Source organism: Pseudomonas sp. WS 5078 (assembly GCF_012985745.1).
In the GTDB taxonomy this organism is placed as follows: Bacteria; Pseudomonadota; Gammaproteobacteria; order Pseudomonadales; family Pseudomonadaceae; genus Aquipseudomonas; species Aquipseudomonas lundensis_A.
On record NZ_JAAQWX010000010.1, the window covers coordinates 115343 to 171244 of the forward strand.

Here is a 55902-nt window from a genome sequence, read left to right on the forward strand (position 1 = left end):
AAACACCCCGAGAAAAAAGGCGCCGATCTGGCGACGACGCGCAAAACCTGTGCAAAGTTTAAAAACCAGCCGGTCGGGATTTTCAACTTTGTGGAAGGCACACGTTTCACCGAAGCCAAGCATGCCCAACAGCAATCCCCCTTTCGCTACCTGCTCAAGCCCAAGGCAGGCGGCATTGCCTTTGTGCTGGACGCCATGGGCGAGCAACTGAAATCCATCGTCAACGTGACCATTCATTACCCCGGCGGGCGCCCCGGTTACTGGGATCTGCTGTGCGGCAACGTGCGCGAGGTCGTGGTGGTGTTTGAAGAGTTGAGCATTCCGGCTGAGTTTCTGGGTCGTAACTACGATCAGGATGCCGAGTACAAATTGGCATTTCAGGGCTGGATCAACCAATTGTGGGAAGACAAAGACCGCCTGCTGGGCGAGTTGCATCGCGAATACCCCAAAGGCTGATTCGCAAGCAGATATACAAAAGCCCGCCACCGATCTCTCGGTAGCGGGCTTTTTCATTGAGGCTTAAATCGCGCCGCGTTGACGCAACAGGTCCAGTACCAACTTGACGCCTTCATCAACCGTCAACGCCTGCGTGTTAACCACCAGGTCTGCATCGAGCGGGACGTCATACGGGAAGGAGTCCCCCGGAATGTTGTCACCACCGGCGGCATACAAACCTTGCGGGTCACGTTCAGCGCATACCGCAGGTGACGCCTGCACATACACGGTAATCAGACGATCATCCCCGATCAACGCTTTAGCCTGATCACGGCCCTGTGCATCCGGTGCCACGAAGGCGGCCAGCGTCAGCAGACCCGCTTCGTTGAACTGGCGCGCCACATGCGCTGCACGGCGCCAGTTTTCGGTGCGCCCGGCGCGGTCCTGGGGCAGCCCTTTGTTCAGGTCATGGCGCAGGTTCTGGCCATCAAGCACAAATACCGCACGGCCCATGTCGAACAACTTGCGCTCAACGGCGTAGGCCAGGGTACTTTTACCTGCGCCCGACAACCCGCTGAACAACACGGTCGCCGGTTGCTGACCGAAACGTTGCGCACGCTCTTGAGTCGTCACGTGGGCCAGTTTGCCATGATGGCTTGAGCTGCCATGGCTGACCGGCTGGGCAACGATCATGCCTGCACCCACGGTGCCATTGGTCAGGCGATCAATGATGATGAAAGAGCCCGTGGTGCGGTTACTGTCGTAACCATCCAGCGCAATCGGTGCGTCGAGGCTGATCTTGACCTTGCCGATTTCGTTCAGTTGCAAAGCACTGGCCGGGCCTTCTTCCAGCGTGTTGACATCCACTTTGTTGACGATGCTCGCAATGGAACCCGGCACGTAGCTGGTCGCGCGCTTGATGTCGTATTTCTTGCCCGGCAGCATCGGCTCCTCGGCCATCCACACCAGCATGGCTTCAAAGTTGTCAGTCACCGGCGGTACGCTGTCGGCATGCACCAGCAAGTCGCCACGGGAGATGTCGATCTCGTCTTCCATGGTCAGCGTAATCGCCTGACCCGGCCCTGCGTGCTCCAGTTCACCTTCAAACGTGACGATGGATTTGACCCGGCTGCTCTTGCCCGATGGCAATACCATCACTTCATCGCCCTTGCGCACGATGCCGCTGGCCAGCGTACCGGCAAACCCACGGAAGTTCAGGTTTGGGCGGTTCACGTATTGCACCGGAAAGCGCAAGTCCGTCAGATTGCGGTCGGCCGCGACTTCGACAGTTTCAAGGATTTCCATCAACGATTGCCCGGTGTACCACGGCGAACGCTCGCTCTTGTTCACCACGTTGTCGCCTTTGAGGGCCGACATCGGTACGAAGTGCAGGCTGCTCGGCTTCATCTTCAAGCCTTCGGCAAACTTCAGGTAGTCCGCCTTGATCGACTCGAACACGCCTTGGTCAAACCCTTTGAGGTCCATCTTGTTGATGGCGACCACGATGTGTTTGATGCCCAACAACGACGCAATAAAACTGTGGCGGCGGGTCTGGGTCTGCACGCCGTAACGGGCATCCACCAAAATGATCGCCAGATCACAGGTCGACGCACCGGTGGCCATGTTACGGGTGTACTGCTCATGGCCCGGGGTGTCGGCAATGATGAATTTACGCTTGGCGGTGGAGAAGTAGCGATAGGCCACGTCAATGGTAATGCCCTGTTCGCGCTCGGCTTGCAGACCATCTACCAGCAAGGCCAAGTCGATGTCATCGCCCGTGGTGCCGCTTTTTTTCGAATCGCGGGTAATGGCTTCCAGATGATCTTCGTAGATCATCTTGGAGTCGTGCAGCAAGCGCCCGATCAGGGTGCTTTTGCCGTCATCGACGTTGCCGCAGGTCAGGAAGCGCAACATCTCTTTGCGTTCATGCTGGCCCAGGTAGGCGAGGATGTTCTCGCTGATCAAATCAGATACGTGCGACATGACAACCCCTTAGAAATAACCTTGACGTTTTTTATCTTCCATTGAGCCGGCGCCATCGTGATCGATGACTCGGCCCTGGCGCTCGGAAGTACGCGTCAGGAGCATTTCCTGGATGATGTCCGTCAGGCTTTCAGCCTCGGATTCCACCGCGCCGGTCAGCGGGTAGCAGCCCAGCGTACGAAAACGGACTTTTTTCTTGACGATGCGCGCCTTGTCTTCTTCAGACAAATGCTCAAGGATCCGCTCGTCATCAATCATGATCAGGGTGCCGTTCTTCTCGATGACTTCACGCTCGGCGGCGAAATACAGCGGCACAATCGGAATGCCTTCGAGGTAGATGTACTGCCAGATATCGAGTTCGGTCCAGTTCGACAACGGGAAGACGCGGATCGATTCGCCTTTGTTCACGTTGCCGTTGTAGACGTTCCACAACTCGGGGCGCTGGTTCTTCGGGTCCCAGCGGTGTTTGCTGTCACGGAACGAATACACACGCTCTTTGGCGCGGGATTTTTCTTCGTCGCGGCGCGCGCCACCGAAGGCCGCATCAAAGCCGTACTTGTCGAGCGCCTGTTTCAGGCCCTCGGTTTTCATGATGTCAGTGTGCTTGGCACTGCCATGGGTAAACGGGTTGATGCCCTGCGCCACGCCGTCCGGGTTGACATGAGTGATCAAGTCCAGGCCCAGCTCAGCGACCATCTTGTCGCGGAAGCGGTACATCTCTTGGAATTTCCACTGCGTGTCGACATGCATCACCGGAAACGGCAGCTTGCCAGGGAAAAACGCCTTGCGGGCAAGGTGCAGCATCACGGCGGAATCTTTACCGATCGAGTACAGCATTACCGGGTTATCGAACTCGGCAGCCACCTCGCGGATGATGTGGATGCTTTCCGCCTCCAGCTGTTTCAGGTGCGTCAGTTTGTCGACCATGGCTACTCACGAAAGCTATCTTATGAACGGCCTGCGGGCCGTGTTCGAGCGGAGAATGCTAGCACAGCACCTGCTTATATTGAGGGCGCCAACTAGATCGAAAAAGTCTAAGAATAGATCGCCGGGTTTGGGCTCAGCGCCACTGAAAAAGGGCTGCAGGCTGTCAGAAACCTGCAGGGTGTTGCAGCGGCCGCGCCTGTCAGTGAGCGGCTAGATCGGGTTGGGGCAATCGATGAACAGGTGCTCCAGGGCAAAACGTCGGGCGAGGTAATCACCCAGCGCTTGCACGCCATAACGCTCGGTCGCGTGATGCCCGGCGGCAATGAAGCTGATGTCGTTTTCACGGGCGCTGTGAAAGGTTTGCTCGGACGCTTCGCCGCTCAGGTACAGGTCAACGCCTGCCTGGACGGCTTGATCGATATAGCCCTGCCCGCCTCCAGTGCACCAGCCGACACGCCGAATCATTTGGCTGCCTTCTATCACCAGTGGTTCACGCCCCAGTACGTCTTGCACCCGTCTGGCAAAGTCCCGCGCCGTCATGGGCTCTGTCAACGAGCCCACCAGCCCTACCACTTTGGCATTATCGGGATCCAGCGGCCCTTCAACGGTGATGTCCAGTTGCCGCGCCAGTTGAACGTTGTTGCCCACGTCCGGGTGCAGGTCGAGCGGCAAGTGGTAGGCCAGCAAGCTGATGTCGTGCTTGAGCAAGGTTTTCAGACGTCGCTGCTTCATGCCGGTGACGCAAGGGTCTTCACCTTTCCAGAAGTAACCGTGATGCACCAGTATCAGATCGGCCCCGGCCTCCACGGCCGCCTCCAGCAAGGCTTGACTGGCCGTCACGCCACTGACGATGCGCAGCACTTGCGGCCGCCCCTCAACCTGCAAGCCGTTGGGGCAGTAATCGCTGATTGCAGCGCAATTGAGGTATCGATTTGCTTCTTCGACCAGCGTGCTCAAGGCGACTGCCATAAAAGACTCCTAAATATAGCGTTCAGAGGCGCGCAGCCCTCGTATAATGGCCGCCATTATGGGCCGTCATGGTGGCTCTGCAACCTTCAGGACTTAGTTCAATGCTCAAGGCTTTGCGTTTCTTTGGCTGGCCACTGCTGGCCGGCGTTCTTATCGCTTTGCTGATTATTCAGCGCTACCCGCAATGGGTCGGGCTGCCGAGTCTGGACGTTAATCTGCAACAGGCGCCGCAAACCAATTATGCGCAGCAAGGGCCGGTCACTTACGCCGATGCGGTGGTGCGCGCTGCGCCAGCCGTGGCCAACCTGTACACCACCAAGGTGGTGAACCGCAACGCCCGCCCCTTGTTTGAAGACCCGCAGTTCCGTCACTTTTTCGGCAACAACGCCCCCAAGCAAAAACGCATGGAATCGAGCCTCGGCTCGGCGGTATTGATGAGCCCCGAAGGGTATTTGCTCACCAATAACCACGTGGTGCTGAACGCCGACCAGATTGTTGTGGCCCTCAAGGATGGTCGCGAAACCTTGGCCCGGGTGATCGGTAGCGACCCGGAAACCGACCTGGCCGTGCTCAAGATTGATCTGAAAAACCTGCCTGCCATTACCATTGGTCGCTCCGACAGCCTGCGCATCGGTGACATTGCACTGGCAATCGGCAACCCGTTCGGGGTCGGCCAGACCACGACCATGGGCATCATCAGTGCCACCGGCCGGAACCAGCTGGGCCTGAACAACTACGAAGACTTCATCCAGACCGATGCAGCGATCAATCCGGGTAACTCCGGCGGCGCACTGGTGGACGCCAATGGCAACCTGACCGGCATCAACACGGCTATTTTCACCAAATCCGGCGGTTCCCAAGGCATCGGCTTTGCCATCCCGATCAATCTGGCGATGGAGGTCATGAAGTCGATCATCGAACACGGCCAAGTGATTCGTGGCTGGTTGGGGATTGAAGTGCAGCCGCTAACCCCGGACCTGGCCGAATCGTTCGGCCTGAGCGGTCGTCCGGGGATTGTCGTGGCGGGGATTTTCCGAGATGGCCCGGCGCAAAAAGCCGGCCTGCAATTGGGCGATGTGATCCTGAGCATCGATGGTGCACCCGCCAGCGATGGTCGTCGCTCAATGAACCAGGTGGCACGAATCAAGCCGTCGGAGAAAATCAGCATCCAGGTGATGCGTAATGGCAAAGAGCTGAAACTGACTGCCGAAGTGGGCTTGCGTCCACCACAGGAACAGCCGCCGCAGCAAGAATAAACACGCCCGCTGTTGCCGCTGCCCGGACGACTTCTGCGTCATGGGCAGCGGCAACACAGCGTGATTAAACGTCTGACAACCCTTCAATCAACGCCGCGTTCTGCTCCGGCGTGCCGATGGTGATGCGCAAGAACTGGTCGATCCGCAGTTGCTTGAAGTGACGCACGATCACACCTTGTAAACGCAACTTGGCGGCCAGCGCCGCGGCATCGTGCTCCGGGTGGCGGGCGAAGATGAAGTTGGCCGCTGACGGCAGCACCTCAAAACCCAGCCCCTCAAGTTGCCCGACCAGTTGTTCACGGCTGTCAATGACGGCCTTGCAGGTCTGCTCGAAATACTCACGGTCCTCGAACGCTGCAGCCGCACCGACTATCGCCAGGCGGTCCAGCGGGTAGGAGTTGAAGCTGTTTTTGATGCGCTCCAGCGCCTCGATCAAGTCGGGATGCCCTACCGCGAGCCCTACCCGCAAACCTGCCAGCGAGCGGGATTTGGACAGGGTTTGGGTGACCAGCAGGTTCGGATAACGATCCACCAGGCTAATTGCTGTCTGCCCGCCAAAGTCGATGTAGGCTTCGTCGACCACCACCACCGAGTCAGGGTTGGCGTTGAGTATCTGCTCGATGGCTTCCAGCGCCAGCAGGCAACCCGTCGGCGCATTCGGGTTCGGGAAGATGATGCCGCCATTGGGTCTGGCGTAATCGGCTGGCTGGATCTGGAACTGTGCATCCAGCGCTACGGGCTCGAACTCAATGCCGTACAGCCCGCAATACACCGGATAAAAGCTGTAGCTGATGTCCGGAAACAACAACGGCTGGTCGTGCTGGAACAAGCCATTGAACACATGCGCCAGCACTTCATCCGAACCGTTGCCCAAAAAAACCTGATTGGCTTTCACCCCGTAATAGTCCGCCACCGCCTGCTTGAGCAGGTCGCTGTTCGGGTCCGGGTATAAACGCAGGTTGTCATTGATCTCGGCCTGCATCGCCGCGAGTGCTTTAGGCGAAGGGCCGTAAGGGTTTTCGTTGGTGTTGAGCTTGACCAGTCGGGTCAGTTTCGGCTGCTCGCCCGGCACGTAAGGCACCAGGTCTTTAACGAAAGAACTCCAGAATTTGCTCATGCTTATTGCCCCTTTTGATCGGCGATGATCCGGTACTCGGCACTGCGGGCGTGGCCGGTCAGCGACTCGCCACGGGCCAGTACCGAAGCCGTTTTGCCCAGCTCGGAGGCGCCTTGTTCAGAGCAGAAGATGATCGAGGAGCGCTTCTGGAAGTCATACACCCCCAACGGCGAAGAGAAGCGCGCCGTGCCCGAGGTGGGCAACACGTGGTTAGGACCGGCGCAGTAATCGCCCAGGGCTTCTGAGGTGTGACGGCCCATGAAGATTGCTCCGGCATGACGAATCTGCGGCAACCATGCTTGCGGATCAGCGACAGACAACTCCAGGTGTTCCGGGGCGATGCGATTGGCCACGTCGATGGCCTGCTGCATGTCGTCCACCAGAATCAACGCACCACGACCGTTGATTGAGGTATTGATGATCTCGGCGCGCTCCATGGTCGGCAACAGTTTGGTAATGCTAGCCGCCACCTTATCGAGGAACACGGCATCCGGGCTGACCAGAATCGCTTGCGCGTCTTCATCGTGCTCGGCCTGGGAGAACAGGTCCATGGCGATCCAGTCCGGGTCGGTCTGGCCGTCGCATACCACAAGAATCTCCGAAGGCCCGGCGATCATGTCGATGCCGACCTGACCAAACACATGGCGCTTGGCAGTGGCGACATAAATGTTGCCCGGCCCGACGACCTTATCGACTTTCGGCACGCTTTCGGTGCCATAGGCCAGCGCTGCTACCGCCTGCGCCCCCCCGATGGTGAACACCCGGTCCACGCCGGCAATGCACGCGGCAGCCAGAACCAGTTCGTTGATCTCACCCCGCGGGGTCGGCACCACCATGACCACTTCGGTCACACCGGCCACCTTGGCCGGAATCGCATTCATCAACACCGACGACGGGTACGACGCCTTGCCGCCCGGCACATACAGCCCTGCGCGGTCCAGCGGCGTGACTTTTTGCCCCAGCACCGTGCCGTCGGCTTCGGTGTAAGTCCAGGAGTCCTGCTTTTGCTTTTCGTGGTAGCTGCGCACGCGTTGGGCGGCTTTCTCCAGCGCCTCGCGTTGCTCGGCCGTGATGCGGGTCAAGGCCAGTTCCAGGCGCTCACGAGGCAAGATCAGGTCCGCCATCGAGGCCACTTCAAGGCCGTCGAAGCGTTGGGTGAACTCCACCAGCGCCGCGTCGCCACGCTCGCGCACAGCCTTGATGATGTCGAGCACGCGCTGGTTAACCGAGTCGTCAGACACACTTTCCCAGCTCAGCAGGTGATCCAGATGCTGCGCGAAATCCGGATCAGCAGCGTTGAGACGGCGAATTGCAGTGGGAGCGGTCATAGCGAGGGCCTCGGTAATTGGCGAATGCTTAGAAGTTAGGATGTTGCACAGCTCAGGCACCGCAAGACTACCAAGCCATCCGCGCGGGTACCTGAGATTTCTGGCTATTGCACGGATAGATGGGCGCGCCCGGGGACGCGCGGGTGAGTCAGCCGCGGTGTCGGGATTCCACTGCTTTGCGCAGGGTATCGATCAGGGCTTGAATGCGGGCGTGCTGCATTTTCATGGAAGCCTTGTTGACCACCAGACGGGAGCTGATGGCGGCAATGAAGTCCTGGGGTTCCAGGCCATTGGCGCGCAAGGTATTACCGGTATCGACCACGTCGATAATTTTGTCGGCGAGACCGATCAGCGGTGCCAACTCCATGGAGCCGTACAGCTTGATGATGTCGACCTGACGGCCCTGTTCAGCGTAATAACGCTTGGCCACGTTGACGAACTTGGTCGCCACGCGCAGACGGCCTTTAGGCTCGACAGCACCTACGGCACCGGCAGTCATAAGTTTGCACTGGGCAATGCGCAGGTCCAGCGGCTCATACAGGCCCTGACCGCCGTACTCCATCAATACATCTTTACCGGCAACGCCAAGGTCGGCGGCACCGTGCTCAACGTAAGTCGGTACGTCAGTAGCACGAACGATCAGCAAACGTACGTCTGGCTGAGAGGTCGGGATGATCAGCTTGCGGCTCTTGTCCGGATTCTCGGTCGGCACGATACCCGCTTCAGCGAGAAGCGGCAGGGTGTCGTCAAGGATACGGCCCTTGGACAATGCAATGGTCAGCATGGGAAACGTAAGTCCTTATCAGGGTACTTATGCCCGGACGCAATCGGCGCCGGACAAACATCGAGCCTGATAATCAGGCTCGACTTGAACGATTCGAGGCCAGGTAAGGTAACGCGTCAAAACCGTTACGTCACCTGGCGGCTGGACACAGTCCGTGTGCCCCTGATGCCTGTAGCCAAAAACTAGCCCGGAACGCGGCGGATTTTGGCACCCAGCATTTGCAGTTTTTCTTCGATGCACTCGTAACCACGGTCTATGTGGTAGATGCGATCGATCAACGTATCGCCTTCGGCCACCAGTGCCGAAATCACCAGGCTGGCCGACGCACGCAGGTCGGTTGCCATCACCGGCGCGCCCTTGAGGGTTTCAGTGCCGGTCACGATGGCTGTGTTGCCTTCGACCTGGATCTTGGCGCCCATGCGGTGCAGCTCGTACACGTGCATGAAGCGGTTTTCGAAGATGGTCTCGATCACGGCGCCGGTGCCTTCAGCGATGGCGTTCAACGAGATGAACTGCGCCTGCATATCGGTCGGGAATGCCGGGTACGGAGCAGTGCGTACATTGACGGCCTTTGGACGCTTGCCGTGCATGTTCAGCTCGATCCAGTCTTCGCCGGTGGTGATCTCGGCGCCCGCTTCCTTGAGTTTCTCAAGCACGGCTTCGAGGATGGTCGGATCGGTGTCCTTGACCTTGACGCGGCCACCCGTAACGGCAGCAGCGACCAGGTAAGTACCGGTTTCAATACGGTCCGGCATCACGCGATAGGTCGCAGGGTGCAAACGCTCTACGCCATCAATGGTAATGGTGTCAGTGCCCGCACCGCTGACCTTGGCTCCCATGGCGTTCAGGAAGTTGGCCAGGTCGACCACTTCAGGCTCACGAGCCGCGTTTTGCAGAACGCTACGGCCTTTGGCCAGTGCTGCGGCCATCATGATGTTTTCAGTACCGGTCACGCTGACGGTATCGAAGAAGAAGCTGGCACCACGCAAGCCACCTTCCGGCGCCTTGGCCTTGATGTAACCGCCTTCAACGTCGATCACTGCACCCATGGCCTCAAGGCCGCGGATATGCAGATCTACCGGACGCGAGCCGATGGCGCAACCGCCAGGCAACGCCACTTCAGCTTCACCGAAACGGGCAACCATCGGGCCGAGTACCAGGATCGAGGCACGCATGGTTTTAACCAGCTCGTACGGGGCGATCAGGGTCTTTATCGTTCTCGGGTCGATTTCGACCGACAGCTTCTCATCGATCACCGGCTCAATGCCCATGCGGCCAAAGAGCTCGATCATGGTAGTGATGTCATGCAAATGCGGCAGGTTGGCCACCGTCACCGGGCCATCGCACAGTAGGGTCGCAGCCAGAATCGGCAAGGCAGAGTTTTTCGCCCCGGAAATGCGGATCTCGCCATCTAGACGGGCACCGCCGGTAATAATCAATTTATCCATAACAATCTCGACGCCAATGGGCTCAGGGGGCTCAGGTGCGCTCGGCCCAGGCCGCGCTGCTGAAGAATTTCATAGTGACCGCATGGATGCTGCCATCAGCGATCCACGGGTTTAAATGGGCATAGATGCTTTGTTGACGTTTCACCGGGCTCAAGGCCACCAGTTCGTCACTAATCACGTTCAGCTGAAAGTTGCAGCCTTCGCCCTCAACTTCTACCTGGGTTCCAGGCAGCTTTCCCTCAAGAAAGCTCTTCACTTCTACGGCCTGCATGCTCAACCTCAATCGGCGCCCAACGCGCGCGGGTCGGCCATCATACAAAAAAGCCCCGCGCCTGCGAACCCCACTGAACAGGACTCTGACGGGGGGCTTCTCAATAAATGGCGATTAATGATGTGCCAACAGCTCGGTCAGGCCCGAAACCTGAGCGATTTCGCGCATGTCTTCGGGCATGGCACGAATGCTCAGTGGCTTGTTCAAGGCTTGTGCGTCTCGGATAAAGCATAGGAGTAACGACAAACCGACACTGCTGGATTTGGTGACTGCCGAGCAATCAACCACAAGGGATTTGGCCAGTGCTTTTTTGATCAGCGCCTGACCTTCCTTACGCAAGCGGGGGCCGGTCTGGTAGTCGAGCACGCCACTGAGGCGCAGTTCGCTTTCACCGGCCAGGGTCACGGCACCCTCACTCATTGATCGATGGCCTTGTCAGTCTCTTTCTTGACCTTGGCCACTTCACCAGCCCAGTTATTAATGGTTTTATCCAGATCGTTGCCGTTTTTCTGCATGGCATCGGCAAACTGGTCACGGAACAGCTTGCCGATATTGATGCCATTGACGACCACGTTGCGCACTTTCCACTCGCCGTTGACCTTATTCAAGGTGTACGACAGCGGGTAAGTGGCGCCGTTATCGCCTTTAACAATCATGTCAACGCTGGTGCGATCGCCACTTTCATCCTTGGCAGGGCCAACGGTGATGCCCTGGTTTTTGAACTCCAGCAAAGCATTGCCGTAGAACTGCATGAGGCTGCGCTTGAAGTTCTCCTGGAACCGCTGCATTTGTGCTGGCGTTGCCTTGCGCGAGTACTTGACGGTCATGATGCTTTTGGAGATGCCTTCCACATCCACCGCAGGCCCGACAATCGTGTTCAGGGCATCGTAAAACTTGCTCGGGTTTTGTTTGTATTGCTCTTTGTTGGCCGTCAGGTCAGCCAGCAAACGTGTGGTGGTGTCTTGAACGATGTCGTGGGCCGATTGCCCCGGTGCTGCATTCGCCATCAGAGGAAGTGCGGCCGCCAATACAACCAGCAGGCCACGGCGCAAGAGAGAAATCATCGAAACACTCCTTATTTGGCGTCTTTGCTAACGGTATTGAGCAGGAACTTGCCGATCAGGTCTTCCAGAACCAGTGACGACTGGGTGTCGTGAATAGTTCCACCGTCCTTGAGCAGTTCATCCTCCCCGCCCACGCTGATACCGATGTACTTCTCACCGAGCAGACCTGCCGTGAGGATAGACGCTGTCGAATCCACCGGAAGGTTATCCACCTTTTTTTCGATCTGCAGCGTGACGCGGGCCGTAAAGTTGTCGCGGTCCAGGTCGATCGCGGTCACCTTGCCGATAGTCACGCCCGCCATCGAGACCTTGGCGCGCACGGTCAGGCCGGCAATATTGTCGAAGTAGGCATACAGCTTGTAGGTGTCACTGCTGGCGGTCGGGGACAGTCCACTGACCCGTAGGGCGAGCAACAGCAAAGCCAGGATGCCAGCCAGCAGGAACAGGCCGACACCGATTTCCATGGTGCGGTTTTGCATCAGAAATCTCCAAACATCAAGGCGGTCAAAATAAAGTCCAGCCCGAGTACAGCCAATGAGGCATACACCACGGTCTTGGTAGTGGCACGGCTGATCCCCTCTGAAGTGGGCTCGCAGTCATAACCTTGAAACACGGCAATCCAGGTCACTACAAAAGCAAACACGATGCTTTTGATGATCCCGTTAAGCACGTCACCGGTGAAGGTCACGCTGTTCTGCATGTTGGCCCAGTAGGAACCGTCGTAGACGCCCAACCAGTCCACCGCCACCCACGAACCACCCCAGATCCCGACCACGCTGAAAATCATTGCCAGCACCGGCAGGGAAATAAACCCGGCCCACAAACGTGGCGCAATGATGTATTTCAACGGGTCGACCCCAATCATTTCCAGGCTGGAGAGTTGTTCGGTCGATTTCATGTTGCCGATTTCGGCGGTCAGGGCAGACCCGGCGCGCCCGGCGAACAGCAATGCGGTCACGACCGGTCCCAACTCACGTAACAGGGTCAGGGCCACCATCTGCCCGACCGCCTGCTCTGAGCCGTAGCTGGACAGAATGCTGAAGCCTTGCAGCGCCAGCACCATGCCGATGAACACCCCGGACACCACGATGATCACCAGCGACATGACACCCACGGAATGCAGCTGTTTGAGCAACAGCCCGAAACCGCCGCCGATGCCGCCACGCCCCAGCAATGCGTGAAACAGGAAAATGGTCGAACGCCCCAGTACCGAGACAATGTCGATCCCGGCCCGGCCGAACAATCCGACGCGGTCGATAATTGATTGTTTGCGCATCAGCGCTTCCCCAGAAGATCGGTTCGGTAGTCCGACGCCGGAAAGTGAAACGGAACCGGACCGTCGGGATCGCCGTTCATGAACTGACGGATGCGCGGGTTATCGGCATTCATCAACTCGTCTGGCGTCCCCTGCCCCAGCACCTGACCATCGCCCACTACGTATAAATAGTCAGCAATGCTCGCTGTTTCGGCCAAATCGTGAGAAACCACAATGCTGGTGATGCCCAATGCGTCATTAAGCAGACGGATCAGACGCACCAAAACCCCCATGGCAATGGGATCCTGGCCGACAAACGGTTCGTCGTACATCAAGATTTGCGGGTCAAGCGCGATGGCCCGAGCCAGCGCTACACGACGTTTCATACCGCCGGACAGCTCATCCGGCATCAGGTCAATGGCGCCGCGCAACCCCACCGCCTGCAACTTGAGCAGCACGATGTCGCGGATCATTTCTTCCGGTAGCTCGGTATGCACGCGCAGCGGAAAGGCAACGTTTTCGAATACATCCAGATCGGTAAACAGTGCGCCGCTCTGAAACAGCACGCCCATATGCTTGCGGGCGTCGAACAGATCGCTGCGCGACAGTGTCGGCAGGTTTTGCCCATTGACCCACACTTCGCCGTTGCTGGGACGCAGTTGCATGCCCATCAAACGCAGCAGGGTGGTCTTGCCGCAGCCGGACGGCCCCATGATCCCCGTGACTTTGCCACGCGGGATACGAATATCGACGTTATTGAAAATGCTGCGCGAACCGCGCTTGAAGGAAACTCCCTTCAGCTCGACCGCGTAGGCGTTATCGGCACTCATCTAAACTCCTTGCGATGCAGCCTCTGCCTCTAACCGGACATCAAGCTTCTTTTCAAGAAGCGCGCGTTCCTTGAGCGGGCCGAACTGGCGGCGAACTATATCACTGCTGTTACTGACCGCCAAAGGCTGTAGGAGTGCCCATTCAGGTTCAGGACAGTGAAAAATGGGTAAATCATCCTAAAGTCCAGTAGTGCTTTGTTGCATGAGACAACAAAGCATGACGAACACACGTGAGGGAATTGCTCAGAACCGCTATAATCGCCGCCTTTTCTCAGGCTACCCGACTTCAAACATGAGCCAATCCAGCGACCTGATTCAATCTGCACAACGCACCATCCGCCTCGAACTGGAAGCTGTAGAAGATTTACTGCCCCGGATCGACGCTGATTTCGTACGCGCTTGCGAGATGATTCTAGCGAGCAAGGGTCGAGTCGTCGTGGTCGGCATGGGCAAGTCCGGGCATATCGGCAACAAAATTGCCGCGACCCTGGCCAGCACCGGCACCACGGCTTTCTTTGTTCACCCGGCCGAAGCCAGCCACGGCGACATGGGCATGATTACCCGCGACGACATCATTCTCGCGCTGTCGAATTCGGGCTCTACCGCCGAGATCGTCACTCTGCTCCCTCTTATTAAACGCCTCGGCATCCAGCTCATCAGCATGACCGGCAACCCCGAGTCACCGCTGGCCAAGGCTGCCGACGTCAGTCTGGATGCCCGGGTGGCCCAAGAAGCCTGCCCACTGAACCTGGCGCCTACTTCGTCGACCACCGCAACGCTGGTCCTTGGCGATGCACTGGCCATTGCCTTGCTCGAAGCCCGCGGGTTCACGGCTGAAGACTTCGCCTTCTCGCACCCCGGTGGTGCACTTGGCCGCCGTTTGCTGCTCAAAGTTGAAAACGTCATGCACTCGGGCGATGAGCTGCCGCAAGTGGTTCGCGGCACGTTGCTCAGAGATGCCCTGATGGAAATGACCCACAAGGGTCTGGGCATGACCGTTGTCACTGAAACAGATGGCAAACTGGCCGGCATCTTCACGGACGGCGACTTGCGCCGCACGCTGGATCGCGAAATCGACATCCGCAACGCGACCATCGACACGGTGATGACACCTCACGGCAAAACAGCCCGCGCCGACATGCTGGCCGCCGAAGCCCTTAAAATCATGGAAGACCATAAAATCAGCGCGCTGGTTGTCGTCGACAAGGACGACCGCCCTGTCGGCGCCTTGAACATGCACGATTTGTTGCGCGCAGGAGTGATGTAATGACCAGCGATTTGCTCAAACGCGGCAGAGCCATCAAGCTCGCCGTTTTCGACGTTGACGGCGTATTGACCGATGGCCGGTTGTACTTCCTGGAAGACGGCAGCGAGTTCAAGACCTTTAATACCCTCGACGGCCAGGGCATCAAGATGCTGATGGCAGCCGGCGTACAAACGGCAATCATCAGTGGTCGCAAGACACCAGTCGTTGAGCGTCGCGCGCAAAATCTGGGTATCGCGCACCTGTATCAGGGCCGCGAAGATAAATTGGTGGTATTGGACGAGCTTCTCGGCCAACTCAACCTAAGCTATGAACAGGTTGCCTATCTGGGCGACGACCTGCCGGATTTGCCGGTCATCCGTCGCGTAGGCCTTGGTATGGCTGTAGCCAACGCCGCCAGTTTCGTTCGCGAACATGCCCACGGCATTACCCAGGCACGCGGCGGTGAAGGCGCCGCACGTGAATTTTGCGAACTGATCCTGCGTGCCCAAGGCCGTCTGGATGCCGCTCACGCTGCCTACTTATAGAGCTTTTTATGCTGAGTAAAAAAATTCGCAACTTCCTGTTATTCGGCGTCATAGCGGCGCTGTTTGCAGCCGTGGGCTATTGGAATATCAGCCCGGAACGCTTCCTCGACAAACCTGCCGTAGCGGTGGATGAGCACGCAATCGACTATTACGCCATCAACGCTCATAGCCTTCAGTACCTGCCGGACGGCAAGCTCCAATACGAAATGACGTCCGACAAGGTTGAACACCTCAAGGCTTCCGAAGTGACGCTGCTGACCAACCCGGACCTGCAGATGTACCGCGGAACCACCTTTCCGTGGCACGTTCAAAGTGAGCGCGGCGAGGTTAATCCGGACGGCACGGAAGTCGAGCTGATCGACTCGGTACGGGTCGCCCGCACAGACGAACGCAACCGCGAGCTGATTATCACCAGCTCACGCATGACAGTATTCCCACAGAAGCAATATGCGCAGACCGAGCAAGCCGTTAGAATCGACGGCGCTGGCGGTGTGACCACTGCCAAGGGAATGAAAGCATATTTGAAAGACGGCAGGATGGACCTGCTGTCCAACGTAAGAGGACAGTATGAGTCTCGTTAAAACCCTCCCTTTATTGCTCAGCTTGAGCGCAGCACTGGGAAGCGTGAGCGCCTGGGCTCTGCCGAACGACACCGAACAGCCTATCCGTATTCAGGCTAACGAAGCGCAGCTGGATGACAAGAAAGGCGTCGCGACCTACAAAGGCGACGTCATCATCACGCAAGGCTCGATGAAAATCACCGGCAACACCGTCACGATCACCCGCAACGCTGCCGGTGAAATTGACGTTGTGACCTCGGTTGGCAACCTGGCCTACTTCGAACAACTGCAAAAAGCCACCGATCCGGTACCGGTCAAGGCCTACGCAGTGACCATTCAGTACCATGCACCGCAAAACCGCATCGTGCTGATCGACAAGGCCAAAGTGATCAACGATGGCAACACCACTGAAGGCGAGAAAATCGTCTATGACACAGTCAAACAAGTGGCCAACGCCGGTCGCGCCAACGGTAGCAGCGTGACTGCACCTCGTCCGCGCATCGACATGGTGATCCAGCCGAAGAAAAAAACTGACGCGAAGGCCCAGTAATGGCAACTCTTAAAGCCCAGCATTTGGCTAAAAGCTACAAGAGCCGTCAGGTGGTGCGCGATGTCAGCCTGTCGATCGACAGCGGACAGATCGTCGGCTTGCTCGGCCCTAACGGCGCGGGCAAGACCACCTGCTTCTACATGATTGTGGGCTTGGTGCAAGCGGATCAGGGTCGTGTACTGATCGACGATCTGGATGTCAGTCATCAACCGATGCACGGCCGCGCACGCGCCGGTATCGGTTACCTGCCGCAAGAAGCCTCGATTTTCCGCAAGCTTTCGGTCGCCGATAACATCATGGCGATTCTTGAGACACGCAAGGAACTCGACAAAGCAGGTCGTCGCAAGGAGCTGGAAAGCCTGTTGCAGGAATTCCACATCAACCATATCCGCGACAACCTGGGCATGAGCCTGTCGGGTGGTGAGCGTCGCCGGGTAGAAATCGCCCGCGCACTGGCTACCGCCCCCAAGTTCATTCTGCTCGATGAACCCTTTGCCGGTGTTGACCCCATCTCTGTGGGCGACATCAAGCAGATCATTCACCACCTCAAGGCCAAAGGCATTGGCGTGCTGATCACCGATCACAACGTCCGTGAAACACTCGATATTTGCGAAACGGCTTACATCGTAAACGACGGACAATTGATTGCTGAAGGCGACGCTGAAACGATTCTGGCCAACAAATTGGTGAGAGAAGTGTATCTGGGCAACGAGTTCCGCTTGTAAGCCCCTACGCCTAAAAATGCCTGACGGGCGTTTTCAATTTGCTCACGTCTTCCGGACGAATTGTAAACGCCTCTAGGCAAACGCTACGGTTTCAGGCATATAATTTGCTTATGTTTGGCGCTAACGCGCCCTTGTAGTGGATGGCGCCATGCGCGCCGGCGAATAAGGTGTTAAGCCCCTGCCATGAAACCATCGCTAGTCCTGAGAATGGGCCAGCAGCTGACAATGACACCTCAGCTGCAACAAGCCATACGCCTGCTCCAATTGTCGACCCTGGACCTGCAACAGGAAATCCAGGAGGCGCTGGAATCCAACCCGATGCTCGAACGCCAGGAAGAAGGCGAAGATTTCGACAACTCGGATCCATTGGCCGACAACATTGAGCAAAAACCCGCCAGTGACATTCAAGAACCCTCCTATCAGCAGGAGTCCGCAACCACTGTGGATAACCTGGAGGAAGGCGAATGGAACGACCGCATTCCCAACGAACTCCCCGTCGATACGGCTTGGGAAGACGTTTATCAGACCAGTGCCAGCAGCCTGCCCAGCAACGACGATGACGAGTGGGACTTCACCACCCGCACTTCGGCCGGTGAAAGCCTGCAAAGCCATTTGCTTTGGCAGTTGAACCTGGCGCCCATGTCGGACACCGATCGGCTTATTGGCGTTACCCTCATCGACTGCATCAATACGCAGGGCTACCTCGACGAAACCCTCGAGGAAATCCTCGAAGCCTTTGACCCGGAACTGGACATTGAGCTCGATGAAATCGAAGCCGTCCTGCACCGTATCCAGCAATTCGAACCGGCCGGCATTGGTGCCCGCAATCTGGGCGAATGCCTGCTGTTGCAACTGCGCCAACTGCCTGCAACAACGCCTTGGCTCGAAGACGCCAAGCGCTTGGTAACGGACTACATCGACCTGCTGGGCGCACGTGATTACAGCCAACTGATGCGCCGCATGAAGCTCAAGGAAGACGAACTGCGCCAGGTCATCGAGTTGGTGCAAAGCCTTAATCCGCGTCCGGGATCGCAAATTGAGTCCACAGAACCGGAATACGTTGTACCCGACGTCATCGTGCGCAAAGACAACGAACGCTGGCTCGTAGAGCTCAACCAGGAATCGGTACCGCGCCTGCGGGTCAATGCCCAGTACGCCGGTTTCGTGCGACGCGCCGACACCAGTGCCGACAACACGTTCATGCGCAACCAGTTACAAGAAGCGCGCTGGTTCATCAAAAGCCTGCAGAGCCGTAACGAAACCCTGATGAAAGTGGCAACACAAATTGTCGAGCATCAGCGCGGGTTTCTGGAGTACGGCGATGAGGCCATGAAGCCGCTTGTGTTGCACGACATTGCAGAAGCAGTCGGTATGCACGAATCGACCATTTCACGGGTCACCACACAGAAATTCATGCATACCCCACGCGGTATCTATGAACTCAAGTACTTTTTCTCCAGCCATGTAAGCACCTCCGAAGGCGGCGAATGCTCGTCCACGGCGATCCGCGCGATCATCAAAAAACTGGTTGCGGCGGAAAATCAGAAAAAGCCGTTGAGTGACAGCAAGATCGCTGGTTTACTGGAGGCACAAGGTATTCAGGTAGCCCGTCGCACGGTCGCCAAGTACCGCGAATCCCTTGGGATTGCGCCTTCCAGCGAGCGTAAGCGTTTGATGTAAGCAACGGGCCACAGCGTTTCAGTGGCAGGCTTTCCGGCCTGCTACTTTATGCAATGGAATCAAAGGAGAAACTGTATGCAAGTCAACATCAGTGGACACCATGTGGAAGTGACCGCCCCCCTGCGCGCTTACATCGGCGAAAAACTGGACCGGCTGGAGCGTCATTTCGACAAAATCACCAACGTTACTGTGATTCTTACCGTCGAAAAGCTGCTGCACAAAATCGAAGCGACCCTGCATATACCCGTTGGGAAAGGTGAAGTCGTTGCAAATGCTGAGCATACAGATATGTACGCCGCCATCGACAACCTCGCCGACAAGCTTGATCGCCAACTGAAAAAGCATAAGGAAAAGACCGTCAGCCTCCTCCAGGGCGCGACTGGTCGTTAATACCCCATACCCATGATTCGACTTGAAAGCATCCTGACCCCCGGCCGTTCACACGTGAACGTGCCGGGTGGCAGTAAAAAGAAAGCCCTTGAATACATTGCCAACCTGATCAGTCGCGAAGTGCCTGGTCTCGAAATGCAGGATGTTTATGAAAGTCTGATTGCCCGTGAAAAACTGGGCTCTACCGGTTTTGGTAACGGCATTGCTATCCCACACTGTCGCCTCAAAGGCTGCGAGGCGCCTGTCAGCGCTTTGCTGCACCTTGACGCCCCCATAGATTTCGACGCCATCGATGGCGCGCCGGTCGACCTGTTGTTCGTATTGCTGGTGCCAGAAGCGGCCACCGATGCACACCTGGAACTGCTAAGGCAGATCGCCAGCATGCTCGATCGCAAAGATGTGCGCGAAAAACTGCGCAGTGCACCGAGCAACGAAGCGCTGTATCAGGTTGTTCTGGACGTACAGAACGGTCATTAATCATGCGCTTGATCATTGTCAGCGGACGCTCCGGCTCCGGTAAAAGCACCGCCCTCGCCGTCCTCGAAGACAACGGTTTCTATTGCATCGACAACTTGCCCGCCGGCTTGCTTCCCGAGCTGGCAGAGCGGGCGTTGATTCACACTGAACTCGCACAGCCGCTGGTGGCGGTCTCGATTGATGCGCGCAACCTGCCCAGCCATTTGTCGCGGTTTCCACAATTGCTCGAAGAAGTGCGCAACCGTCATATTCAATGTGACGTGTTGTACCTGGACGCAGACGAGGAAACCCTGTTCAAGCGTTTCTCCGAGACCCGCCGCAGGCACCCCCTGAGCAGCGCCAGCCGCTCGCTGGCAGAAGCCATCCGCGATGAAACAACGTTGCTGGGGCCCATCGTTGACCTCGCGGACCTTACGATTAACACCACCAATCTGAACCTGTATCAGCTGCGCGACACCATAAAGCTGCGCCTGCTGAACAAACCGGAGCCCGGTACGGCATTTCTGGTGGAGTCATTTGGTTTCAAGCGCGGGATGCCGGTGGATGCCGACCTCGTCTTCGACGTGCGTTGCCTGCCCAACCCCTACTGGAAACCCGAATTGCGCGAGCAATCGGGGCTTGATCAACCGGTAGCCGATTACTTGGCCGCGCAGCCGGATGTTGAAGAGATGTTCCAGGATATTTCCAGCTATCTGCTGAAATGGTTGCCGCGTTTTGCCGCGAGCAATCGTGCTTATGTGACGATCGGTATCGGGTGCACCGGCGGGCATCACCGCTCGGTGTACCTCACTGAACGACTGGGCAAGTGCCTGCAAGAAACCCTGAAAAACGTCCAGGTTCGCCACCGCGACCTTACTTGAAAGGATCTACCCCGCGATGCCTGCTCTGGAAATCGAAATCATCAACAAATTGGGCCTGCACGCTCGAGCATCTGCCAAGTTCGTCGGTGTTGCAGGTCGGTTTCCTTGTCAGGTGCGAGCCGGTCGCACACCGGAATCCATGGTCGATGGCAAAAGCATCATGGCCATGATGATGCTTGCCGCAGGTAAAGGCACCACCATTCATTTAAAGACCGAAGGCGAACAGGAGCAAGAAGCCATGGCTGCGCTGGTGGCCCTGATCAATAACTACTTTGATGAAGGCGAATAGCGGCTGACGCATACCGCCGCAGCGATCTGACCGGGCCACGTTGATCTACCCCAGCGCGGTATCCATGACCATCATCACGCAGAACCCTATGCAGAGCCCAAGGCTCGCCAGTTTTTCGTGACCATTGCGCCGCGACTCTGGAATCACCTCTTGCGTCACTACAAGTAGCATCGCTCCTGCCGCCAGTGCCAGACCCAGCGGCAATAGAAGTTCGGCCAAGTTCACCAGCCAGGCACACAGTACGGCGAATACCGGCTCCACCAACCCGGACGCGGCACCGATCATGAACGCCCTGACCCGCGACATGCCCGCCCCGGCCAGCACCAAAGCAATCACCAACCCTTCTGGCACATCCTGCAACGCAATCCCCATCGCCAGGCTGTCAGCGTCCGGCATGCCGCCGCCCGCCGAAACGCCCACCGCCATACCTTCCGGAATGTTGTGCGCCACAATCGCGATCACAAACAGCCAAATGCGCGGTGCAATGACGGGCTCCCCCGGACGGCTGACGATAATCTCCGGCCCGGCACCCGACACTTTCAGGTCCACCAGAAACAAACACAGGGCGCCCAGCAAAATTCCCGCACAAACCAGCCCGCTGGATGCCCACGCAGACAACCCTAAACTTTCAGCTGCCGCAATGCCCGGCACAATCAACGAAAACGCCGTGGCCGCCAGCATGACCCCGGCACCAAAGCCCAATAAGGTATCGCTGACCGCCACCGGCATATTGCGAATCACCAACACCGGAACAGCGCCCAGCGCCGTGCCTAACGCGCACAAAGCCCCGCCTTGAAGGGCTCTGAGCATTTTGGGTTCGAGCCCCAGCCAGCCCAATCCTTCGGCCACCAACAGCGCAGTGCCCGCCAACAGCAACAACGTGCCGAGGGCATAGCGAAACAATCGCACGCCGCCGACCGCCAAAATTTGCGTGCCCATTTTCGCTTGAATCCTTGTGCGTAGCTTTAAACCATAGCTGCTTGATAGCGGCGCGCTACTTCAGGCCAATTAATGACCTCATAAAACGCATTGATGTACTCAGGCCGTCGGTTCTGGTAACGCAGGTAGTATGCGTGCTCCCACACATCCAGCCCCAGAATAGGGGTATTACCGTTCATCAGCGGGCTGTCCTGATTACCACTGCTTTCAATCACCAGGGTCTTCTGTCCAGTAACACTCAGCCAGGCCCAGCCGCTGCCAAAACGGGTCAGCGCGGCTTTGGTAAACGCATCTTTGAACGCTTCCAACCCACCCAACTGCTCATCAATGGCCTTGGCCAACGCGCCATCGGGTTTGCCACCGCCCTGCGGGCTCATGACCTCCCAGAACAACGCGTGGTTAGCATGACCGCCGCCTTGATTGATAACCGCTGCGCGCATGCTTTCAGGAAGCTGGTGCACGCTGGCCACCAGTTTTTCCACAGGCCACAGCGCCCACTCCGTGCCTTCCACGGCGGCATTGAGGTTGTTGATGTAAGTCTGATGATGTTTGGTGTGATGGATCTTCATGGTCTGCGCATCGATGTGCGGCTCAAGCGCGTCATAAGCGTAAGGCAGTGCAGGCAAGGTGTAAGTCATATCAATGAACTCCTGAAGGTTGGCCGCTGACCATTGAGAATGCGGGGCTGGATTGAGCAACGTTGCGCTTGAGCAACAGGGCTGAGCGTGGGTATTCGCCGTGTTCACTGATGAAATTCAATAACTCGACATAGGTTTTGCTGCTCTGACGCAGCGCGGCTTCCCGCAGCTCAGGCTTGATGCGTGGGTTTTGGACGGTTTGCAGCAGCCGCTGATGAATCGAGCACAAGTACTCGACGCTCTCTTCCGGCTGATTAAGGCGTAAATGAACGTCCGCCAGGTTGTGATGGGAAATCACGCAAGCCGCCACTGCTTCGTCGGCGTCACTCCAGCGCTCAAACAACACTTGAGCCAGCGCCAGCGCTTGCAAGTAGTGTTCTCGCGCATCCACCAGCTCGCCTTCAGCGAAACAGCGATTGGCTCTTTCGATCGTGCGTTTCCAGTGTTCCATGTGCACCTCCAAAGCCGTGTCAGGGAGTCAGACACCGCCAGCGGTCAGCTTCTCGGGGTCTAGCAGGGCCTCAAGCTGGCTGCGAGACAGGTCGGTAAACTCAAGCGCCACATCAATCACCGGGCGCCCTTGCTTGTAGGCGGTCTTGGCAATTTCAGCGGCCTTTTCATAACCAATGATCGGATTCAGTGCAGTCACCAGAATCGGATTGCGCGACAAGGCTTCTTTGATTTTGGCTTCGTTGACCTTGAACGTGGCAATCGCCTTGTCGGCCAGTAAACGGCTCACATTGGTTAACAGCTCGATGCTACTGAGCAGGTTCTGAGCAATGACCGGCAGCATCACGTTCAGCTCAAAGTTACCGGACTGGCCCGCTACGGTAATCACCGCGTCATTACCGATGACTTGCGCGGCGACCATGGCAGTGGCTTCGGGAATCACCGGGTTAACCTTGCCCGGCATAATCGAAGAGCCCGGCTGCAACGCTTCCAGCTCAATTTCACCCAGCCCCGCCAGCGGACCCGAATTCATCCAGCGCAGGTCGTTGGCTATTTTCATCAACGAGACCGCTGTGGCCTTAAGCTGGCCCGATACCGATACAGCGGTGTCCTGAGAACCGATCAAGGCAAACAGATCCTTGCCGGGCGTGAACCGCACAGGCGTCAGGACGCTGAGTTGCTGACAGAACAGCCCGGCAAATTGCGGATGCGCGTTGATCCCGGTGCCGACTGCCGTGCCGCCTTGCGCCAGTGATTGCAGCGCAGGTTGCAGGGCCTGCAAATGCCCGATATTGGCCTTGATCTGCTGCGCCCAACCATTGAGTACCTGACTCATGCGCACAGGCATGGCGTCCATCAGGTGAGTGCGCCCGGTTTTGACATGGCTGTGAACCTGCTGGGCCTTGTGCTCAATGACCTCCACCAGATGCGTCAGCGCGGGCAAAAGACGCTCATGCAGACCCAAAGCGGCACTGACGTGAAGGGTGGTCGGGATGATGTCGTTGCTGCTTTGGCCACAGTTGACGTGATCGTTCGGGTTGATCACTTCGCCCAGCACGCGGGTGGCCAGCGTGGCGATCACTTCATTGGCGTTCATGTTGGAGCTGGTGCCTGAACCGGTTTGAAAGATATCTACCGGAAAGTGCTCCATGAAATCGCCTGCCAGCAGGATCTGCGTGGCTTCGACAATGGCGTTGCCCTGAGCGTCAGAAATTTGCCCCAATTCGATGTTAGCTTTGGCCGCTGCCGCTTTGGCCAGAATCAAGGCGCGAATGAATTGCGCCGGCATGCGCTGATGACTGACGGGAAAGTTATCCACCGCACGCTGGGTCTGCGCGCCATACAGCGCGGCCTCAGGCACGTGCAACTCGCCCATGCTGTCGCGTTCGATACGGGTATTACTCATCGTGAAATCCTTGCATCAGTTCGATTAAAGAGATGGACGGTTCAAGTTCGCAGGTCGCCAATTGCCAGGCACAGCATTGCCAACGCTTGAGGCGACACCCGCACAGGGCTTGGGTTTCGAGGTCGCGCAGCGGTCGCCACGCATGGTCAAGACACAGACTGCGCCAGTGCCACGGCAGCGCCGTATCAGTGGCGGTGTCCAGCAAAAGCCGGAACGACGTGAGGGCAATCGTCCAGGATGACGTAGACGTACAGCAGGCCAAGTAACGGCCTTCGGCCAGATAATGCTCAATCAGGCGTGGTTCATCGGGCGCCAGCCCGCAGCGGATCTGGCGACTCATCCAGCGCCAGCTTTCCTGATAAGGGCTTTCGTGCAACACAGAACTCATGATCCAGGCTCGCTCGATAATGAGATTCATTATTAAGCGATATTGATTATCAAAACAAGCCTGCGAAAGGCAGTGCCTCCCAGACACAAAGTGTTCCTCACCCTTTCAAGGCGATGACACGAGGGTCCTCTGTTTGCCCTGAAAACAGGTCCCACCACGTTCGAAAACGCGAGCACGGGTTCAACACGAGAAACCTGACTGCAATGAGTCAGTGCAATCCCTGGAGAGTAGTACGCGACGTCTTGCGCTCGTTGTGGATATCACTGTTTAAATAATCAACCATCGTGCTTATATGCAATTACATGCTAATTTGCTCCAGCCAACATCGTGCACTCCGCATTTAACAGGCAGGGCATTCAATTTAATCTTCACGCCTACTTAAGGATATGCACCTTGTATCGAAGTTCGAACAACTCGATCCAAACACGCTAAACCTTGGCGTAATCCACACTTATCACTTCCTGAGCCACAACGTATCAACAGCTGCTTTTCGGATGATTATAAAAGAAGCCGGGACAAAAAATGCCAAGCCTGCGCCTTGCCCAGGCAGCTTATTTCAAAGGCATTGACCTACGATTAAAAGCTGAAAAGAGCATTGAACCACACTAACTAATTAAAGTAAGAAGTTGAAAATGAAGCGACTTATTGCGTGCATTGCAATGATAAGTTTATTGACTGGATGCGTAGGCGCTTCGGTCTATGTGCCAAAAAGCAATCCTCGCCAGGTTGAACACACTCGCGAACCGCGAGAGGGGCACAAATGGTGCGGGATAAGCCTATGGCTTGTCTTTTTCCCTGTCCCGTTGATGTTACCGGTTTGCAAAACTGATACTGAATTAACATCCTCTTTTTATGGCTGCGGCCCCTTAATGCATTTCGCCAAACTTGGAGCAGACTATAAGGGGAATGCACTCTGCGGACGTATGCCGGCGGGATGAGCGAGCCGTTGACGCAATTGCTCACGCGCACAAAAAAGGCGTATCACCTGAACCGTGATACGCCTTTTTTAAAACATTTGAGCAATCAGCTGCCGCCGATTTTCATACGCTCAATCAACACGGAGCCGGTGCGAATGTTACTGCGCAGCTCAAGGTCATTGCCCACGGCAACGATCTGTTTGAACATATCGCGCATGTTGCCGGCGATAGTCACCTCTTGCACCGGGAACTGAATCTCGCCGTTTTCGACCCAGAAACCCGCCGCGCCTCGGGAGTAGTCACCCGTGACCATGTTCAGGCCGCTGCCCATCAGTTCGGTCACAAACAACCCGCGGCCCATACGACGGATCAAGGCGGCCTGGTCTTCATCGCCATGGGTCACGAACAGGTTGTGCACGCCGCCCGCGTTCGCAGTGCTGGGCATGCCCAATTTGCGGCCGGAATACGTGCTGAGGATGTAGGACACCAGTTCGCCATCTTTGATAAACGGTTTGGCGTACGTGGCCAAACCATCGTTGTCGAATGAAGAACTGCCCATGGCACGCATCAGGTGCGGGCGCTCGTCCAGGGTCAGCCATTCAGGGAAGATCTGTTGTCCCATGGCGTCGAGCAAGAACGACGATTTGCGGTACAGGTTGCCACCCGAAATCGCACCCAAAAAGCTGCCGAACAGCCCGCCGGCCAGCTCGGCGGAAAACAGTACCGGGGCTTCGCAGGTCGGCACCGGACGCGAGCCCAGACGACGGGCGGCGCGCTCCGCAGCCCGTCGACCGATGACGGCGGCATCGGTTAGCAACTCGCCCTGGCAGTTCACGTCGTACCAATAATCGCGCTGCATCTGTCCGTCGCCTTCAGCGATCATCACGCAGCTCAGGCTGTGGCGTGTCGATGCCGAGCCTCCCACAAAACCGTTGCTGTTGCCGTATACACGGCAGCCTTGATGGGTGCTGAGCGTGGTGCCGTCCGCGTTTTTGATGCGGCTGTCGGCTTCAAAAGCAGCGGCTTCGCAGGCCAGTGCCTTTTCGATGGCTTGCTCAGGGGTGATGTCCCACGTGTGGAACAGATCAAAATCCTGCAGATCGCGGGCCATCAGCTTCGGGTCGGCCAAACCGGAGCTTTCGTCCTCGGACGTATGGCTGGCAATCGCCAACGCGGCGGCAACCGTTTCACGAATCGCATCAGGGCCGGTGGCCGAAGTGCTGGCCGAACCTTTGCGCTGCCCCACATAAAGGGTGATACCGAAACCCTGATCGCGATTGAACTCGACGGTTTCAACCTCACGCTGACGCACCGAAGTCGACAAGCCCTGCTCCAGCGACACAGCCACTTCGCAGGCACTGGCGCCCTGACGCTTGGCTTCGGCAATAATTTGCTCGACCTGCTCTTGCAGTGCCGGCAAGGCCTGCGGGCCGACGCTTTCTACTGCACTCATGGTTTTCTCCACTCAAATTCTGTTTTCGGTAGGGCCGCCGAGCGACCGGGCCGGACAAGCGGCCCCCGACTGGTTATCATGGCGGCGTTTCTTTGCGGACTGCCACCATGGTTGATTCTTACGACGACGCCTTCGACGGCGAAAAAAGCAAATCGCAGGTCAAACGCGAGCTCCATGCTCTGGTTGATCTGGGCGAACGTCTCACGACGCTCAAGCCTGACTTGCTGAACAAAATGCCTTTGACCGACGCCTTGCGCCGGGCTTTGGTAGATGCTTCAAAACACACGGCTCATATTGCCCGCAAGCGGCATATCCAGTTCATCGGCAAGCTGATGCGCGATCAACCGATCGACGAAATCCTGGCAATGCTCGATCAAGTGGATGCCTCTTCGCGCCAATACAACGAACGTTTCCACGGCCTCGAACGCTGGCGTGATCGCCTGATCGAAGGCGATGACGATGTACTGGAAAAATTTGTCACCGAGTTCCCCGAGGCCGATCGTCAGCAATTGCGTTCGATCGTGCGTCAGGCCAAACACGAGCTGGCTCATAACAAGGCCCCGGCTTCCAGCCGCAAATTGTTCAAGTACATCCGTGGGTTGGACGAGACTCAACGCGGCTTGCGTTAAGTCCTGTACGCGGGCGGGTTGCCCTGCAACCCGCCCGCAGCCCGTCAACTGCCCGTGCCGCCTACCGTAATTGCATCAATCTTCAGGGTTGGCTGACCGACACCCACTGGCACCGATTGCCCGTCTTTGCCACATGTCCCCACGCCGCTGTCCAGCGACAGGTCATTACCGACCATCGACACTTTGCTCATCGCTTCCGGCCCGTTGCCAATCAGGGTCGCGCCCTTGACCGGACGCGTGATTTTGCCGTCTTCGATCAAATACGCTTCGCTGGTAGAAAACACAAACTTGCCGCTGGTGATGTCGACCTGACCTCCGCCCAGATTGGCGCAGTAGATGCCCTTTTTCACCGAGGCAATGATTTCGGCCGGATCACTTTCGCCGCCCAACATGTAGGTGTTGGTCATGCGTGGCATTGGCAAATGTGCGTACGATTCGCGACGACCGTTACCGGTGCGGGCAACGCCCATCAACCGCGCATTAAGTTTGTCTTGCATGTAGCCCTTGAGTACGCCGTTTTCGATCAGCGTAGTGCACTCGGTCGGGGTGCCTTCATCGTCCACGCTCAGTGAGCCGCGACGCCCTGGCAAGGTGCCGTCATCGACGATGGTGCACAAGCTGGAAGCAACCTTCTCGCCCATGCGGCCGCTGTAGGCCGAACTGCCCTTGCGGTTGAAGTCGCCTTCCAGACCATGGCCCACGGCTTCGTGCAGCAGCACGCCAGACCAGCCGGAGCCCAAAACAACCGGAAAGGTGCCAGCAGGTGCAGCTACGGCTTCAAGGTTGACCAACGCCTGGCGCAAGGCTTCGCGGGCATAGCCCATGGCGCGGTCCTGCGCCAGGAAATAACGGTAATCCGTGCGCCCGCCGCCGCCATGTCCGCCCCGCTCACGACGGCCGTTTTGCTCAACAATGACGCTGACATTGAAGCGCACCAAAGGCCGCACATCGGCGGCCAGACCACCGTCGGTGGAAGCCACCAGAATGCGCTCCCACACCCCGGCCATGCTCACGGTGACTTGTTGGATACGTGGGTCGAGGGCGCGGGTGGCGGCGTCGACACGCTTGAGCAGTTCTACTTTTTCAGCACGGCTGATGACTTCTAGCGGGTTGTCAGGCGCATACAACTGCGCCACATCCTGCGCGGTGAAGGCTTGCACGGTGCCATTCTGACCAGCCCGAGAGATTGAACGCGCCGCACGGGCGGCCAGCCCCAATGCTTCAAGGGTAATGGCGTTGCTGTAGGCAAAGCCGGTTTTCTCGCCAGACTGGGCGCGTACACCGACGCCTTGATCCAAATTGAAGCTGCCTTCTTTTACGATGCCGTCTTCCAGTGCCCAGGATTCGGAAATCTGGCCCTGAAAGTACAAATCTGCCGCATCGATCCCCGGCCCGGCCAGGTCACCCAGCACGGTTTGCAGGCTTTCAAGGGTGACACCGCCCGGTGCCAACAGGTGTTCGCTGACTGAGGTCAACAACTCGCTCATATTCACTCCGTCTTGGCCCTCGCTTCAGCATCTTTGAGTGCTGAACCCAAGGGCCTGAATTAGCCTTGCGTGGCAGGTCGCTGTGCGCCCTGCGAAAAAAATCGCCGGTGGCTCGCCACCGGCATGCGTGCCCTGATGGCCGCTTGTTCTGCAGCATCACGCCGAGCGATCAATACGCCCTCTCCTTGCGCTTGCTCAGCCAGCACTCGGCCCCAAGGGTCAATGATGGCAGCGTGGCCGAAAGTCTCACGCGGCCCAGGATGTACGCCACCTTGCGCCGCCGCCAAGACGTAACATTGAGTTTCAATGGCCCGGGCACGGATCAGGATGTCCCAGTGCGCCGCCCCCGTCACTGCGGTAAAGGCCGACGGTGCACTGATCAGCTCCGCTCCTGCGGCACGCAGCTCACTATAAAGCTCGGGAAAGCGCAGGTCATAACACACCGTCAGCCCCAGCTTGCCGACCGGCGTATCTGCCACCACGACCCGCTCACCTTGAGCATAGTCGTCGGACTCACGATACCGCCCACGATTGTCAGACACGTCGACATCAAACAAGTGCAGCTTGTCGTAGCGCGCCACTTGTTCACCGTCGGCGTTGATCAACAGCGAACAGGCGCGTGATTTGGCGTCGGGCAGACCGGCAGGTGGCAATGGCAAGGTACCGGCAACCACCCATAAGTTGAGGTCGCAAGCGGTTTGTTTCAACCAGGGCAGGACAGGACCTTCGCCCAACGCTTCGGCCCGGCCCAGCGCAGCCACGTCCCGACGCCCCATGGCCGAAAAATTCTCCGGAAGCACAGCCAGTTGTGCACCTCCTTCGGCCGCTTTTTCGAGCAAACGGCGGGCTTGCGCCAAATTGGCCAGCACATCGTTCTGACTGACCATTTGAATCACTGCTAACGCCATGCCCTGCTCCTCGGTAGCCCGCTTTTACTTTTTCTCGAATGGCTTGTCGAACGTGATCTTCGGATCCTGCCATGGGCCTTTGATGCTGTATTGCACACTCGCAAAACGCGACACCTGATCGCCGATCAATTTATTGATCAGGAACAAGGCTCCACCCACGGCCGGAGCACCCACGAGCAAGGCCGCAATTGGCAAGTTGTTGGTCACGGGCAAGGTCAAGAGCAAATTCGCATCCACTTGGTCTGTGACCATGTTCAGGGTGCCGCTCAGTTCAAGGTTGCTTGAAGGGCCAGTCATGGTGATGGGCTTGTTCGCGCGGTACACCCCGCGATTGGCTTGCAGCAGACCTTTGACGCGGTCGTAACTCAACCCTTTGCCGAACAGGTCGGAAAAATCGAGACGCAAGCGCCGCCCAATGGAGTTGAAGTTCAACAGACCAAAAATTCGCAACACCTGCGCGCTGCCATCAACTTCGACAAACTGGCCTTTATTCAGGGTCGCGTCCAGTGTGCCCGTGAAGCGCTTGAGGCCGATCCACGCAGGCGATCCCGGCCAGTTGCCGTCCACATCCAGATGGAAATTGTTGCTCGTGACACTGGGCGCAAAACCCCAGTTTTTCAACACGTCTGCCAAATTACGCCCACCCAGCCGGCCCTTGTACCAACTGTTGCTGGCACCGGCAAAACCTTCCCAACCTCCGGAACCTTCAAGCAACAGCCCTTTGAGCCCCAAGTTGAGGTTATTGAGCAAAATACCGCGGCTCGTGGGTCGTACATTAAGCGACCAGGCGCCAATCAGATCCGGTCCCTGGTAAAGCTGACGGATGATGATGTCCATTGCCGGAATTTTGCGCGGGTCTACCGACGCCAGCGGGTCAGGTGCATTTTCATCGGTCACTGCCTTGGGGTCGGCAGCCGGCAGGCGAACGATCTGCATGGTGATGGTCATTGGCGCGCTTTTCGCGTCCGGCAGGGTGACTGATCCAACAGCTTGTTTGCTGTCAATTTTCAGGCCCCATGACGCCGGGTAGCGATTCATCAGCAAATGGACCTGATCGAGCTGGGTGCCCATCGCGGTCAGTTTGCCGATTTTGAAATCGGCACTGCTGAGCAATTGCTGCGCACTGCCTCCGGCGTCTTTTCCGGCATAGCGTTCAACCAGCGCCTGCCACGGGGCTACGTCCAGTTCGGACAGCACGCCGCGAATACGCAAGCCCCTGGAGGTCGGCAACGACGCTGCGCCGGGGCCCAGGTACAACTCGCCGCGGCCTGCCTCAAGCTTGCCGTCCGGCGCGGCGAAGGTCAGGCTCGCCAGGTTCCCGTAGTCAAACCAGTAACGCTTTTCAGCCCCCTGCAAGGTCATGCGGAAAACGCTGTCACGGCTTTCATTGGTTGCCAGACCGAACGGTGCAGGCAGGTCGATCAGCGCGCCCTTAAGGCTGGAATTGACACGCAACTGGCTGTCCGCGCCATCGAGTGTCAACTGCAATTGATAAGGCAAGTTGCCGGAAACCGGGATGGGCTGGTTAAACTTCAGCCAGTTTGTCAGGGTTTTCACTGCAATTTGGCCATTGGCCACAACGCGGGTACTGATTCGGCCCGGCTTCCCGTCGGCAAAGATTTGCGCGTTAACCGGGCGGTCGAATGCACGGGCAGTGATCCCTTTGCCGCTCAAGCCCTTGGCGCTGTCGAAGCGGAAATCACCCTTGAGTTGCGTCAGCTCCAGTTCGGGCTCGCTGATTTTCAACCGCGCCTTATCGGTTTTGAAATCCACCACGATTTTCGGTTCAACGCTGTGTTCCAGCGGAATATCCAGATCGACCCGCCCGGTGAGCGGGCCTTCGCCCTGCCAGCCGGCAAAGGTATCAGCGGTCCCGATGGGGGCCTCTTGAAGGATTTTCAGGCCATCGCCCAAACCGCCGGCAAAGTCACCCTGCAACAACAAATGACTGACTTTGCCGCTGGCTACGTGGGGGATATTGACCGAGACGTCACGCACCTGAGTGTCGAGCAATTGGCCTTTGCTGGCCATGATGCGCACACCGCTGTCTTCGATAAACACATCACCCGAGACATTACGCACATGCGGCCAGCCCGGCTGGAACGCCAGTTCGGCGCCGTGCACCTTGAAAAACAGGCTGATCGAGCGTGCAGCCGCCACGGCATCGTGGCTCAGCGAGCCCTGATACTGGAAAAAACCCTCTTCCACATCGCCTTTGATGATCGCCGTGCTGAGCCATTCGCTTAGCGCCGGACTCAAGACCTCAGGCAAGTATTTGGGGGTGAAGCGGCCATCGCCGTCAGTCAGACCTACGCGCAGGTCCATGTAGTCTTCTTGCGAATGGTCCATATGAATGCGAATCAGGAAATCGGCCGCGATCTTGCCCTCTTCACCCAATACCTTGATGTAAGGCGCGATCAGGGTGAAGGTGTCTTTGGTCAAGGTCCAGGTCAGCAAGGCATTGGCCTGCTGATACTGCCAGGGTTTGGCGAAAATAGGGTCCAGGTGCAGCATGAAATCCTTGCTGTCCAGGCGCAGCTCGCCCTTGCCCAGATCACCGCTGATCAAGCCGCTGACATTGCGCGCAGCGGGCGCGCCATGGGTCGCGTTGAACCCGACTTGCTGCAGGTTGGCCGCGAAGCTGAGTTTTTGATCGTCGCTCGCCTGAGGACGGAAGTCAGCCAACACATTGCGCAAGGTGCCGGTGGCTTTGAGCTGATCAACAACTTTCGCCACACCGTCCGGCCACGGCGCCAAAGCGTCCAGCAGCGGCGTGATCGGGGTCAGGTTTACATGGTCGGCCTGCAAGTGCCAACGCTCTTGCTCCTTGTCGGTCGCCTTGAACTGCTGCAATTGCGCGCGGGTTTCCCAACGTGTGTCGCCCAGGCTCATCGCCAGCGAGTCCAGCACCACGTTGTAGCCCTGTTCGCCGCGTTCCAGCCAGGCATGCAGGGCCAGGTTATCGATCGCGGCCGGTTTGCGGTCTGCATAAGCGCCACTGAATGCCGGGGCGTTGAGCCGGGCCGTGGCGCTTTGCACCGTGCCTTTACCCCAATTGAACCAAAATTCGCCACCCGCCTTGAATTTCTTGATGGTCCAGCCTTGGGTCATGCTCGACGGCAGCCATTTGGCCCAGTCACTTTGCGGCAAGCTGACATAGGCTTGCGCCGCGCCGTCACGCCATTGACTGGCGCGAATCTGACTTTTGACACTCAGCGCAACCGGCTGGCCATCCGGCAAGGTCAAGCGAGCATCCAGCCGCTGATCGGATGCGCCCACGTCGAGGGTCAGCCCGACATAGGTCAGCGTCATTGGCGCTTCTTTATAGGGTTCAAGGGTGAGCTGGCTGTCGAGTACCGACAGACGCTCAACCCTCTGCAATTGATTGAGCAACTGCTCGGGGTCCAACGGTTTGTCGTCTTGAACCGGCAAGCCTTCGAGTGTCCAGTGCCGGTCCTTGTCCTGACGCGCACTCAGCTGCAATCCGTCGAGCTGCACATGGGCGATCCGCACTTCGCGGGCCAGCACGCTGCCCCAAACATCAGGCACCACTTGCACTTCATCCAGACGCAAAGCGCTGCGGCCTTCGCCCACCATCACGTCATGTGCCAGCAACACCGGCGCCATGCCGCTCCAGCGCCCTTCGAGGCTACCGATGGTTAACGGCATGCCCAGTGCTTCGCGGGCCTTGGTTTGCACCTCGGCACGGTATTCGGCAATCAGGGGCGTGAGTTCTCGCCCGAGGCTGACGTAAAGCGCCGTCAGCACCAGCAATAACGCACAAAGACTTAATCCCCAGCGGGTCAGCGCGGCAAAAAAGCGTGTCAGACGCTCCATGTCAGGTGGCCCCTTCAGTAGTGATCGAAGGGGCCGAATGCAGCCCCCTTTTTAAATCCGGACATCCCGTGCAGCTTCAGAGCAGCACCACGTCGTATTGTTCCTGGGAGTACATGGTTTCCACTTGAAAGCGGATCGTACGCCCGATAAAACCTTCCAGCTCAGCCACATTACCCGACTCTTCATCGAGCAAGCGGTCGACCACCCGTTGGCTGGCCAGTACCCGATAGCCCTCGGCCTGATACGCACGGGCTTCGCGCAGGATTTCACGGAATATTTCGTAGCAGATGGTTTCCGGCGTTTTCAACTTGCCCCGGCCCTGGCAGCACACGCAGGGTTCACAGAGCACCTGTTCAAGGCTTTCGCGGGTACGCTTGCGGGTCATTTGCACCAACCCCAACTCGGTAATACCGATGATGTTGGTTTTGGCGTGATCACGTTCGAGCTGTTTTTCGAGCGTGCGCAGCACCTGACGCTGGTGCTCTTCGTCTTCCATGTCGATGAAGTCGATGATGATGATGCCGCCCAGGTTGCGCAGTCGCAGTTGACGCGCAATGGCCGTTGCCGCTTCGAGGTTGGTCTTGAAGATGGTTTCTTCGAGGTTGCGATGGCCCACGAACGCGCCAGTGTTGACGTCAATGGTGGTCATGGCTTCAGCCGGGTCCACCACCAGGTAGCCGCCAGACTTGAGCGGCACCTTGCGGTCGAGGGCTTTCTGGATTTCGCTTTCGACGCCGTACAAGTCAAATATCGGCCGTTCGCCGGGGTAATGCTCCAGACGATCTGCAATTTCGGGCATCAGCTCCGCCACGAACTGCGTGGTTTTCTGGAAGGTTTCCCGGGAGTCGATGCGGATTTTTTCAATTTTCGGGCTGACCAGGTCGCGCAACGTACGTAGCGCCAGGCCGAGGTCTTCATAAATAACCGTCGGAGCACCCACGGTTTTGATCTGGGCACCGATCTGGTCCCACAGGCGACGCAGGTAGCGAATGTCCATCAGGATTTCATCCGCACCGGCGCCTTCGGCCGCCGTACGCAGGATGAAACCGCCAGCTTCCTTGATGCCTTCCTGCGCCACGCAATCGCTGACCACTTGCTTGAGGCGATCACGCTCGGCTTCGTCTTCGATCTTCAGCGAAATGCCGACATGTGCCGTACGCGGCATGTACACCAGATAACGCGAAGGAATCGACAATTGGGTTGTCAACCGTGCGCCCTTGGAACCGATCGGGTCCTTGGTGACCTGTACCACCAGGCTTTGGCCTTCATGAACCAGCGAACTGATGCTTTCGACCGCCTGACCTTCGCGCAGGGAAATTTCGGCGGCATGGATAAACGCGGCACGGTCCAGGCCGATGTCCACGAACGCAGCTTGCATGCCCGGCAAAACACGAACGACCTTGCCTTTATAGATGTTGCCGACAATGCCTCGACGCTGGGTGCGCTCAACGTGCACCTCTTGCAACACACCGTTCTCTACCACCGCCACGCGCGATTCCATCGGCGTGATGTTGATCAGGATCTCTTCACTCATGGCTGGGTCTCGTTCAGGCGTCATCACATTCGTGCCACGTTTCATGGGTGCGTTAGTTAGCGCACGGAAAGGTTTTGCCAACAGGGTATGCCGAAATGCCCCAGCAGTTCTGCGGTTTCGCACACAGGCAAGCCCACGACAGCGGAATAGCTGCCTTCAAGCCCGGACACAAATACCGCGCCCAGCCCTTGAATCGCGTAGCCACCGGCTTTATCCAGCGGTTCGCCGCTGGCCCAGTAACGCGCGGCTTCTTGTGTACTGATGTTTCTGAAACGCACCGCACTGCTCACCACACGGGTTTCGCAGCGGGTTGCATCCATAAGGGCAATGGCAGTCAAGACTTCATGCTCGCGTCCCGATAACGCCATGAGCATAGCCAAGGCATCGGCTTCGTCGACGGGTTTGCCAAGAATCTGTCCGTCCAGCACCACGGCAGTATCGGCGCCCAGTACGCAAAAAGCATCGCCGGGAGACGACTCGGCCACGCGCTCATGACCCGCCCGCGCTTTTTCGCGCGCCAGCCGTTCGACATACGCCGTGGCGGCCTCATGGGCGAAAGGGGTTTCGTCGATGGCAGCACTGACCGTGCTGAAGGGCACGCCGATTTGAGCCAATAACTCGCGTCGGCGGGGTGAGCCTGAGGCCAGATAAAGCGAAGTCATCAAGACATCTCCCTGTCAGTACGCGCAAACCTGGAAAGGGCTCACGCTTCCATCAATTGATTTTGAAGCGCCGTACCAGTCCACGCAGCCCGTAGCTGACCCAAGGCCACAACAACGCGCTGACCAGTGCAGGCAATACCAGCGCCAGGGTTGGCTGGCGGTTGCCAGTCAAGGCACTGAGCCACAACTGAGCCAACTGGGCCAGACCAAAGATCACCAGCAACACCAGGCTTTGCTGCCACATGGGGAACATGCGCAGGCGCTGTTGCAGGGACAATACGAGGAAGGTAATCAGGGTCAGGATCAAGGCGTTCTGCCCAAGCAGTGTGCCGTAAACCACGTCTTCGATCAGGCCCAGGCACCACGCGGTGACCATGCCTACTTTGTGTGGCATGTACAGCGCCCAGAAAGCCAGCAACAACGCCAGCCATAGAGGACGGAACACTTCCATAAACTGTGGCATTGGCGAAACGCTGAGCAACACGCCAATGGCAAACGTCAGCCAGATGATCCAGCCATTACGTGAACGAATACCCGCCATTATTGCCTCTCCCGGGTGGTAGCCGGCGCAGCGGCTGGCGACGTGGCTGCGGCGGGTGTTGCAACTGGCGCAGGTTTTTTGGCCGCACCGGCGGTGGGCACAGGCGTTGCTGGCGTGGTGACAGCGGGTGCCGGTGTCGCCGCTGGCACGGGTGCAGGCACCGGCTTGGGCACAGTGGCCGGAATAATCGGCTGCGGCTCGCCGTTGTTTTCTGCTTCCTGGGCTTGAGCGGCGTCGTTGGCGCGCTCTTCAGGGGTGCGGCTGTCGCTGAAGACCAATAGTAAGTAACGGCTACGGTTCAACGCGGCTGTTGGCACGGCACGCACAATGGCGAAGGGTTGGCCCGAGTCATGGATCACTTCCTTGACCGTTGCGACCGGGTAACCGGCCGGGAAACGTTGCCCCAGACCGGAACTGACCAGCAGGTCGCCTTCTTTGATATCCGCCGTGTCCGCCACGTGGCGCAACTCCAGGCGCTCGGGGTTGCCCGTGCCACTGGCAATCGCACGCAGACCGTTGCGGTTGACCTGCACCGGAATGCTGTGGGTGGTGTCGGTAAGCAGCAATACCCGCGAGGTGTACGGCATCAACTCGACCACTTGCCCCATCAGTCCGCGTGCATCGAGCACCGGTTGACCGAGCACCACACCGTCGCGCTCACCCTTGTTGATGATGATGCGATGGGTGAACGGGTTGGGGTCCATGCCGATCAGCTCGGCCACTTCGACCTTCTCGTTAACCAGCGCAGAAGAGTTCAGCAACTCACGCAGGCGAACGTTTTGCTCAGTCAGGGCCGCCAGCTTTTGCATGCGCCCTTGCAGCAGAAGGTTTTCAGTCTTGAGCTTCTCGTTCTCGGCGACCAGTTCCGTCCGACTGCCGAACTGACTGGCGACGCCTTGGAACAGACGTTGCGGCAGATCGGTGATCCAGTAGGTCTGCATCAGCACCAGCGACATTTGACTGCGCACCGGCTTGAGCAACGTGAAACGGGCATCGACCACCATCAGCGCGACCGATAGCACGACCAGCACCAACAGGCGCACGCCCAAAGAGGGGCCTTTGGAAAAGAGCGGTTTAATAAGCCGCTCCTCCGGGGCAAGGATTCAATGTATTCATACGGCTTCAAGCGGCCTGGATGAAGATTGACAAAAGATAAACGCCAAAAGGCAGCACGGCAAAGTGCTACCTTTTGGTGATAACCCTCGAACTGCAACCACCGATATTATTCGCTGGAGAGCAGGTCCATGGTGTGCTTATCCATCATTTCCAGCGCACGGCCACCACCACGCGCAACACAGGTCAGCGGGTCTTCGGCAACAATGACCGGCAAACCGGTTTCCTGGGCCAGCAACTTGTCGAGGTCACGCAACAATGCGCCACCGCCGGTCAGCACCAGGCCACGCTCGGCAATGTCCGACGCCAGCTCTGGCGGGGACTGTTCCAGCGCGCTTTTAACGGCTTGAACGATGGTAGCCAGCGACTCTTGCAGCGCTTCAAGCACTTCATTGGAGTTCAGTGTGAATGCACGGGGAACGCCTTCCGCCAGGTTACGGCCGCGCACGTCTACTTCACGGACTTCACCGCCCGGATAGGCAGTACCGATTTCCTGCTTGATGCGCTCGGCGGTCGACTCACCGATCAGGCTGCCGTAGTTACGGCGCACATACGTGATGATCGCTTCGTCGAAGCGGTCGCCGCCAACCCGTACGGATTCGGCGTAAACCACACCGTTCAGGGAGATCAGCGCAATTTCAGTGGTACCACCACCGATGTCGACAACCATCGAGCCGCGCGCTTCTTCAACCGGCAAACCGGCACCGATTGCAGCAGCCATCGGCTCTTCAATCAGGAACACTTCACGGGCACCGGCACCCAGTGCCGACTCACGAATGGCGCGACGCTCAACCTGAGTCGATTTGCACGGTACGCAAATCAGCACCCGAGGACTTGGCTGCAGGAAGCTGTTCTCGTGCACCTTGTTGATAAAGTACTGCAGCATTTTTTCGCACACGCTGAAGTCAGCGATCACGCCGTCCTTCATCGGACGAATGGCTGCAATGTTGCCCGGTGTACGGCCCAGCATGCGCTTGGCCTCGGTGCCGACGGCAACGACACTTTTCTGGTTACCGTGTGTCCGAATAGCCACAACCGATGGCTCATTCAGGACAATACCGCGCTCGCGCACGTAAATAAGGGTGTTGGCAGTGCCCAGGTCAATGGAAAGATCGCTGGAAAACATGCCACGCAGTTTCTTGAACATGGGAAAGGGACCCTAGGCAACGCGTGGGTAAAAAAGTGCGGCAAACTCTAACAACGACAGGGATTTTGGGCAAGGCGCCAATATGTTAAATTGGCCGCTTTTCCGAGCACCAGCCCCCACAATCGCGGCCATATGACCGTAGAAATGCGGTAGTGTTCCGACAATCTAACACACGGATAGCATCCGTCTTGTTTTCCACTGGAGAATCCCATGGCGCTTGAACGCTCCGACGTGGAAAAAATCGCTCATTTGGCCCGCCTGGGTTTGAATGATGCCGATCTGCCACGCACCACCGAAGCCCTTAACAGCATTTTGGGGCTGATTGACCAGATGCAGGCTGTCGACACCACCGGTATCGAGCCGCTGGCCCACCCACTGGAAGCCAGCCAGCGCCTGCGTGCAGACGTCGTGACTGAAACCAATCATCGCGAGGCTTACCAGTCCATCGCGCCAGCGGTCGAAAACGGCCTCTATCTGGTTCCCAAGGTCATCGAGTAAAAGGAAGAGCCTGCATGCATCAAATGACTCTGGCCGAGATCGCCCGCGGACTCGCCGATAAAAAGTTTTCGTCTGAAGAGCTGACCAAAACCCTGCTGGCGCGAATCGCCCAACTGGATCCGCAGCTCAACAGCTTCATCACCCTCACCGAAGACCTTGCCCTGGAGCAGGCCAAGGCCGCCGACGCACGTCGCGCCGACGGTGAAACCGGCGCCCTGCTGGGTGCGCCAATCGGTCACAAGGATTTGTTCTGCACCCTCGGCGTGCGCACCAGCTGCGGCTCGAAGATGCTCGACAACTTCAAGGCCCCGTACGACGCCACCGTGGTGTCCAAGCTGGCCGCTGCCGGCGCGGTGAGCCTGGGCAAGACCAACATGGACGAGTTCGCGATGGGCTCGGCCAACGAATCGAGCTACTACGGCGCCGTCAAAAACCCGTGGAACCTTGAACACGTCCCCGGCGGCTCATCGGGCGGTTCTGCCGCCGCCGTTGCCGCCCGCCTGTTGCCTGCCGCTACCGGCACCGACACCGGTGGCTCGATCCGCCAGCCCGCCGCATTGACCAACCTCACCGGCCTGAAACCGACCTACGGTCGCGTCTCGCGCTGGGGCATGATTGCCTACGCCTCCAGCCTCGATCAGGGTGGCCCGTTAGCGCGTACGGCTGAAGACTGCGCCATCCTGCTGCAAGGCATGGCCGGTTTCGACCCGCAAGATTCCACCAGCATCGATGAGCCCGTGCCGGACTTCAGCGCCAGCCTGAATGCTTCACTGCAAGGCTTGCGCATTGGCGTGCCAAAAGAGTTCTTCAGCGAAGGCCTCGACCCGCGCATCGCAGAACTGGTGCATACCAGCATCAAAGAACTCGAAAAGCTCGGCGCCGTGATCAAGCCCATCAGCCTGCCCAACATGCAGCACGCGATCCCTGCGTACTACGTGATCGCGCCGGCAGAAGCCTCTTCCAACCTGTCGCGCTTTGACGGCGTGCGCTTTGGCCATCGCTGCGAAGCCCCGAAAGACCTCACCGACCTGTACAAGCGCTCGCGCGCCGAAGGCTTCGGCCCTGAAGTACAGCGCCGGATTCTGGTAGGTGCTTACGCGCTGTCGGCCGGTTACTACGATGCCTACTACCTGCAAGCGCAAAAAATCCGCCGCCTGATTAAAAACGACTTCATGGCGGCCTTTAATGAAGTCGACATCATCCTCGGCCCAACCACGCCTAACCCGGCCTGGAAAATCGGCGCTAAAAACAGTGACCCGGTCTCGGCTTATCTGGAAGACGTCTACACCATCACCGCCAACCTCGCAGGCCTGCCAGGCCTGTCGATGCCCGCCGGTTTTGTGGATGGCTTGCCCGTAGGCGTGCAGTTGCTGGCGCCTTACTTCCAGGAAGGCCGCCTGCTTAACGTCGCTCACCAGTACCAGTTGAACACTGACTGGCACACGCGCTCACCTGCCGGCTTCTGAGGAGAAACCTATGCAATGGGAAGTTGTGATCGGGCTGGAAATTCACTCCCAGCTCGCCACCCAATCGAAAATTTTCTCCGGTAGCGCCACCACATTTGGCTCGGAGCCTAACACGCAGGCCAGCCTGGTTGATCTGGGCATGCCGGGCGTGTTGCCAGTACTCAACGAAGAAGCGGTGCGCATGGCCGTGATGTTTGGCCTGGCAGTCGATGCTGAAATCGGTCAGCACAACGTCTTTGCACGTAAAAACTACTTCTACCCGGACTTGCCCAAGGGCTACCAGATCAGCCAGATGGAACTGCCGATCGTCGGCAAGGGCCACCTGGACATCACGCTGGAAGACGGCACTGTCAAACGTGTCGGCATTACCCGTGCGCACCTTGAAGAAGACGCCGGCAAAAGCCTGCACGAAGATTTCAGCGGCTCGACCGGTATCGACCTGAACCGCGCCGGCACCCCGCTGCTGGAAATCGTTTCCGAGCCGGACATGCGCAGCGCCAAAGAAGCTGTCGCTTACGTCAAAGCCATGCACGCCCTGGTGCGTTACCTGGGTATCTGCGACGGCAACATGGCCGAAGGTTCGCTGCGCTGCGACTGCAACGTGTCGATCCGCCGGGTGGGTCAGGCCGAGTTCGGCACCCGCTGCGAGATCAAGAACGTCAACTCGTTCCGCTTCATCGAAAAGGCGATCAACAGCGAAGTACAGCGCCAGATCGAGCTGATCGAAGACGGCGGCAAGGTGGTTCAGCAGACCCGCCTGTACGACCCGAACAAAGACGAAACCCGCGCCATGCGCAGCAAAGAGGAAGCCAACGACTACCGTTACTTCCCGGACCCGGACCTGCTACCGGTCGTCATCGAAGACTCGTTCATCGAAGACGTACGGGCCACCCTGCCGGAACTGCCGCCGCAAAAGCGCGAGCGCTTCCAGTCGCAGTTCGGCCTGTCGGCCTACGACGCCAGCGTATTGGCTTCCAGCCGTGAGCAAGCTGACTACTTCGAAAAAGTGGTGAGCATCAGCGGCGACGCCAAACTGGCCGCCAACTGGGTCATGGTGGAGCTGGGCAGCCTGCTCAACAAACAGGGCCTGGACATCGACCAGTCGCCGGTCACCGCCGAACAACTGGGCGGCATGTTGCAGCGCATCAAGGACAACACCATTTCCGGCAAGATCGCCAAAGTGGTGCTTGAAGCCATGGCCAACGGCGAAGGCAGTGCAGACGAGGTCATCGAAAAACGCGGCCTCAAGCAAGTGACCGACAGCGGCGCGATTGAAAAAGTGCTGGATGAAGTGCTGGCGGCCAATGCCGAGCAGGTTGAGCAATATCGCGCGGCAGACGAAGCCAAGCGCGGCAAGATGTTTGGCTTCTTTGTCGGCCAGGCAATGAAAGCCTCCAAAGGCAAAGCCAACCCGCAACAAGTCAACGAACTGCTCAAAAGCAAACTCGAAGGCTAAGCGTAAATGTGTAGTCGCTGCCGCAGCACCTGCGCTTTTCAAGCGCCGATTGCTGCAAAGCCTCCGGCAGCGGCTACCGCTGAGTCATACCGCTAAGAAGGAATGCTCCATGAAGCAGCTACTCGGCGCGTGCGCCCTGCTAAGCCTGCTTGCCGGTTGCGCCAGTCACGACATAGACCCGCGGGGCTATGACAAAACCGGCGCTGCCTCTTATTACGGCGCCCGCCACCATGGCAAACGCACCGCCAGCGACGAACCTTTCGATCAGCACGCCCTCAGCGCCGCCCATCGCCAACTGGCTTTCGGCAGCCGCGTTCTGGTCACCAACCTGAGCAATAACAAATCGGTTGTCGTGCGCATCAATGATCGTGGCCCTCACACCCGTGGGCGATTGATTGATCTTTCGCGCCAGGCCGCCCGCCAGTTGGGTATGCTGCGCAGCGGCACCGCCAACGTCCGGATCCAGGGCTTGAGCGATTAATCAGGGAGTGGCTGCGATTTGGGCTTGAACGCGTTATCGACATGGAACCTGCTGCAATTGCTCTGCGGCCTCGGCCTGCTGGTCGCAGGCGCAGAATTGCTGGTGCGTTGCGCCGTCGGCATGGCAGCAACGCTCAAAGTCCGTCCGCTGCTGATCGGCCTGACCGTGGTAGCCCTCGGCAGCAGCGCTCCACAAATGACCGTCAGCCTGCAGGCCGCCTTCAATGACACCCCGGACATTGCCGTAGGCAGCGTCATCGGCAGCAATATCTTCAACGTGCTGGTCACGTTGGGCCTTTCGGCGCTGATTATCCCGTTGCGTGTTTCTCGCCCGTTGGTGCGTCTGGACATACCGCTGATGGTGATTGCCAGCGCGCTGGTATTCGCGCTGGCCTTGAACACGCGACTCGACCGGTTGGACGGGGTGATATTGCTGTGTGGCCTGACAGGCTACCTGGGCCTGTTGCTGCGCCAGTCCCGGCACAGTAGCCATCATCATGTCAGCCACGACCAACCCCAGCATTCGTGGGTGCGCAATGGGCTGATGATGTTCTTCGCCCTGCTCTTGCTCGGGCTTGCCGGTCGGTTATTACTCGGTGCGGCGATTGATGTCGCGACGCAACTCGGGCTGTCAGAGCGCATCATTGGCCTGACGATCGTTGCTGTGTGCACCTCGCTACCGGAGCTGGCCACCTCGCTGATTGCCGCCTTTCGCGGACAACGTGAGATTGCCGTGGGCAATGTGATCGGCAGTAACGTCTTCAACCTGCTGGGCGTACTGGGCATTACCGCACTGGTGTCCCCCTCGCCGCTGTCCGTGTCTCCCAACGCCCTGGCCTTTGACTTGCCTGTCATGCTCGGGGTAGCGGCTTTGTGCTTGCCGATTTTCTACACCGGCTACCGTGTCACGCGCGCGGAAGGCCTGCTGTTTCTGGGGTTGTATCTGGCGTATGGGCTGCACGTGGTGTCGTTCACCACCGGCATGCCACTGGCCGGAAAACTCGAACACCTGATGCTGTTTTTTATCCTGCCGGCGCTGCTGGTGTATCTGCTGTTCAGTACCCTGCGCGCGTGGCGTCGACAACACTGAGGAGTTTTGCCTTGAATAATAAAAAGACCGGACTGCAAATGCGCCGCCAGGTAATGGGCGATGAGTTCGTGGACCGCGCGCTGGGCAACGCCACTGACTTCACCCGGCCGCTTCAAGACTTCGTCAACGAGCATGCGTGGGGCGGGGTCTGGAACCGTGAAGGTTTACCCCTCAAGACCCGCAGCCTGATTACCCTGGCCACCCTGTCCGCGCTCAAGTGCCCACAGGAACTCAAAGGTCACGTGCGCGGTGCGCTGAACAACGGGTGTAGCGTAGAGGAGATCCGCGAAGCCCTGCTGCATTGCGCGGTTTACGCAGGGGTTCCGGCAGCCATTGATGCGTTTCGGGCGGCACAGGAAGTCATCGACAGCTACAACGCTTAAATCCAGCCGCCCCACTGCAAGACAAAAATTCCGATATTGGTCGTGACGGCAGCCATCACCGTGGTGATCACGATGATGGCTGCTGCCAGTTCATGATTGCCATTGGCGGCGCGCGCCATGACAAAACTGGCCGCAGCCGTCGGGCTGGCGAAATACAGAAACAGCGTTCCCAGCTCCGGCCCGCGAAAACCGTAGAACCATGCACCCAGCGTGGTGATGATCGGCAAACCAATCATTTTCACCAGGCTGGCACTGAGAGCCAGATTGCCACTTTTGCGCAGCGCCGCCAGTGATAACGTGCCGCCGATACAGATCAGCGCCAGCGGCAACGTCATCGCCGCCAGGTATCCCCCTGAGGCCTGCAACCAGCCGGGCAACCCTATCTTGAAGGCAGCAAACGGCACAGCCGCCAGCACACTGATAATCAGCGGGTTGCGAAACACGCTCAGGCAGATGCTCCACGGATCGGATTTGATTACCGGGCTGTACACCGCCAGCACGATGGTCGACAACGTGTTGTAAAGCAGGATTACCAGCGCCGCGAGCACAGCCCCCAACGAGATGCCGTAGTCACCGTACATACTGGCGGCCAGCGCCAGCCCGATCACCGCGTTATTGCCGCGAAAGGCGCCCTGGGTGTAAATGCCACGGTCTTCGCGCGGGCAACGCCACATCGACCATGCCCAGGCCAACGCGAAGCTCACCAGGGTTGCCACCGTGAAGTAGCCCAGGACTTTGGGCTGTAAGGCGGCATTCAGATCCGCGTGCACAATGCCCAGAAACAACAACGCCGGCATGGTGACGTTGAACACCAAAGCCGACGCGGTATGGATAAAACTGTCATTGATCCAGCCGACACGCTTGAGCACTACCCCCAAAAACAGCATGGTAAACACGGGCGCAGTGATGGTCAGGGTCTGAAGGAAAATAGCCAGCATGCCACGCAATTCCGATTGCAATCGTCAGGTCGCGAATCTTATGCCATGGACAGGAGCAACACCTAATATTGAAAAGCCATTATTGGCCGACTCAGTCGAATTGCGAACGCATCCAGGCCTGGTACTGGGCCACTTCAGGCTCACCTTCACGAGGCGCCCAGTGCGCCAGCTCGCCATCCCCCACAGGTTGATAAGGTCCGGCTTTGCACTCGAACATCACACTGTCGGGTTCAAGCACCACAAGGCCATGAAACACACCCGGCGGCAGGTCAACACCAAGGCTTTCGCCACCTGCCAGCAAGACACGCTTGTCGAGTAACTGACCGTTCTCATCAAAAATCAGCACCCCCAGCTTGCCCCGGAGCACCAACAAAGTCTCGGCTTTGTCGTTGCTCAGGTGACGGTGTGGCGGGATGTAGGTAGCAGGTTGCAGGCCCACCACCATGCGATGACAAGGCTCCTGCATCTGATGCAGGTTATGGTGCTGACGACCGCGAGGGTTACCGGCAGCCTTCTCGGCCAGGTCGTTAAACAGTGTCTGATCGAGAAAGCTGGGGGTAGTCATGGTTTCAACGTCCTTGTTTACAAACCTTTAACGGCATAAATGCCAGCGGCGTTACGCCAGTAGCCTTTGTAGTCCATGCCGTAGCCGAATACGTAGCGGTCGATGCACGGCAGGCCTTCGTAAGTGGCTTTAAGGCCGGCACTTGCCTTGCGGTCGTGTTCTTTGTCGATCAACACCGCAGTGTGCACCTGACGTGCACCCGCGTGATTGCAGAAATCCACGATGGCGCTCAGGGTGTGACCTTCGTCCAGAATGTCGTCGATGATCAGGACATGGCGGTCCATGAACGACACTTCCGGCTTGGCCTTCCAGAACAGATCGCCGCCGCTGGTCTGATTACGGTAGCGCGTGGCGTGCAAGTAAGACGACTCAAGCGGGAATTTCAAATGCGTGAGCAGCTTGCCGGCAAAAATCAGCCCGCCGTTCATCACACAAAAAACCACTGGATTCATCTCGGCCATATCGGCCGTGATTTGCGCGCCAACACGGGCAATGGCCGCCTCGACTTCAGCTTCGGTGTACAGGCAGTCAGCCTCTCGCATGACTTGACGGATATGCTCGAGATCAGCAGACATGACGCTCTCCAGGGGGGGTTGCTCAAGAAAAGCGGGCAAAGGTACGCATCCGCATGGCTCAGATCAAGCATTTATGGACTAACGTGCTGTTATGTCTATAGGACATCACCCCGGATTAGATTAATCTAGGCCGGTTTTTTTGCCTGCCCCGGAGCTTTTCCCTATGCCTATCCGTGAGATCCGCCATCCGCTGATCCGTCACAAGCTCGGCCTCATGCGCCGTGCCGACATTAGCACGAAGAACTTCCGCGAGCTCGCTCAGGAAGTCGGCGCGTTGCTGACCTATGAAGCCACCAGCGACCTGACCCTCGAAACCTACGAGATTGAAGGCTGGAGCGGCCCTGTCCGCGTTGAAAAAATCGCCGGTAAGAAAATCACCGTCGTGCCTATCCTGCGCGCCGGCATCGGCATGCTTGAAGGCGTGCTGAGCCTGATCCCGGGCGCCAAAGTCAGCGCCGTCGGCGTTGCCCGTAACGAAGAAACCCTGCAGGCCCACACTTATCTGGAAAAACTCGTCCCGGAAATCGACGAGCGTCTGGCGATGATTATCGACCCGATGCTGGCCACCGGCTCCTCGATGGTTGCCACCATTGACCTGCTGAAAAAAGCCGGCTGTAAAGAAATCCGCGCCATGGTGCTGGTTGCCGCCCCCGAGGGCATCGCTGCCGTTGAAGCGGCTCACCCGGACGTGACCATCTACACGGCCTCCATCGATAACCGTCTGGACGAACACGGCTACATCATTCCGGGCTTGGGCGATGCCGGCGACAAGATCTTCGGCACCAAGCAAAAGGACGCCTAACATGCAGGACGAGTTCAACGACCCGCTCTGGCGCCAGATCATCTCTGGCGCGCAGATGCTCTTCGTGGCCTTTGGCGCGTTGGTGTTGATGCCTTTGATTACAGGCCTGGACCCCAACGTTGCGCTGTTCACGGCGGGTCTCGGGACTCTGCTGTTCCAGATCGTGACCCGGCGCCAGGTGCCGGTCTTTCTGGCTTCGAGTTTCGCTTTCATTACCCCGATCATTCTCGCCAAAGGCCAATTCGGCCTGGCAGCGACCATGGGCGGCGTGATGGCAGCCGGTTTCGTGTACACCTTTCTCGGTTTCGCGGTAAAGCTCAAAGGCACCGGTTTCATTGATCGCCTGCTCCCGCCTGTGGTCATTGGTCCGGTGATTATCTCCATCGGCCTGGCAATGGCACCGATTGCCGCGCACATGGCAATGGGCCGCGCTGAAGATGGCACCGAGCTGATTCATTACCAGACCGCCATGATGATCTCGATGCCAGCCTTGCTGACCACGCTGATCGTAGCGGTGTTCGGGAAAGGGATTTTCCGTCTGGTACCGATCATTGCCGGCGTGCTGGTGGGTTTTGCCCTGGCCTTCTATTTTGGCGTGGTCGACACAGCCAAAATTGCCGCAGCCCCATGGTTTGCCTTGCCGCAATTCACGGCGCCCGAGTTCAACTGGCAGGCGATTCTGTTTATCGTCCCCGTGGCGTTGGCCCCGGCCATTGAACACATTGGCGGCGTGATTGCCGTGGGCAGCGTGACCGGTCGTGATTACCTGAAAAAACCGGGCCTGCACCGCACCCTGTTTGGTGACGGGATTGCCACCACGGCCGCCGGCCTGCTGGGTGGTCCGCCCAATACCACCTACGCCGAAGTAACTGGCGCAGTGATGCTGACCAAGAACTACAACCCGAAAATCATGACCTGGGCGGCGATCTTCGCCATCAGCCTGGCCTTTATCGGCAAGTTCGGCGCACTACTGCAAAGCATTCCAGTGCCGGTCATGGGCGGGATTCTGTGCCTGCTGTTCGGTTCAATCGCGGCGGTGGGCATGAATACCCTGATCCGTCATCAGGTTGACCTGAGCGAGGCACGCAACCTGGTGATCGTTTCGGTCACGTTGGTGTTCGGTATTGGCGGCGTGCTGATCGGCACCGGTATGGGCCCCGAAGACTTCGGTCTCAAGGGCATTGCGCTGTGTGCCATTGTGGCGATAGCGCTGAACCTGATCCTGCCGGGCAACGACAGTTGGAAAAAGAAGAAAGGTGACGAGCCGATTATCTAAATCGGCCTGCGCCTCACCCAACCCTCTCCCTGCGGGAGAGGGTTTTTCATTTCATAGCGCCAGCGGCGCCCTTTCACAAAGCGTGTTCAACGCAGCCGCCCACTCGGGGTCGTCATTCAGGCACGGCACCAGCACCAACGACTCGCCCCCCGCCTCAATGAACTGCTCGCGACCGCGATCACCAATCTCTTCCAGTGTTTCGATACAGTCGGCGACAAAGGCCGGGCACATCACCAGCACCTTCTTGACCCCCTCTTTGGCCAGCGCATCCAGGCGCGCTTCGGTATAAGGTTCGATCCACTTCGCTCGCCCCAAACGGGATTGAAAGGCCACCGACCACTTACCGTCTGGCAAACCCATTCGCTGCGCAAACAACTCCGCGGTCCGCAGGCACTGTGCGCGATAGCAGGTAGCCATCACCGCAGGGGATGCGTTTTTGCAGCACGCTTCATTTTTGAAACAGTGATTGCCGGTCGGGTCCAGTTTGTGGAGATGGCGTTCGGGCAACCCGTGGAAGCTCAGCAGCAGGTGATCGTACTCCTGCGCCAGATGCGGACTGGCACTGGCCACCATCGCGTCGAGGTATTCGGGCTGGTCATAGAATGGCTGGAGGATCGAAAACTGAATCGGCAGCTTTTTAGTCTTCACCACGCGCTTGGCTTCTTCGATGACCGTGGTCACGGTGCTGTCGGCAAACTGCGGGTACAACGGCGCCAGCGTCACCTTTTTGATGCCCTGCCCGGCCAGCCGGGTAAGCACCGTTTCGATGGACGGCTCGCCGTAACGCATGGCCAGCTCCACCGGCCCCTGCTTCCACTCACGGGTCATGGCCTGTTGCAAACGGCGGCTGAGCACCACCAGCGGCGACCCTTCATCCCACCAAATGGACGCGTAGGCGTGCGCCGATTGCTCGGGGCGCTTGATCAGGATCAGCGACACCAACAAGCGTCGAACCGGCCATGGCAAGTCGATCACGTACGGGTCCATCAGAAACTGGTTCAAGTAGCTGCGAACATCCGCTACCGACGTAGACGCCGGTGAACCCAGGTTTACCAGCAACAGCGCGTGGTCGGTCATGCAACATCCTATTTCAGAGGCGGGCGGACACATCATCGAGTGCCGCACGCAAATCGGTGAACTGAAAAGTGAAGCCGGCTTCCAGCAAACGTGCGGGCGTCGCCCGCTGCCCGCCCAATAACAACTGCGACATTTCGCCCAGTAATACGCGCAATACAAAGGCGGGCAAAGGCATCACGGCAGGGCGATGCAGCACACTGCCAAGGGTCTTTGCGAACTCCGCATTACGCACCGGGTGCGGGGCGCAGGCATTATAAGGACCCGTTGCCGCATTCTCATGCACAAGAAAATCAATCAGGGCAATTTGGTCCAGGATATGAATCCATGGCATCCATTGCCGACCAGTGCCTATCGGCCCGCCGAGCGCCAGCTTGAAAGGCAGCAACAGGCGTGACAAAAAACCGCCCTCGGCGGACAACACCAGCCCTGTGCGCACCAACACCACACGAATCCCGAGCGCCTGCGCACGCTGCGCGGTCTCTTCCCAGGCGATGCACAGGTGACTGGCGAAATCTTCAGTGACCGGCGCGCAGTCTTCGGTCAGCTCACGTTCACCGCCGTCCCCATACCAGCCCACCGCCGAGCCTGACACCAGCACCGACGGCTTTTGCTCGCGGCTTTCGAGCCACGCCAACAAGGTTTCCGTCAAAGTGATCCGACTGCTCCAGAGCAGCATCTTGCGCTTGCGCGTCCACGGCCGATCCGCAATGGGTGCACCCGCCAAATTGATCACGGCATCCACAGGCTCCTGCCCAAGCTCTTCGAGCCTGGCGATACCCCTGACATCCGCTCCACAGCATTCACTCACCTGCGCGGGGCGTCTGCTCCACACCGTCAAACGATGACCTTGCGCCAGCCAGTGACGACAAAGCTGGCGCCCTATCAAGCCTGTACCGCCTGTCAGCAATATGTGCATCTGTTCAACCTCGCAGGAAGTTTTATCGCGAGCACTGGTCTATTTTTAGAGAAAGCCCCAATTCGTCGCGCCGTCGGCTGTGTATAAGAATAGGCCAGATGGACCTCGCGAGCACGCTAAAACTTATACCAATAAATAGATTTGTACAGGTATTACCATCGGCGTAGTCTGTGCAAACAGGAATCGAGGCCAATATGACTGTACCCATCGCAATAATCGGCACCGGCATTGCCGGTCTTTCAGCAGCGCAAGCCCTTCAAAAAGCAGGTCACACAGTGCACCTGTTTGACAAAAGCCGGGGCAGCGGTGGCCGCATGTCCAGCAAACGCAGCGACGCAGGCAATCTCGACTTGGGCGCTCAGTACTTCACCGCCCGTGATCGACGTTTCGTCGAAGAAGTACAACGCTGGCAAAGCAATGGTTGGGCCAGCGAGTGGGCACCCCATCTGTTCAACCACAAACATGGCCAATTGACCCCCTCCCCCGACGAGCAAACCCGCTGGGTCGGCAACCCGCGCATGAGTGCGATCACCCGCGGCCTGCTGGGCAAATCCCGCGTGACCTTTTCCTGCCGGATCACCGACCTGATCAAGGGTGAGACACACTGGCACCTGCAAGACGCAGACGGTCACGATCATGGCCCATTCAGCCATGTGATCATAGCCACTCCCGCGCCACAGGCCACGGCGTTACTGGCCGTGGCTCCTAAGTTGGCCAGCATGGTGGCCAGTGTGAAGATGGACCCGACGTGGGCCTTGGCACTGGCCTTTGACACCCCTCTGGCGACCAAAATCGATGGCTGTTTTGTACAAGACAGTCCGCTGGAGTGGCTGGCACGCAACAGAAGCAAACCGGGCCGAGGCCAACAGCCCGACACCTGGGTGCTGCATGCCACCAGCGCCTGGAGCCGACAAAATCTCGACCTGCCCAAAGAAGCGGTCATTGAGCATCTGCACGGCGCCTTTGCCGAGCTGATCCACTCCCCTACACCGGCCCCGATTTTTACGCTGGCCCACCGCTGGCTTTATGCACGCCCCGCCACAACCCATGAATGGGGCGCTTTGGCCGACTCAGACCTGGGCTTATATGCCTGCGGCGACTGGTGTTTGTCAGGCCGGGTCGAAGGTGCCTGGCTCAGCGGCCAAGACGCCGCGCGCAAGTTGCTTGAGCATTTGGAATAACGCCCGCAGACACGCTCCCAGACGCCGCCTCGTGCGGCGTCTGCCTGCACTGCCTTGGCGTGGGCACCTGTCTCGGATGCGATGACCTTATAAAAACACTCAATACTTGTACAAGGTATTTGACTTGTACAAGATCAAGCCTATGATGACCTTAAGTTGTACATCACACAAAAGATGTACAAGTAATTCTTGGAGGTTCATCACATGGCCAGCGCCGTCTCAGCTCATGACAAACCGAAAATCGCCATCAGCGCTTGCCTGCTGGGAGCCGAAGTTCGCTTTAACGGCGGGCATAAAGAGTCGCGCCTGTGCAGCCAGGCCCTGAGTGAACATTTCGACTTTGTGCCGCTGTGCCCCGAGGTCGCCATCGGCCTTGGCATACCCCGTCAACCTATCCGTCTGATTGGCAACCCTGAACAGCCACTGGCCGTCGGCAGCGTCGACAGCGCGCTGGACGTGACCCGCCCCCTGCATGACTACGGCGTGGAAATGGCTGCCGAACACACCGACATTTGCGGCTACATCTTTATGCAAAAGTCGCCTTCCTGCGGGCTGGAGCGGGTCAAGGTCTATCAGGACGGTGGGCGCCCGGCCGAACTCAGTGGCCGCGGCATTTATGCCCAAGCCTTCTGTGACGCGCACCCCGACCTGCCGGTGGAAGAAGACGGGCGATTGAATGACCCGGTACTGCGCGAAAACTTCATGACCCGCGTGTACGCCTACCGTGACTGGCAAGTACTGCTCAAAGAAGGCATCACACGGCGCAGCCTGACCGAATTCCATGCCCGCTATAAATACCAGCTGATGGCGCACCATCCGGCCCAATACAAAACCCTGGGCAACCTGCTGGGCAGCCTTGGCAAGCAGGACCCGCGCACGGTAGCGCCGCAGTATTTCAGCGAGCTGATGAAAGCCCTTAAGCGATGTGCCACCCGCCGCACTCACACCAATGTGCTGCAACACTTGTGCGGCTACCTCAAACAATCCATTAGCAGTGCTGACAAGCAGGAAATTCAACAGCTCATTGGCCAGTACTTGCAGGGCATTGTGCCTTTAGTCGTGCCACTGACGCTGCTCAAACATCACTTCCGCCAGCACCCGGATCCCTACATCTCGCGTCAGGTTTACCTGCAACCGCACCCGGAAAATCTCAGCCTGCGGAATGCCATCTGACCATGAATGACGACCTGATCATGTCCAATACACCCGACACGGACTACAGCCAGGCCTTGGCTGAAGGCTGGCTGCCGATACGCGATGTGTCGCGTATCACGGGGGTTAACGCCGTGACCTTGCGTGCTTGGGAGCGCCGCTATGGGCTGATCGTGCCGCACCGCACAGCCAAGGGGCATCGCCTGTTTTCCACCGAGCACATCCAGCGAATTCAGCAAATTGTGTTGTGGCTCAACCGCGGCGTCGCTGTCAGTCAAATCAAACCCTTGCTGGATGCACCCAGCCCTTGCGATGAAACAACCGGCAGTGACTGGCAGGTATGGCGTCAAACCCTGACACAAGCCATCAGTGAACTGGCCGAGCGCCGCCTCGATGATTGTTTTAACCAAGTCATGTCGCTCTACCCTACGCGCCCTCTGTGCGAACAGCTCTTGATCCCGCTGCTCGATGAGTTGGAACAACGCTGGCAGGGTCAGTTCGGTGCCCAGCTGGAGCGTGTGTTCTTCCACACCTGGTTGCGCAGCAAGCTGGGCGCCCGGATTTATCACAACAACCGCTCGCTCAAAGGCGCTGCGGTATTGCTGATTAATCACTCGGACCTGCCCTTCGAACCTCACTTGTGGCTCACCGCTCTGCTGGTCAGCAGCAGCCATTGCCCGGTTGAAATGTTTGATGCCCCCTTGCCTGCGGGCGAGCTCGGGCTGGCCGTTGAACGGCTGCAACCCAAAGCCGTGGTGCTGTACTCCAGCAAAACCCTGAATACCCAAGCACTGGGCAAATTACTGAACGGCATCGACTGTCCGACGTTGATAGCCGGCCCCAGCGTACGCATCCATTACGACGTGCTGTGTGTAAGCACAACCGAGATCGCAGGACTGTGCCTGGCCAATGACCCGATGGAAGTGCACCAACGCCTCAATCAACTCGGGCTTTTGTAACGCTCTGCCATGGGCTTAAGGAAATGACATGCAACTTATCTGGCTACGAAGCGACCTGCGTCACGTTGATAACACCGCCCTGAGCGCGGCGGCAGAGCGCGGGCCTACGCTGGCTGTCTACATAATCAGCCCCGAGCAATGGCTGATGCATGATGACGCGGCATGCAAAGTCGACTTCTGGCTACGTAATCTGGGCGCCCTGAACGAGCGTCTGCAGCAACTCAATATTCCCTTGTTGATTCGGACTGCTCCTACGTGGGACCAAGCACCTGCCGTTCTCCTGGACCTGTGTCAGCAGCATGGCATTCAAGCGCTGCACACCAATCAGGAATACGGAATCAACGAAACCCGTCGCGACCAGGCAGTCGCTCAAACCCTCGAAGCTGAAGGTATCGCGTTTCACAGTTACCTCGACCAACTGCTGTTTCAGCCGGGCAGCATTCTGACGCAGTCCGGCTCGTACTTTCAGGTGTTTAGCCAATTCCGTCGAATTTGTTATAACCGTTTGCACATGGCCTTGCCGCAGATCCTTGCAGCACCTGAGGCTCAAGCGCCCTTAAATATCAAAAGCGACCCGATACCTGCCTCCGTCGAAGGGTTTGCCACACCCGACGACGCGCTACGCGCTTTGTGGCCGGCGGGCGAAGAAGAGGCCCTGGCGCGTCTTGAACGCTTCGCCGATGAACACATTCACTATTACAAAGACGAGCGCGACCTGCCGGCCAAGCCGGGGACCAGCCAACTTTCCGCCTACTTGGCAGCGGGCGTGATTTCCCCGCGCCAATGCTTGCATGCGGCATTGATGAGCAACAACGGCGAGTTCGAAAGCGGCAGTCCCGGCGCCTTCACCTGGGTCACCGAATTGCTGTGGCGCGAATTTTATAAGCACATTCTGGTCGGTTACCCACGCGTCTCTCGCCATCGCGCTTTCCGCCCCGAAACAGAATTCATGCCATGGCGCGATGCTCCTGAAGAACTGGCCGCCTGGAAAGAGGGCCGTACGGGCTTCCCGATCATTGATGCGGCGATCCGCCAACTGTTGCAAACGGGCTGGATGCACAACCGCCTGCGCATGGTAGTGGCGATGTTCCTGACTAAAAATCTGCTGATCGACTGGCGCGAGGGCGAACGCTTCTTTATGCAGCATTTGATTGATGGCGATTTGGCGGCCAACAACGGCGGCTGGCAGTGGAGCTCCTCCACCGGAACCGATTCAGTCCCGTACTTCAGAATTTTCAATCCTTTGAGCCAGTCTGAGCGCTTCGATCCCGACGGAGCCTTTATTAAACACTGGCTCCCCGAACTGGCGGACCTCAATAAAAAACTGGTCCATAACCCGGCGTCGGCTGGCGGCCTGTTTGGTATCGCCAACTATCCTGCCCCTATCGTGAACTTGAGCCAAAGCCGCGAACGCGCGTTGAGCGCATTCAAAAACCTGCCGTCAAAAAACATGTTAGAGGTGAGCCATGGTTAACGGGCGCAGAATCTGGCTGACCGGTGCCAGCAGCGGCATCGGTGCGCATATGGCGCAAGAGCTACTTGAAAAAGGCGCTCGGCTCGCCCTGACTGCACGCAACCTGCAACCCCTTTCAGCCTTGTCTGAGCGCTATCCCGGACAAGTCTTGCTTGTCCCCGGGGATTTGACTGACAGCGCTCAGGTGCGCGACATCGGCATGAGCATTGCCCAGACTTGGGGCGCGCTGGACACCGTGATTCTCAACGCGGGCACGTGCGAATACATCGATGCAGATCACTTTGACGGCGGCCTCATCGAACGCGTGGTACGCACCAATTTATTGGCCACCGGGTATTGCATCGAGACTGCACTCCCTTTGCTGCGCGCCGGTTCGCGCCCGCACCTGGTAGGTGTCGTCAGCTCTGTCACCTATTGGGCATTGCCCCGGGCCGGGGCTTATGGCGCGTCCAAGGCAGGGCTGCGCTATCTGCTGGAATCGCTACGGCTCGATCTTGCGCACGAAGGTCTGGACGTCACCCTGGTCAGCCCCGGCTTTGTTGATACGCCGTTGACTGCAAAAAATGATTTTCCGATG

General features: G+C 58.1%; 58 protein-coding genes (2 of these 58 only partly in view). 26 read left to right on the top strand and 32 right to left on the bottom strand.

What is annotated here, in order from left to right; translation table 11 throughout:
- On the top strand, positions 1–456 hold the 3' portion of the coding sequence (locus tag HBN68_RS14890; protein ID WP_094992696.1) for an acyltransferase. Its footprint begins 450 nt before the window's first position; 456 of the gene's 906 nt are visible here — the last part of the coding sequence; its start codon lies off the left edge, out of view; it ends in the stop codon at positions 454–456.
- A 63-nt stretch (positions 457–519) separates the two neighbouring features.
- Here HBN68_RS14890 and cysN read toward each other — a convergent pair whose 3' ends face one another.
- The 3 genes from cysN to HBN68_RS14905 all read right to left on the bottom strand — a co-directional run bounded on the left by cysN (position 520) and on the right by HBN68_RS14905 (position 4314).
- A complete protein-coding gene (gene cysN, locus HBN68_RS14895; RefSeq protein ID WP_169964998.1) occupies positions 520–2418 on the bottom strand; it encodes a sulfate adenylyltransferase subunit CysN in 1899 nt (632 codons plus the stop codon).
- Between the two features lie 9 nt (positions 2419–2427).
- On the bottom strand, positions 2428–3345 hold the full coding sequence (gene cysD / locus HBN68_RS14900) for a sulfate adenylyltransferase subunit CysD (RefSeq protein WP_094992698.1): 918 nt from the start codon (positions 3343–3345) through the stop codon (positions 2428–2430).
- A gap of 210 nt (positions 3346–3555) precedes the next feature.
- A complete protein-coding gene (locus HBN68_RS14905; RefSeq protein WP_094992699.1) occupies positions 3556–4314 on the bottom strand; it encodes a Nif3-like dinuclear metal center hexameric protein in 759 nt (252 codons plus the stop codon).
- 101 nt (positions 4315–4415) lie between these two features.
- Between HBN68_RS14905 and algW the strand changes: the two genes are divergently transcribed.
- On the top strand, positions 4416–5570 hold the full coding sequence (gene algW, locus HBN68_RS14910; protein WP_047273380.1) for a Do family serine endopeptidase AlgW: 1155 nt from the start codon (positions 4416–4418) through the stop codon (positions 5568–5570).
- A 64-nt stretch (positions 5571–5634) separates the two neighbouring features.
- Here the strand turns inward: algW and hisC are convergent, their stop codons facing one another.
- The 10 genes from hisC to HBN68_RS14960 all read right to left on the bottom strand — a co-directional run bounded on the left by hisC (position 5635) and on the right by HBN68_RS14960 (position 13667).
- Entirely contained in the window at positions 5635–6687 is a 1053-nt protein-coding gene (gene hisC / locus HBN68_RS14915) for a histidinol-phosphate transaminase (RefSeq protein WP_169964996.1), read from the bottom strand.
- 2 nt (positions 6688–6689) lie between these two features.
- Positions 6690–8015 (bottom strand): histidinol dehydrogenase, encoded by a 1326-nt coding sequence (gene hisD / locus HBN68_RS14920; RefSeq protein WP_169964994.1) that lies wholly within the window; start codon positions 8013–8015, stop codon positions 6690–6692.
- A 148-nt stretch (positions 8016–8163) separates the two neighbouring features.
- Entirely contained in the window at positions 8164–8799 is a 636-nt protein-coding gene (gene hisG / locus HBN68_RS14925; protein ID WP_047273377.1) for an ATP phosphoribosyltransferase, read from the bottom strand.
- 182 nt (positions 8800–8981) lie between these two features.
- Positions 8982–10247 (bottom strand): UDP-N-acetylglucosamine 1-carboxyvinyltransferase, encoded by a 1266-nt coding sequence (gene murA, locus HBN68_RS14930; RefSeq protein ID WP_094992702.1) that lies wholly within the window; start codon positions 10245–10247, stop codon positions 8982–8984.
- Positions 10248–10278: 31 nt separating this feature from the next.
- Entirely contained in the window at positions 10279–10518 is a 240-nt protein-coding gene (locus tag HBN68_RS14935) for a BolA family protein (RefSeq protein WP_003439919.1), read from the bottom strand.
- Between the two features lie 114 nt (positions 10519–10632).
- Positions 10633–10938, bottom strand: a complete 306-nt coding sequence (locus tag HBN68_RS14940) for an STAS domain-containing protein (RefSeq protein ID WP_047273375.1) — start codon at positions 10936–10938, stop codon at positions 10633–10635.
- Complete coding sequence (locus HBN68_RS14945) at positions 10935–11582, bottom strand: ABC transporter substrate-binding protein (protein WP_169964992.1); 648 nt, start codon at positions 11580–11582, stop codon at positions 10935–10937. Before HBN68_RS14945 ends, HBN68_RS14940 begins: the two co-directional genes overlap by 4 nt.
- 11 nt (positions 11583–11593) lie before the next feature.
- On the bottom strand, positions 11594–12061 hold the full coding sequence (mlaD, locus tag HBN68_RS14950) for an outer membrane lipid asymmetry maintenance protein MlaD (RefSeq protein WP_094992704.1): 468 nt from the start codon (positions 12059–12061) through the stop codon (positions 11594–11596).
- Positions 12061–12858, bottom strand: coding sequence for a lipid asymmetry maintenance ABC transporter permease subunit MlaE (gene mlaE, locus HBN68_RS14955; RefSeq protein WP_094992705.1), 798 nt, complete (start codon positions 12856–12858; stop codon positions 12061–12063). The genes mlaD and mlaE overlap by 1 nt, the downstream gene beginning before the upstream one ends.
- Complete coding sequence (locus HBN68_RS14960) at positions 12858–13667, bottom strand: ATP-binding cassette domain-containing protein (RefSeq protein WP_094992706.1); 810 nt, start codon at positions 13665–13667, stop codon at positions 12858–12860. Before HBN68_RS14960 ends, mlaE begins: the two co-directional genes overlap by 1 nt.
- Positions 13668–13959: 292 nt before the next feature.
- On the opposite strand from HBN68_RS14960, the gene HBN68_RS14965 reads away from it, so the two are divergent.
- The 10 genes from HBN68_RS14965 (at position 13960) to HBN68_RS15010 (ending at position 20989) form a co-directional block, all read left to right on the top strand.
- On the top strand, positions 13960–14934 hold the full coding sequence (locus HBN68_RS14965; RefSeq protein WP_169964990.1) for a KpsF/GutQ family sugar-phosphate isomerase: 975 nt from the start codon (positions 13960–13962) through the stop codon (positions 14932–14934).
- Positions 14934–15458, top strand: coding sequence for an HAD family hydrolase (locus tag HBN68_RS14970; protein ID WP_094992708.1), 525 nt, complete (start codon positions 14934–14936; stop codon positions 15456–15458). The genes HBN68_RS14965 and HBN68_RS14970 overlap by 1 nt, the downstream gene beginning before the upstream one ends.
- An 8-nt stretch (positions 15459–15466) precedes the next feature.
- Entirely contained in the window at positions 15467–16039 is a 573-nt protein-coding gene (gene lptC, locus HBN68_RS14975) for an LPS export ABC transporter periplasmic protein LptC (protein ID WP_047273368.1), read from the top strand.
- Positions 16026–16568, top strand: coding sequence for a lipopolysaccharide transport periplasmic protein LptA (gene lptA, locus HBN68_RS14980; RefSeq protein ID WP_047292283.1), 543 nt, complete (start codon positions 16026–16028; stop codon positions 16566–16568). The genes lptC and lptA overlap by 14 nt, the downstream gene beginning before the upstream one ends.
- A complete protein-coding gene (lptB, locus tag HBN68_RS14985) occupies positions 16568–17293 on the top strand; it encodes an LPS export ABC transporter ATP-binding protein (RefSeq protein WP_047273366.1) in 726 nt (241 codons plus the stop codon). Before lptA ends, lptB begins: the two co-directional genes overlap by 1 nt.
- Positions 17294–17476: 183 nt before the next feature.
- Positions 17477–18973, top strand: a complete 1497-nt coding sequence (locus HBN68_RS14990; RefSeq protein WP_094992709.1) for an RNA polymerase factor sigma-54 — start codon at positions 17477–17479, stop codon at positions 18971–18973.
- 75 nt (positions 18974–19048) lie between these two features.
- Positions 19049–19363, top strand: a complete 315-nt coding sequence (raiA, locus tag HBN68_RS14995; protein WP_094992710.1) for a ribosome-associated translation inhibitor RaiA — start codon at positions 19049–19051, stop codon at positions 19361–19363.
- Positions 19364–19375: 12 nt separating this feature from the next.
- The gene (gene ptsN / locus HBN68_RS15000; protein WP_094992711.1) at positions 19376–19840 is read left to right on the top strand and encodes a PTS IIA-like nitrogen regulatory protein PtsN; all 465 of its coding nucleotides are present in this window, start codon (positions 19376–19378) and stop codon (positions 19838–19840) included.
- 2 nt (positions 19841–19842) lie between these two features.
- Positions 19843–20700 carry an RNase adapter RapZ gene (gene rapZ, locus HBN68_RS15005; protein ID WP_169964988.1) on the top strand — a complete coding sequence of 286 codons (858 nt, stop codon included), beginning with the start codon at positions 19843–19845 and terminating at the stop codon, positions 20698–20700.
- A gap of 16 nt (positions 20701–20716) precedes the next feature.
- A complete protein-coding gene (locus HBN68_RS15010; protein ID WP_169964986.1) occupies positions 20717–20989 on the top strand; it encodes an HPr family phosphocarrier protein in 273 nt (90 codons plus the stop codon).
- Between the two features lie 45 nt (positions 20990–21034).
- On the opposite strand, the gene HBN68_RS15015 is transcribed toward HBN68_RS15010, so the two are convergent.
- The 6 genes from HBN68_RS15015 to pmbA all read right to left on the bottom strand — a co-directional run bounded on the left by HBN68_RS15015 (position 21035) and on the right by pmbA (position 27179).
- Positions 21035–21928 (bottom strand): ZIP family metal transporter, encoded by an 894-nt coding sequence (locus tag HBN68_RS15015; protein ID WP_094992714.1) that lies wholly within the window; start codon positions 21926–21928, stop codon positions 21035–21037.
- A gap of 26 nt (positions 21929–21954) precedes the next feature.
- A complete protein-coding gene (locus HBN68_RS15020; RefSeq protein ID WP_169964984.1) occupies positions 21955–22566 on the bottom strand; it encodes a superoxide dismutase in 612 nt (203 codons plus the stop codon).
- A 1-nt stretch (position 22567) separates the two neighbouring features.
- Complete coding sequence (locus tag HBN68_RS15025) at positions 22568–23017, bottom strand: hypothetical protein (RefSeq protein ID WP_169964983.1); 450 nt, start codon at positions 23015–23017, stop codon at positions 22568–22570.
- A 27-nt stretch (positions 23018–23044) separates the two neighbouring features.
- Positions 23045–24421 (bottom strand): class II fumarate hydratase, encoded by a 1377-nt coding sequence (locus tag HBN68_RS15030; protein ID WP_169964982.1) that lies wholly within the window; start codon positions 24419–24421, stop codon positions 23045–23047.
- A complete protein-coding gene (locus tag HBN68_RS15035) occupies positions 24414–24809 on the bottom strand; it encodes a FagA protein (protein ID WP_094992718.1) in 396 nt (131 codons plus the stop codon). The genes HBN68_RS15030 and HBN68_RS15035 overlap by 8 nt, the downstream gene beginning before the upstream one ends.
- Before the next feature lie 1023 nt (positions 24810–25832).
- On the bottom strand, positions 25833–27179 hold the full coding sequence (gene pmbA / locus HBN68_RS15040) for a metalloprotease PmbA (protein ID WP_094992719.1): 1347 nt from the start codon (positions 27177–27179) through the stop codon (positions 25833–25835).
- Between the two features lie 107 nt (positions 27180–27286).
- Here pmbA and yjgA point away from each other — a divergent pair, with 107 nt between their 5' ends.
- Positions 27287–27808, top strand: a complete 522-nt coding sequence (yjgA, locus tag HBN68_RS15045; RefSeq protein ID WP_094992720.1) for a ribosome biogenesis factor YjgA — start codon at positions 27287–27289, stop codon at positions 27806–27808.
- Positions 27809–27852: 44 nt separating this feature from the next.
- Here yjgA and tldD read toward each other — a convergent pair whose 3' ends face one another.
- The 8 genes from tldD to mreB form a co-directional block, all read right to left on the bottom strand.
- A complete protein-coding gene (gene tldD / locus HBN68_RS15050) occupies positions 27853–29295 on the bottom strand; it encodes a metalloprotease TldD (protein WP_169964981.1) in 1443 nt (480 codons plus the stop codon).
- A 59-nt stretch (positions 29296–29354) separates the two neighbouring features.
- Positions 29355–30203: a carbon-nitrogen hydrolase family protein gene (locus HBN68_RS15055; RefSeq protein ID WP_094992722.1), complete on the bottom strand. Its 849-nt coding sequence runs from the start codon at positions 30201–30203 to the stop codon at positions 29355–29357.
- 24 nt (positions 30204–30227) lie between these two features.
- Positions 30228–34040 (bottom strand): YhdP family protein, encoded by a 3813-nt coding sequence (locus HBN68_RS15060; protein ID WP_169964980.1) that lies wholly within the window; start codon positions 34038–34040, stop codon positions 30228–30230.
- Positions 34041–34116: 76 nt separating this feature from the next.
- The gene (rng, locus tag HBN68_RS15065) at positions 34117–35574 is read right to left on the bottom strand and encodes a ribonuclease G (RefSeq protein ID WP_094992724.1); all 1458 of its coding nucleotides are present in this window, start codon (positions 35572–35574) and stop codon (positions 34117–34119) included.
- Positions 35575–35630: 56 nt separating this feature from the next.
- Entirely contained in the window at positions 35631–36236 is a 606-nt protein-coding gene (locus HBN68_RS15070) for a nucleoside triphosphate pyrophosphatase (protein WP_169964978.1), read from the bottom strand.
- Positions 36237–36288: 52 nt separating this feature from the next.
- On the bottom strand, positions 36289–36777 hold the full coding sequence (mreD, locus tag HBN68_RS15075; RefSeq protein WP_094992726.1) for a rod shape-determining protein MreD: 489 nt from the start codon (positions 36775–36777) through the stop codon (positions 36289–36291).
- The gene (gene mreC / locus HBN68_RS15080) at positions 36777–37856 is read right to left on the bottom strand and encodes a rod shape-determining protein MreC (protein ID WP_169965112.1); all 1080 of its coding nucleotides are present in this window, start codon (positions 37854–37856) and stop codon (positions 36777–36779) included. Before mreC ends, mreD begins: the two co-directional genes overlap by 1 nt.
- Positions 37857–37999: 143 nt before the next feature.
- Positions 38000–39037 (bottom strand): rod shape-determining protein MreB, encoded by a 1038-nt coding sequence (gene mreB, locus HBN68_RS15085; RefSeq protein ID WP_002555108.1) that lies wholly within the window; start codon positions 39035–39037, stop codon positions 38000–38002.
- Positions 39038–39247: 210 nt separating this feature from the next.
- On the opposite strand from mreB, the gene gatC reads away from it, so the two are divergent.
- From gatC to HBN68_RS15115, 6 genes are all read left to right on the top strand, one after another.
- The gene (gatC, locus tag HBN68_RS15090) at positions 39248–39535 is read left to right on the top strand and encodes an Asp-tRNA(Asn)/Glu-tRNA(Gln) amidotransferase subunit GatC (protein ID WP_047273347.1); all 288 of its coding nucleotides are present in this window, start codon (positions 39248–39250) and stop codon (positions 39533–39535) included.
- 14 nt (positions 39536–39549) lie between these two features.
- Positions 39550–41001, top strand: a complete 1452-nt coding sequence (gene gatA / locus HBN68_RS15095; RefSeq protein WP_169964976.1) for an Asp-tRNA(Asn)/Glu-tRNA(Gln) amidotransferase subunit GatA — start codon at positions 39550–39552, stop codon at positions 40999–41001.
- A 10-nt stretch (positions 41002–41011) separates the two neighbouring features.
- Entirely contained in the window at positions 41012–42457 is a 1446-nt protein-coding gene (gatB, locus tag HBN68_RS15100; RefSeq protein ID WP_169964974.1) for an Asp-tRNA(Asn)/Glu-tRNA(Gln) amidotransferase subunit GatB, read from the top strand.
- Between the two features lie 109 nt (positions 42458–42566).
- On the top strand, positions 42567–42938 hold the full coding sequence (locus HBN68_RS15105; protein WP_169964972.1) for a septal ring lytic transglycosylase RlpA family protein: 372 nt from the start codon (positions 42567–42569) through the stop codon (positions 42936–42938).
- Between the two features lie 48 nt (positions 42939–42986).
- Positions 42987–44027: a calcium/sodium antiporter gene (locus HBN68_RS15110; protein ID WP_094992751.1), complete on the top strand. Its 1041-nt coding sequence runs from the start codon at positions 42987–42989 to the stop codon at positions 44025–44027.
- A 38-nt stretch (positions 44028–44065) separates the two neighbouring features.
- Complete coding sequence (locus tag HBN68_RS15115) at positions 44066–44410, top strand: carboxymuconolactone decarboxylase family protein (protein WP_169965110.1); 345 nt, start codon at positions 44066–44068, stop codon at positions 44408–44410.
- Here the strand turns inward: HBN68_RS15115 and HBN68_RS15120 are convergent.
- The 3 genes from HBN68_RS15120 to HBN68_RS15130 all read right to left on the bottom strand — a co-directional run bounded on the left by HBN68_RS15120 (position 44407) and on the right by HBN68_RS15130 (position 46488).
- A complete protein-coding gene (locus HBN68_RS15120; RefSeq protein ID WP_094992729.1) occupies positions 44407–45348 on the bottom strand; it encodes an AEC family transporter in 942 nt (313 codons plus the stop codon). The two genes, HBN68_RS15115 and HBN68_RS15120, sit on opposite strands and share 4 nt — an antisense overlap.
- Before the next feature lie 91 nt (positions 45349–45439).
- Positions 45440–45913, bottom strand: coding sequence for a WbuC family cupin fold metalloprotein (locus tag HBN68_RS15125; RefSeq protein WP_094992730.1), 474 nt, complete (start codon positions 45911–45913; stop codon positions 45440–45442).
- Between the two features lie 17 nt (positions 45914–45930).
- A complete protein-coding gene (locus HBN68_RS15130) occupies positions 45931–46488 on the bottom strand; it encodes a hypoxanthine-guanine phosphoribosyltransferase (protein WP_047273340.1) in 558 nt (185 codons plus the stop codon).
- A gap of 163 nt (positions 46489–46651) precedes the next feature.
- On the opposite strand from HBN68_RS15130, the gene upp reads away from it, so the two are divergent.
- Together upp and HBN68_RS15140 are read left to right on the top strand one after the other, a co-directional pair.
- Positions 46652–47290, top strand: coding sequence for a uracil phosphoribosyltransferase (gene upp / locus HBN68_RS15135; protein ID WP_094992731.1), 639 nt, complete (start codon positions 46652–46654; stop codon positions 47288–47290).
- A gap of 1 nt (position 47291) precedes the next feature.
- Positions 47292–48566, top strand: a complete 1275-nt coding sequence (locus tag HBN68_RS15140) for a uracil-xanthine permease family protein (protein WP_094992732.1) — start codon at positions 47292–47294, stop codon at positions 48564–48566.
- 51 nt (positions 48567–48617) lie between these two features.
- Here the strand turns inward: HBN68_RS15140 and hemH are convergent, their stop codons facing one another.
- Positions 48618–49643 (bottom strand): ferrochelatase, encoded by a 1026-nt coding sequence (gene hemH, locus HBN68_RS15145; protein ID WP_094992733.1) that lies wholly within the window; start codon positions 49641–49643, stop codon positions 48618–48620.
- 13 nt (positions 49644–49656) lie between these two features.
- On the bottom strand, positions 49657–50559 hold the full coding sequence (locus HBN68_RS15150; RefSeq protein WP_094992734.1) for a TIGR01777 family oxidoreductase: 903 nt from the start codon (positions 50557–50559) through the stop codon (positions 49657–49659).
- Between the two features lie 194 nt (positions 50560–50753).
- Here HBN68_RS15150 and HBN68_RS15155 point away from each other — a divergent pair, with 194 nt between their 5' ends.
- From HBN68_RS15155 to HBN68_RS15175, 5 genes are all read left to right on the top strand, one after another.
- On the top strand, positions 50754–51740 hold the full coding sequence (locus tag HBN68_RS15155; protein WP_169964970.1) for an NAD(P)/FAD-dependent oxidoreductase: 987 nt from the start codon (positions 50754–50756) through the stop codon (positions 51738–51740).
- 204 nt (positions 51741–51944) lie between these two features.
- Entirely contained in the window at positions 51945–52913 is a 969-nt protein-coding gene (locus tag HBN68_RS15160) for a DUF523 and DUF1722 domain-containing protein (protein ID WP_094992736.1), read from the top strand.
- 2 nt (positions 52914–52915) lie between these two features.
- Positions 52916–53851 (top strand): MerR family transcriptional regulator, encoded by a 936-nt coding sequence (locus tag HBN68_RS15165; RefSeq protein WP_094992737.1) that lies wholly within the window; start codon positions 52916–52918, stop codon positions 53849–53851.
- Positions 53852–53879: 28 nt separating this feature from the next.
- On the top strand, positions 53880–55325 hold the full coding sequence (gene phrB / locus HBN68_RS15170) for a deoxyribodipyrimidine photo-lyase (protein WP_169964968.1): 1446 nt from the start codon (positions 53880–53882) through the stop codon (positions 55323–55325).
- On the top strand, positions 55318–55902 hold the 5' portion of the coding sequence (locus tag HBN68_RS15175) for an SDR family NAD(P)-dependent oxidoreductase (protein WP_169964966.1). It continues 186 nt past the right edge of the window; the window shows 585 of its 771 coding nt (coding positions 1–585); it begins with the start codon at positions 55318–55320; its stop codon lies beyond the right edge, outside the window. The genes phrB and HBN68_RS15175 overlap by 8 nt, the downstream gene beginning before the upstream one ends.

Coding starts and splice junctions, on each gene's coding strand:
- cysN (WP_169964998.1), bottom strand. CDS start 2,418: ATGTCGCACGTATCTGATTTGATCAGCGAGAACATCCTCGCCTACCTG.
- cysD (WP_094992698.1), bottom strand. CDS start 3,345: ATGGTCGACAAACTGACGCACCTGAAACAGCTGGAGGCGGAAAGCATC.
- HBN68_RS14905 (WP_094992699.1), bottom strand. CDS start 4,314: ATGGCAGTCGCCTTGAGCACGCTGGTCGAAGAAGCAAATCGATACCTC.
- algW (WP_047273380.1), top strand. CDS start 4,416: ATGCTCAAGGCTTTGCGTTTCTTTGGCTGGCCACTGCTGGCCGGCGTT.
- hisC (WP_169964996.1), bottom strand. CDS start 6,687: ATGAGCAAATTCTGGAGTTCTTTCGTTAAAGACCTGGTGCCTTACGTG.
- hisD (WP_169964994.1), bottom strand. CDS start 8,015: ATGACCGCTCCCACTGCAATTCGCCGTCTCAACGCTGCTGATCCGGAT.
- hisG (WP_047273377.1), bottom strand. CDS start 8,799: ATGCTGACCATTGCATTGTCCAAGGGCCGTATCCTTGACGACACCCTG.
- murA (WP_094992702.1), bottom strand. CDS start 10,247: ATGGATAAATTGATTATTACCGGCGGTGCCCGTCTAGATGGCGAGATC.
- HBN68_RS14935 (WP_003439919.1), bottom strand. CDS start 10,518: ATGCAGGCCGTAGAAGTGAAGAGCTTTCTTGAGGGAAAGCTGCCTGGA.
- HBN68_RS14940 (WP_047273375.1), bottom strand. CDS start 10,938: ATGAGTGAGGGTGCCGTGACCCTGGCCGGTGAAAGCGAACTGCGCCTC.
- HBN68_RS14945 (WP_169964992.1), bottom strand. CDS start 11,582: ATGATTTCTCTCTTGCGCCGTGGCCTGCTGGTTGTATTGGCGGCCGCA.
- mlaD (WP_094992704.1), bottom strand. CDS start 12,061: ATGCAAAACCGCACCATGGAAATCGGTGTCGGCCTGTTCCTGCTGGCT.
- mlaE (WP_094992705.1), bottom strand. CDS start 12,858: ATGCGCAAACAATCAATTATCGACCGCGTCGGATTGTTCGGCCGGGCC.
- HBN68_RS14960 (WP_094992706.1), bottom strand. CDS start 13,667: ATGAGTGCCGATAACGCCTACGCGGTCGAGCTGAAGGGAGTTTCCTTC.
- HBN68_RS14965 (WP_169964990.1), top strand. CDS start 13,960: ATGAGCCAATCCAGCGACCTGATTCAATCTGCACAACGCACCATCCGC.
- HBN68_RS14970 (WP_094992708.1), top strand. CDS start 14,934: ATGACCAGCGATTTGCTCAAACGCGGCAGAGCCATCAAGCTCGCCGTT.
- lptC (WP_047273368.1), top strand. CDS start 15,467: ATGCTGAGTAAAAAAATTCGCAACTTCCTGTTATTCGGCGTCATAGCG.
- lptA (WP_047292283.1), top strand. CDS start 16,026: ATGAGTCTCGTTAAAACCCTCCCTTTATTGCTCAGCTTGAGCGCAGCA.
- lptB (WP_047273366.1), top strand. CDS start 16,568: ATGGCAACTCTTAAAGCCCAGCATTTGGCTAAAAGCTACAAGAGCCGT.
- HBN68_RS14990 (WP_094992709.1), top strand. CDS start 17,477: ATGAAACCATCGCTAGTCCTGAGAATGGGCCAGCAGCTGACAATGACA.
- raiA (WP_094992710.1), top strand. CDS start 19,049: ATGCAAGTCAACATCAGTGGACACCATGTGGAAGTGACCGCCCCCCTG.
- ptsN (WP_094992711.1), top strand. CDS start 19,376: ATGATTCGACTTGAAAGCATCCTGACCCCCGGCCGTTCACACGTGAAC.
- rapZ (WP_169964988.1), top strand. CDS start 19,843: ATGCGCTTGATCATTGTCAGCGGACGCTCCGGCTCCGGTAAAAGCACC.
- HBN68_RS15010 (WP_169964986.1), top strand. CDS start 20,717: ATGCCTGCTCTGGAAATCGAAATCATCAACAAATTGGGCCTGCACGCT.
- HBN68_RS15015 (WP_094992714.1), bottom strand. CDS start 21,928: ATGGGCACGCAAATTTTGGCGGTCGGCGGCGTGCGATTGTTTCGCTAT.
- HBN68_RS15020 (WP_169964984.1), bottom strand. CDS start 22,566: ATGACTTACACCTTGCCTGCACTGCCTTACGCTTATGACGCGCTTGAG.
- HBN68_RS15025 (WP_169964983.1), bottom strand. CDS start 23,017: ATGGAACACTGGAAACGCACGATCGAAAGAGCCAATCGCTGTTTCGCT.
- HBN68_RS15030 (WP_169964982.1), bottom strand. CDS start 24,421: ATGAGTAATACCCGTATCGAACGCGACAGCATGGGCGAGTTGCACGTG.
- HBN68_RS15035 (WP_094992718.1), bottom strand. CDS start 24,809: ATGAGTTCTGTGTTGCACGAAAGCCCTTATCAGGAAAGCTGGCGCTGG.
- pmbA (WP_094992719.1), bottom strand. CDS start 27,179: ATGAGTGCAGTAGAAAGCGTCGGCCCGCAGGCCTTGCCGGCACTGCAA.
- yjgA (WP_094992720.1), top strand. CDS start 27,287: ATGGTTGATTCTTACGACGACGCCTTCGACGGCGAAAAAAGCAAATCG.
- tldD (WP_169964981.1), bottom strand. CDS start 29,295: ATGAGCGAGTTGTTGACCTCAGTCAGCGAACACCTGTTGGCACCGGGC.
- HBN68_RS15055 (WP_094992722.1), bottom strand. CDS start 30,203: ATGGCGTTAGCAGTGATTCAAATGGTCAGTCAGAACGATGTGCTGGCC.
- HBN68_RS15060 (WP_169964980.1), bottom strand. CDS start 34,040: ATGGAGCGTCTGACACGCTTTTTTGCCGCGCTGACCCGCTGGGGATTA.
- rng (WP_094992724.1), bottom strand. CDS start 35,574: ATGAGTGAAGAGATCCTGATCAACATCACGCCGATGGAATCGCGCGTG.
- HBN68_RS15070 (WP_169964978.1), bottom strand. CDS start 36,236: ATGACTTCGCTTTATCTGGCCTCAGGCTCACCCCGCCGACGCGAGTTA.
- mreD (WP_094992726.1), bottom strand. CDS start 36,777: ATGGCGGGTATTCGTTCACGTAATGGCTGGATCATCTGGCTGACGTTT.
- mreB (WP_002555108.1), bottom strand. CDS start 39,037: ATGTTCAAGAAACTGCGTGGCATGTTTTCCAGCGATCTTTCCATTGAC.
- gatC (WP_047273347.1), top strand. CDS start 39,248: ATGGCGCTTGAACGCTCCGACGTGGAAAAAATCGCTCATTTGGCCCGC.
- gatA (WP_169964976.1), top strand. CDS start 39,550: ATGCATCAAATGACTCTGGCCGAGATCGCCCGCGGACTCGCCGATAAA.
- gatB (WP_169964974.1), top strand. CDS start 41,012: ATGCAATGGGAAGTTGTGATCGGGCTGGAAATTCACTCCCAGCTCGCC.
- HBN68_RS15105 (WP_169964972.1), top strand. CDS start 42,567: ATGAAGCAGCTACTCGGCGCGTGCGCCCTGCTAAGCCTGCTTGCCGGT.
- HBN68_RS15115 (WP_169965110.1), top strand. CDS start 44,066: ATGCGCCGCCAGGTAATGGGCGATGAGTTCGTGGACCGCGCGCTGGGC.
- HBN68_RS15120 (WP_094992729.1), bottom strand. CDS start 45,348: ATGCTGGCTATTTTCCTTCAGACCCTGACCATCACTGCGCCCGTGTTT.
- HBN68_RS15125 (WP_094992730.1), bottom strand. CDS start 45,913: ATGACTACCCCCAGCTTTCTCGATCAGACACTGTTTAACGACCTGGCC.
- HBN68_RS15130 (WP_047273340.1), bottom strand. CDS start 46,488: ATGTCTGCTGATCTCGAGCATATCCGTCAAGTCATGCGAGAGGCTGAC.
- upp (WP_094992731.1), top strand. CDS start 46,652: ATGCCTATCCGTGAGATCCGCCATCCGCTGATCCGTCACAAGCTCGGC.
- HBN68_RS15140 (WP_094992732.1), top strand. CDS start 47,292: ATGCAGGACGAGTTCAACGACCCGCTCTGGCGCCAGATCATCTCTGGC.
- hemH (WP_094992733.1), bottom strand. CDS start 49,643: ATGACCGACCACGCGCTGTTGCTGGTAAACCTGGGTTCACCGGCGTCT.
- HBN68_RS15150 (WP_094992734.1), bottom strand. CDS start 50,559: ATGCACATATTGCTGACAGGCGGTACAGGCTTGATAGGGCGCCAGCTT.
- HBN68_RS15155 (WP_169964970.1), top strand. CDS start 50,754: ATGACTGTACCCATCGCAATAATCGGCACCGGCATTGCCGGTCTTTCA.
- HBN68_RS15160 (WP_094992736.1), top strand. CDS start 51,945: ATGGCCAGCGCCGTCTCAGCTCATGACAAACCGAAAATCGCCATCAGC.
- HBN68_RS15165 (WP_094992737.1), top strand. CDS start 52,916: ATGAATGACGACCTGATCATGTCCAATACACCCGACACGGACTACAGC.
- phrB (WP_169964968.1), top strand. CDS start 53,880: ATGCAACTTATCTGGCTACGAAGCGACCTGCGTCACGTTGATAACACC.